Origin of the sequence: Streptomyces olindensis, from assembly GCF_040645895.1 — a bacterium.
Classification (GTDB): Bacteria; Actinomycetota; Actinomycetes; order Streptomycetales; family Streptomycetaceae; genus Streptomyces; species Streptomyces olindensis.
This window is the reverse complement of record NZ_JBEYZD010000024.1, coordinates 1-56,563: the sequence shown is the minus strand read 5'-3', so window position 1 is coordinate 56,563 and position 56,563 is coordinate 1. Positions and strand designations below refer to the sequence as shown.

The 56,563-nt window shown below is 72.7% G+C and carries 48 protein-coding genes and 1 tRNA gene (1 of these 49 cut by a window edge); 25 read left to right on the top strand and 24 right to left on the bottom strand.

Annotated features, from left to right (window positions below):
* A protein-coding gene (locus ABZ948_RS17795; protein WP_359760541.1) for a putative bifunctional diguanylate cyclase/phosphodiesterase crosses the window boundary here: on the bottom strand, nt 1-1,456 show its beginning. 1,733 nt of this gene lie to the left of the window's left edge; 1,456 of the gene's 3,189 nt are visible here — the first part of the coding sequence; the start codon lies at nt 1,454-1,456; its stop codon lies beyond the left edge, outside the window.
* A 110-nt stretch (nt 1,457-1,566) separates the two neighbouring features.
* Nucleotides 1,567-2,700 (bottom strand): UDP-glucose 4-epimerase GalE, encoded by a 1,134-nt coding sequence (galE, locus tag ABZ948_RS17790; RefSeq protein ID WP_359760539.1) that lies wholly within the window; start codon nt 2,698-2,700, stop codon nt 1,567-1,569.
* A 210-nt stretch (nt 2,701-2,910) separates the two neighbouring features.
* Here galE and ABZ948_RS17785 point away from each other — a divergent pair, with 210 nt between their 5' ends.
* The gene (locus tag ABZ948_RS17785) at nt 2,911-3,894 is read left to right on the top strand and encodes an aldo/keto reductase (RefSeq protein ID WP_359760537.1); all 984 of its coding nucleotides are present in this window, start codon (nt 2,911-2,913) and stop codon (nt 3,892-3,894) included.
* A gap of 75 nt (nt 3,895-3,969) precedes the next feature.
* Nucleotides 3,970-4,773: a DUF427 domain-containing protein gene (locus ABZ948_RS17780; protein WP_359760535.1), complete on the top strand. Its 804-nt coding sequence runs from the start codon at nt 3,970-3,972 to the stop codon at nt 4,771-4,773.
* Here the strand turns inward: ABZ948_RS17780 and ABZ948_RS17775 are convergent.
* The 6 genes from ABZ948_RS17775 to iolC are packed head-to-tail and all read right to left on the bottom strand — an operon-like array spanning nt 4,763 to nt 11,752.
* Complete coding sequence (locus ABZ948_RS17775; protein WP_359760534.1) at nt 4,763-5,548, bottom strand: GntR family transcriptional regulator; 786 nt, start codon at nt 5,546-5,548, stop codon at nt 4,763-4,765. The genes ABZ948_RS17780 and ABZ948_RS17775 overlap by 11 nt on opposite strands.
* 21 nt (nt 5,549-5,569) lie before the next feature.
* Nucleotides 5,570-7,063 (bottom strand): CoA-acylating methylmalonate-semialdehyde dehydrogenase, encoded by a 1,494-nt coding sequence (locus ABZ948_RS17770; protein ID WP_359760532.1) that lies wholly within the window; start codon nt 7,061-7,063, stop codon nt 5,570-5,572.
* Nucleotides 7,064-7,106: 43 nt separating this feature from the next.
* Nucleotides 7,107-8,978 carry a 3D-(3,5/4)-trihydroxycyclohexane-1,2-dione acylhydrolase (decyclizing) gene (gene iolD / locus ABZ948_RS17765; RefSeq protein WP_359760530.1) on the bottom strand — a complete coding sequence of 624 codons (1,872 nt, stop codon included), beginning with the start codon at nt 8,976-8,978 and terminating at the stop codon, nt 7,107-7,109.
* Nucleotides 8,975-9,868: a 5-deoxy-glucuronate isomerase gene (iolB, locus tag ABZ948_RS17760; protein WP_359760528.1), complete on the bottom strand. Its 894-nt coding sequence runs from the start codon at nt 9,866-9,868 to the stop codon at nt 8,975-8,977. The genes iolD and iolB overlap by 4 nt, the downstream gene beginning before the upstream one ends.
* Before the next feature lie 14 nt (nt 9,869-9,882).
* Nucleotides 9,883-10,761: a Cgl0159 family (beta/alpha)8-fold protein gene (locus ABZ948_RS17755; RefSeq protein ID WP_359760526.1), complete on the bottom strand. Its 879-nt coding sequence runs from the start codon at nt 10,759-10,761 to the stop codon at nt 9,883-9,885.
* 13 nt (nt 10,762-10,774) lie between these two features.
* Nucleotides 10,775-11,752 (bottom strand): 5-dehydro-2-deoxygluconokinase, encoded by a 978-nt coding sequence (gene iolC, locus ABZ948_RS17750; RefSeq protein ID WP_359760525.1) that lies wholly within the window; start codon nt 11,750-11,752, stop codon nt 10,775-10,777.
* A gap of 321 nt (nt 11,753-12,073) precedes the next feature.
* On the opposite strand from iolC, the gene ABZ948_RS17745 reads away from it, so the two are divergent.
* From ABZ948_RS17745 to ABZ948_RS17725, 5 genes are read left to right on the top strand one after another with little or no spacing between them, the layout of a single operon-like run.
* The gene (locus ABZ948_RS17745) at nt 12,074-13,093 is read left to right on the top strand and encodes a sugar ABC transporter substrate-binding protein (protein WP_359760523.1); all 1,020 of its coding nucleotides are present in this window, start codon (nt 12,074-12,076) and stop codon (nt 13,091-13,093) included.
* A complete protein-coding gene (locus tag ABZ948_RS17740; RefSeq protein WP_037770422.1) occupies nt 13,093-14,169 on the top strand; it encodes an ABC transporter permease in 1,077 nt (358 codons plus the stop codon). Before ABZ948_RS17745 ends, ABZ948_RS17740 begins: the two co-directional genes overlap by 1 nt.
* Nucleotides 14,170-14,174: 5 nt before the next feature.
* Entirely contained in the window at nt 14,175-15,086 is a 912-nt protein-coding gene (locus ABZ948_RS17735) for an ATP-binding cassette domain-containing protein (RefSeq protein ID WP_359760521.1), read from the top strand.
* 1 nt (nt 15,087) lies between these two features.
* On the top strand, nt 15,088-15,990 hold the full coding sequence (locus tag ABZ948_RS17730) for a sugar phosphate isomerase/epimerase family protein (RefSeq protein ID WP_359760519.1): 903 nt from the start codon (nt 15,088-15,090) through the stop codon (nt 15,988-15,990).
* 18 nt (nt 15,991-16,008) lie between these two features.
* Nucleotides 16,009-17,028, top strand: a complete 1,020-nt coding sequence (locus ABZ948_RS17725) for a Gfo/Idh/MocA family protein (protein ID WP_359760517.1) — start codon at nt 16,009-16,011, stop codon at nt 17,026-17,028.
* Nucleotides 17,029-17,077: 49 nt separating this feature from the next.
* On the opposite strand, the gene ABZ948_RS17720 is transcribed toward ABZ948_RS17725, so the two are convergent.
* The 4 genes from ABZ948_RS17720 to ABZ948_RS17705 all read right to left on the bottom strand — a co-directional run bounded on the left by ABZ948_RS17720 (nt 17,078) and on the right by ABZ948_RS17705 (nt 21,104).
* Entirely contained in the window at nt 17,078-18,094 is a 1,017-nt protein-coding gene (locus tag ABZ948_RS17720) for a Gfo/Idh/MocA family protein (protein WP_359760515.1), read from the bottom strand.
* Complete coding sequence (locus ABZ948_RS17715) at nt 18,091-19,095, bottom strand: Gfo/Idh/MocA family protein (RefSeq protein ID WP_359760513.1); 1,005 nt, start codon at nt 19,093-19,095, stop codon at nt 18,091-18,093. Before ABZ948_RS17715 ends, ABZ948_RS17720 begins: the two co-directional genes overlap by 4 nt.
* 66 nt (nt 19,096-19,161) lie before the next feature.
* On the bottom strand, nt 19,162-19,938 hold the full coding sequence (locus ABZ948_RS17710) for an SDR family oxidoreductase (protein WP_359760511.1): 777 nt from the start codon (nt 19,936-19,938) through the stop codon (nt 19,162-19,164).
* Nucleotides 19,939-19,946: 8 nt separating this feature from the next.
* The gene (locus tag ABZ948_RS17705; RefSeq protein ID WP_359760509.1) at nt 19,947-21,104 is read right to left on the bottom strand and encodes a phytanoyl-CoA dioxygenase family protein; all 1,158 of its coding nucleotides are present in this window, start codon (nt 21,102-21,104) and stop codon (nt 19,947-19,949) included.
* Nucleotides 21,105-21,212: 108 nt separating this feature from the next.
* Between ABZ948_RS17705 and ABZ948_RS17700 the strand changes: the two genes are divergently transcribed.
* Nucleotides 21,213-22,247, top strand: a complete 1,035-nt coding sequence (locus ABZ948_RS17700) for a LacI family DNA-binding transcriptional regulator (RefSeq protein ID WP_359760507.1) — start codon at nt 21,213-21,215, stop codon at nt 22,245-22,247.
* A 23-nt stretch (nt 22,248-22,270) separates the two neighbouring features.
* On the opposite strand, the gene ABZ948_RS17695 is transcribed toward ABZ948_RS17700, so the two are convergent.
* Nucleotides 22,271-22,918 (bottom strand): hypothetical protein, encoded by a 648-nt coding sequence (locus tag ABZ948_RS17695; RefSeq protein ID WP_359760505.1) that lies wholly within the window; start codon nt 22,916-22,918, stop codon nt 22,271-22,273.
* Nucleotides 22,919-23,055: 137 nt separating this feature from the next.
* Nucleotides 23,056-24,204 carry a Gfo/Idh/MocA family protein gene (locus ABZ948_RS17690; RefSeq protein WP_359760503.1) on the bottom strand — a complete coding sequence of 383 codons (1,149 nt, stop codon included), beginning with the start codon at nt 24,202-24,204 and terminating at the stop codon, nt 23,056-23,058.
* 111 nt (nt 24,205-24,315) lie between these two features.
* Between ABZ948_RS17690 and ABZ948_RS17685 the strand changes: the two genes are divergently transcribed.
* From ABZ948_RS17685 to ABZ948_RS17670, 4 genes are all read left to right on the top strand, one after another.
* Nucleotides 24,316-25,314 (top strand): LacI family DNA-binding transcriptional regulator, encoded by a 999-nt coding sequence (locus ABZ948_RS17685; RefSeq protein ID WP_359760502.1) that lies wholly within the window; start codon nt 24,316-24,318, stop codon nt 25,312-25,314.
* A 236-nt stretch (nt 25,315-25,550) separates the two neighbouring features.
* A complete protein-coding gene (locus tag ABZ948_RS17680) occupies nt 25,551-26,498 on the top strand; it encodes a M28 family metallopeptidase (protein WP_359760500.1) in 948 nt (315 codons plus the stop codon).
* 177 nt (nt 26,499-26,675) lie between these two features.
* Nucleotides 26,676-26,978 carry a hypothetical protein gene (locus ABZ948_RS17675; protein ID WP_359760498.1) on the top strand — a complete coding sequence of 101 codons (303 nt, stop codon included), beginning with the start codon at nt 26,676-26,678 and terminating at the stop codon, nt 26,976-26,978.
* Nucleotides 26,979-27,021: 43 nt separating this feature from the next.
* Nucleotides 27,022-27,095: transfer RNA gene (locus tag ABZ948_RS17670), tRNA-Pro, on the top strand.
* 219 nt (nt 27,096-27,314) lie between these two features.
* On the opposite strand, the gene absR1 is transcribed toward ABZ948_RS17670, so the two are convergent.
* Nucleotides 27,315-28,397 (bottom strand): beta-glucuronidase AbsR1, encoded by a 1,083-nt coding sequence (gene absR1, locus ABZ948_RS17665; protein WP_359760496.1) that lies wholly within the window; start codon nt 28,395-28,397, stop codon nt 27,315-27,317.
* A gap of 96 nt (nt 28,398-28,493) precedes the next feature.
* On the opposite strand from absR1, the gene ABZ948_RS17660 reads away from it, so the two are divergent.
* Complete coding sequence (locus ABZ948_RS17660; protein WP_359760494.1) at nt 28,494-30,233, top strand: LuxR family transcriptional regulator AbsR2; 1,740 nt, start codon at nt 28,494-28,496, stop codon at nt 30,231-30,233.
* A 40-nt stretch (nt 30,234-30,273) separates the two neighbouring features.
* Here the strand turns inward: ABZ948_RS17660 and ABZ948_RS17655 are convergent, their stop codons facing one another.
* Nucleotides 30,274-32,841 carry a CHAT domain-containing protein gene (locus ABZ948_RS17655; protein WP_359760636.1) on the bottom strand — a complete coding sequence of 856 codons (2,568 nt, stop codon included), beginning with the start codon at nt 32,839-32,841 and terminating at the stop codon, nt 30,274-30,276.
* Between the two features lie 181 nt (nt 32,842-33,022).
* On the opposite strand from ABZ948_RS17655, the gene ABZ948_RS17650 reads away from it, so the two are divergent.
* The 3 genes from ABZ948_RS17650 (at nt 33,023) to ABZ948_RS17640 (ending at nt 35,612) form a co-directional block, all read left to right on the top strand.
* Complete coding sequence (locus tag ABZ948_RS17650; RefSeq protein WP_359760492.1) at nt 33,023-34,453, top strand: S8/S53 family peptidase; 1,431 nt, start codon at nt 33,023-33,025, stop codon at nt 34,451-34,453.
* 62 nt (nt 34,454-34,515) lie between these two features.
* Nucleotides 34,516-35,091: an RNA polymerase sigma factor gene (locus ABZ948_RS17645; RefSeq protein WP_031112930.1), complete on the top strand. Its 576-nt coding sequence runs from the start codon at nt 34,516-34,518 to the stop codon at nt 35,089-35,091.
* 14 nt (nt 35,092-35,105) lie between these two features.
* The gene (locus tag ABZ948_RS17640) at nt 35,106-35,612 is read left to right on the top strand and encodes a hypothetical protein (RefSeq protein ID WP_359760490.1); all 507 of its coding nucleotides are present in this window, start codon (nt 35,106-35,108) and stop codon (nt 35,610-35,612) included.
* Nucleotides 35,613-35,628: 16 nt separating this feature from the next.
* Here ABZ948_RS17640 and ABZ948_RS17635 read toward each other — a convergent pair whose 3' ends face one another.
* From ABZ948_RS17635 to ABZ948_RS17615, 5 genes are all read right to left on the bottom strand, one after another.
* Nucleotides 35,629-36,852: a cytochrome P450 gene (locus ABZ948_RS17635; protein ID WP_359760488.1), complete on the bottom strand. Its 1,224-nt coding sequence runs from the start codon at nt 36,850-36,852 to the stop codon at nt 35,629-35,631.
* A 61-nt stretch (nt 36,853-36,913) separates the two neighbouring features.
* Nucleotides 36,914-37,702, bottom strand: coding sequence for an N-formylglutamate amidohydrolase (locus ABZ948_RS17630; RefSeq protein ID WP_359760487.1), 789 nt, complete (start codon nt 37,700-37,702; stop codon nt 36,914-36,916).
* 148 nt (nt 37,703-37,850) lie between these two features.
* Nucleotides 37,851-40,070: an NADP-dependent isocitrate dehydrogenase gene (locus tag ABZ948_RS17625; protein ID WP_359760485.1), complete on the bottom strand. Its 2,220-nt coding sequence runs from the start codon at nt 40,068-40,070 to the stop codon at nt 37,851-37,853.
* 315 nt (nt 40,071-40,385) lie between these two features.
* Nucleotides 40,386-41,483, bottom strand: a complete 1,098-nt coding sequence (locus tag ABZ948_RS17620) for a mechanosensitive ion channel family protein (RefSeq protein ID WP_359760483.1) — start codon at nt 41,481-41,483, stop codon at nt 40,386-40,388.
* Nucleotides 41,484-41,786: 303 nt separating this feature from the next.
* Nucleotides 41,787-42,770 carry a lysylphosphatidylglycerol synthase transmembrane domain-containing protein gene (locus ABZ948_RS17615; protein ID WP_435857523.1) on the bottom strand — a complete coding sequence of 328 codons (984 nt, stop codon included), beginning with the start codon at nt 42,768-42,770 and terminating at the stop codon, nt 41,787-41,789.
* 240 nt (nt 42,771-43,010) lie between these two features.
* On the opposite strand from ABZ948_RS17615, the gene ABZ948_RS17610 reads away from it, so the two are divergent.
* The 4 genes from ABZ948_RS17610 to ABZ948_RS17595 all read left to right on the top strand — a co-directional run bounded on the left by ABZ948_RS17610 (nt 43,011) and on the right by ABZ948_RS17595 (nt 47,971).
* On the top strand, nt 43,011-44,894 hold the full coding sequence (locus ABZ948_RS17610) for an ABC transporter ATP-binding protein (RefSeq protein ID WP_359760632.1): 1,884 nt from the start codon (nt 43,011-43,013) through the stop codon (nt 44,892-44,894).
* 78 nt (nt 44,895-44,972) lie between these two features.
* Nucleotides 44,973-45,464, top strand: a complete 492-nt coding sequence (locus tag ABZ948_RS17605; protein ID WP_359760481.1) for a hypothetical protein — start codon at nt 44,973-44,975, stop codon at nt 45,462-45,464.
* 180 nt (nt 45,465-45,644) lie between these two features.
* Complete coding sequence (locus tag ABZ948_RS17600; protein WP_359760630.1) at nt 45,645-47,273, top strand: sensor histidine kinase; 1,629 nt, start codon at nt 45,645-45,647, stop codon at nt 47,271-47,273.
* The gene (locus ABZ948_RS17595; RefSeq protein WP_359760479.1) at nt 47,270-47,971 is read left to right on the top strand and encodes a response regulator; all 702 of its coding nucleotides are present in this window, start codon (nt 47,270-47,272) and stop codon (nt 47,969-47,971) included. The genes ABZ948_RS17600 and ABZ948_RS17595 overlap by 4 nt, the downstream gene beginning before the upstream one ends.
* On the opposite strand, the gene ABZ948_RS17590 is transcribed toward ABZ948_RS17595, so the two are convergent.
* Nucleotides 47,953-48,879 carry a helix-turn-helix domain-containing protein gene (locus tag ABZ948_RS17590; protein ID WP_359760477.1) on the bottom strand — a complete coding sequence of 309 codons (927 nt, stop codon included), beginning with the start codon at nt 48,877-48,879 and terminating at the stop codon, nt 47,953-47,955. The two genes, ABZ948_RS17595 and ABZ948_RS17590, sit on opposite strands and share 19 nt — an antisense overlap.
* 137 nt (nt 48,880-49,016) lie before the next feature.
* Between ABZ948_RS17590 and ABZ948_RS17585 the strand changes: the two genes are divergently transcribed.
* From ABZ948_RS17585 to yddG, 4 genes are all read left to right on the top strand, one after another.
* Nucleotides 49,017-49,877 carry an SDR family oxidoreductase gene (locus ABZ948_RS17585; RefSeq protein WP_359760475.1) on the top strand — a complete coding sequence of 287 codons (861 nt, stop codon included), beginning with the start codon at nt 49,017-49,019 and terminating at the stop codon, nt 49,875-49,877.
* Between the two features lie 141 nt (nt 49,878-50,018).
* Nucleotides 50,019-50,780: a nuclear transport factor 2 family protein gene (locus ABZ948_RS17580; protein ID WP_359760473.1), complete on the top strand. Its 762-nt coding sequence runs from the start codon at nt 50,019-50,021 to the stop codon at nt 50,778-50,780.
* 63 nt (nt 50,781-50,843) lie between these two features.
* Nucleotides 50,844-51,398: an ATP-binding protein gene (locus ABZ948_RS17575; protein ID WP_359760472.1), complete on the top strand. Its 555-nt coding sequence runs from the start codon at nt 50,844-50,846 to the stop codon at nt 51,396-51,398.
* A gap of 100 nt (nt 51,399-51,498) precedes the next feature.
* Complete coding sequence (gene yddG, locus ABZ948_RS17570) at nt 51,499-52,428, top strand: aromatic amino acid exporter YddG (protein ID WP_359760470.1); 930 nt, start codon at nt 51,499-51,501, stop codon at nt 52,426-52,428.
* Between the two features lie 3 nt (nt 52,429-52,431).
* Here yddG and ABZ948_RS17565 read toward each other — a convergent pair whose 3' ends face one another.
* Nucleotides 52,432-54,237: a B12-binding domain-containing radical SAM protein gene (locus tag ABZ948_RS17565; RefSeq protein WP_359760468.1), complete on the bottom strand. Its 1,806-nt coding sequence runs from the start codon at nt 54,235-54,237 to the stop codon at nt 52,432-52,434.
* Nucleotides 54,238-54,594: 357 nt separating this feature from the next.
* Between ABZ948_RS17565 and ABZ948_RS17560 the strand changes: the two genes are divergently transcribed.
* Complete coding sequence (locus tag ABZ948_RS17560; RefSeq protein ID WP_359760466.1) at nt 54,595-56,178, top strand: GMC oxidoreductase; 1,584 nt, start codon at nt 54,595-54,597, stop codon at nt 56,176-56,178.
* Nucleotides 56,179-56,189: 11 nt separating this feature from the next.
* Here ABZ948_RS17560 and ABZ948_RS17555 read toward each other — a convergent pair.
* Nucleotides 56,190-56,563: PucR family transcriptional regulator (locus tag ABZ948_RS17555; RefSeq protein WP_359760464.1), on the bottom strand; the 374-nt coding region annotated here is incomplete at its 5' end.

The following is a 56,563-nucleotide window of genomic DNA, read 5'->3' as shown; positions in this document are numbered from 1 at the left end:
CGACGCGTTCCGTCGCCAGCCCGGCGTGCGAGGCGAGGATCTCCAGCGAACCGCGCATCTCGTTGAGGTACTGCTCGGGACCGGCCGCCAGCAGCACGCCCGGCAGTTCGCCGCCCGCCGGGCGGTCGGGCTGGACCATGGGGCAGACCAGGGCGGTGGGCAGTCCACCGAGCCGGGCGGCGACGACCGGCCCGCACAGGGCGGTGGGGACCATGAAGGCGCGCGGCCGGACGGGCTCGGCGGGCCCGGCCCGGGCGGCCCCGTCCCGGCCGGGGCCGGGCCCGCCGTCGCTCCAGCCGGGGTGGCTCGCCAGGCGGGCGTACAGGTCGCGGGCGTCCTGGGCCGACAGGAGCATGGTCGCGTGCCGGACCTTCATGCCGACCAGGCCGGCGACCGCCGCCTCACAGGTCCGCGCGATCTCGTCGGGCCAGAACGCCGCCACGAGCGCCGCTGCGGCGGTACGCAGGGCCTGTTCCCGGGCCACCGCCTCGCGGTACGCCATGACCATCACCGCGAGCCGCAGGATCACCAGCAGGAACAGCACGCCGGAGAACGCGGCCAGCGCCGTCGCGTCGCGCACCCGGCCCAGGGCCTCCTCGTGGATGAGGATCGCGGGCGGCACCAGCGTGACCGCCGCGAGCAGCAGCAGCCGGCGCCAGGGGGGCAGCAGGGAGCGCGGCGGGGACTCCGAGGCCGTGAGGTCCGCCATGGCGGGATGCAGCGCGGCCAGCCCCCATGCCGTGTAGAAGACGATCCAGCCGGAGTCGAGGAGCGTGCCCGCCTGCCAGGTGCCGTTGAGCTGGAGGATGCCGTAGGCGATGTCGAAGCAGAGCAGCGTGAGGGTGCCCAGCACGAGCAGGCGTACGGCGCGGTTGGCGCCGGAGACGGGGCTGGGGGAGAGCAGCCGGACCAGGAGCGCCAGCACGAGCACGTCCCCGAGCGGATAGGCGATGCTGATCGCGCGCTCCTGCCAGGTCAGACCCTCCAGCCGGGTCAGTGGCTGCACCAGGTAGACCCAGACCGCCAACCCGAGGCCGGTGGTGATGATCAGGGCGTCGAGCATGCTGGGCAGGTCGCGGCCCACCCAGCGGTGCCGCACCAGACCGAACAGCCCCGCGGCGAAGAGGGGGTAGACCACCAGGTAGCAGGCGTCCGCCGGGGACGGGAAGGGGTTGGACGCGGCGAAGTACGCCTCCTGCACGTTGTAGTAGGTGTCGCCCGCGGCGAAGGCCAGCAGGCCGGCGGCGAGCACCCACCAGGGCCAGCGGTGTGCGGGGCGGTGCAGGCGCACGCCGCAGATCACGGCTCCGGCGCTCGCCATTCCGATGACGGCCCACAGCGGTGTGCGCAGGTCCGGGACGGTCATGTAGAGGACGGTCAGCGTGCCGACCAGGAGGAGCAGGGCTGTCATCAGCCGGTCGTGGGCGTGCCGCGGGGCGAGCCTTCCGGCGCGCACGCTCACTCCGCCCGACCGGCGGGCGGGCGGAGGCCCTGGCCGTCCCGCTCCAGGGAGGGACCCCGCTCTGCGTGCCGTGCGGAAGGCCGGGGGCGGCATGGGGCCGGGTCCTAGTCGGTCCGGTCCGGCTGCGGCGCACGGTCCGCGTAGCCGTACGGGTTGAGCCGCTGGAAGTGCCAGGCGTCCCGGCACACGTCGGCGAGGCTCCGGGTGGGCCGCCAGCCCCAGGCGTGCGTCACGGCGGTCGGGTCGGTGACGAGGGCGGGGACGTCGCCCGGGCGGCGGGGCAGGACGTCGTAGGGGATGGTGCGGCCGCTCGCCCCGGAGAACGCGGTGATGACGTCGAGCACCGTGCTGCCCTGGCCGGCGCCGATGTTGAACACGCGCATGCCGGGCCCGTCCGTGAGGTGGTCGAGCGCCACGCGGTGCGCCTCGACGGCGTCCATGACGTGGAGGTAGTCCCGGACCGCGGTGCCGTCGCGGGTGGGGTAGTCGTCGCCGTAGACACGCAGCCGTCCGCGTCTGCCGTCGGCCACCTGGGCGACGTACGACATCAGGGTGTCAGGTGTCTCCCGCGGGTCCTCGCCGAGCAGCCCGCTGGGGTGGGCCCCGGCCGGGGTGGAGTAGCGCAGGCACAGCACGGTGCACTCGGGGCAGCGGCGGCACACGTCCGCGAGGATCTGCTCGCAGATCCACTTCGAGGACGCGTAGGGCGTGGTGGGCCGGGCGGGAGTCGTCTCGGCGAGCGGCCCGGGCCCGGCGTCGCCGTAGACCGAGCAGGACGAGGGGTACACGAGGTGGTGCACCCCGTGGTCGTGCATGGTCCGCAGCAGGGACGTGGTGCCGCCGACGTTGGTGTCGTAGTAGTGCACGGGCAGCCGGGTCGACCGCTCCGCCGTCTTGTACGCGGCGAAGTGCACGACGGCGTCCACGGAGTGCCGGTCGAAGACGGCCGACAGGGCGCGTCGGTCCCGGATGTCCAGCTCGTAGACGGCACCGACGAAGCGGCCCGCGATCCGCTCCACCCGGGAGAAGACCTGCGGGGAGCTGTTGGAGTAGTCGTCGACCACGATCACCTCGTAGCCGTGGTCGAGGAGTTCGACGCAGGTGTGGCTGCCGATGAAGCCGGCGCCGCCGGTCACCAGGACGGTCGACGGCGCCCAGGGGGCTCCGGCGGGCGTGCTCGACTCAGGGCGGGTATCCGCCCCGGGAGGATCGGCCGTCACCGGCCCATTGCGCGCCATGGGGGACATCCTGCGTGCGCTCGGCGGTACCGTATGTTTACGGTGTATATGTACAACTCTGGGGCATAGTTCCCGCCCGCGTCAAGGCGCGCAGCGGCCTCCGGACGAACCGCGCCGCTCCTTTGACCGCCCCTTGACCTGGAGCGCACTTCAAGCTGAAGACTCCCTTCGAGCACCCCGACAACGGAGTGCGCAGGGGAGGGAACAGCCATGAAGTACCGCACGATCGGCACGGATCCGCAGACCCGCCGCGAGGTGAGCGTGCTCGCGCTCGGCGCGATGCTGTTCGGCTCGGTGACGGACGAGAAGACGTCCTTCGCCATCCTCGACCGCTACGTCGAGGCGGGCGGCAGCTTCGTCGACACGTCCGACAACTACGCCTTCTGGACCGACGGCGGGCAGGGCGGGCAGAGCGAGCAACTCCTCGGCCGGTGGCGGCGCAGCCGCGGCATCGGTGACGAGGTGGTCTTCGCGACCAAGCTGGGCGCCCGGCCCCTGGCCCCGGGCACGAGCTACATCGACAACCGCGAGGGCCTGTCGGCGAAGGTGATCCGCGAGTCGGCGGAGCGCAGCCGTGAGCGGCTCGGCATCGAGAAGCTGGACCTGCTGTACGCGCACATCGAGGACCCGGGGGTGCCCCTGCGCGAGACCGTCGAGGGTTTCGCCGCCCTGGTCGCCGAGGGCACGGTGGGTCTGCTCGGGGTGAGCAACCACGCCGTCTGGCGCGTGGAGCGGGCCCGCGCCCTCGCGGCGGCCGCCGGGCTGCCCGGCTACGAGGTGCTCCAGTACTCCCACAGCCACCTGCGGCCGCGCACGGACGTGCCCACGGACCTCTTCCCCGACGGCAGCCTGGGCCACGCCGGCCCGGACCTCCTCGGCTACCTGCGGGAGGAGCCGGGGCTCACCCTGGTTGCCTACTCACCGCTGCTCAAGGGCGCCTACACCCGCCCGGAGCGACTGCCCTCGGACTACGACCACCCGGGCGCCCCGGCCCGCCTGAAGGCCCTGCACGAGGTGGCCCGGGAGACCGGCGCGACCGTCAACCAGGTCGTGCTCGCCTGGCAGATCGGCGGCGCGCTGCCCGTCGTCCCTCTGGCCGGGGTGTCGTCGGTGGCCCAGCTGGAGGAGAACCTGGCCGCGGTGGACCTGGAACTGACGCAGGAGCAGCGGGCCCGGCTGGACGCGGCGCACTGAGCGCCCGCCGAAGGTCCGGGCCGCCCGATGGTGGGACGGTGGAGGGGTACCGGACATCCGGAGGGAGCCCCGGCCATGACCACCCACCCCGCCGCCTCATCCGTGCGCACCACCCCTGAGGGCCTCCTGTGGGAGCCCAGCGAGCGCTGGGTGCGCGGCCGCAAGGGCGATGTCACCGTCGTCGACAGCCGGCACCCGGTCCTCGTCTGGGAGCCCCACCTGCCCGTACCGCAGTACGCCTTCCCGCGGGAGGACGTCCGCACGGACCTGCTCCGCCCCGCCGCGCACCCGCCCACGGGCGCCCACACCGGATCGCAGGTCTTCTACGACCTGCACGCCGGCGGGGAGCCCGTGGCGAACGCGGCCTGGACGTTCCCGTCGAAGGACCTGGCCGGACACATCGCCTTCGAGTGGTTCCGCCGCTGGGACAGCGGCCTGGACCACTGGTACGAGGAGGAGGAAGAGATCTTCGTGCACCCGCGCGACCCGCACAAACGGGTCGACGCACTGCCCAGCAGCCGGCACGTCCAGGTCGGTGTCGGCGGCACGCTCGTCGCGGACACCCGGCGCCCGGTCCTGCTCTTCGAGACCTCCCTGCCGATCCGCTACTACATCCCCCGCGACGACGTCCGCCTCGACCTGTTCGAGCCGACGGACCACCGCACCGCGTGCCCCTACAAAGGCCGGGCCCGGTACTGGACCTGGCGTGGCGCGGGGGAGGTGCCCCGGAACATCCTCTGGAGCTACCCCGACCCGCTGCCGGCGGTCGCGGCGGTGGAAGGACTGTTCGCCTTCTACAACGAAGCCGTCGACCTCACCGTGGACGGCGAACGCCTGGAGCGCCCGGTCACGCCCTTCACCGCGAGCCTCAAACCCTGACCAGCAACTGGAAGTCGAACGTGTACCGCGACGCCCGGTAGATGTGCGTCCCGTACTCCACCGCCCGCCCGGTGTCGTCGTACGCCGTGCGCTGCATCGTGAGCAGGGCCGCGCCCTCCTCCTCGTCCAGGCGGGCGGCCTCCTCGGCCGTGGCCGCGCGGGCGCCGATGGTCTGGCGGGCGCTGTGCAGGGTGATGCCGGCCGAGCGCATCATCCGGTACAGGCCCGTCGACTCCAGACGGGCGTCGTCGAGGTCCAGCAGGGCCGGCGGGAGGTAGTTGCACAGCAGGGCCACCGGCCGGCCGTGCGTGCGGCGCAGCCGTTCCAGGGCGGTGACCTCGCTGCCCTCGGGCACGCCCAGGGCGGCCGCCACGTCGCAGGACGCCGGGACGGCCTCGTGGAGCACGACCTGGGTGGTCGGGGCCTGGCCGGCCGCCTCGAGGTCGTCGTAGAGGCTGCTCAGCTCCAAGGGGCGTTTGACCTGGCTGTGCACCACCTGCGTGCCCACGCCGCGCCGCCGGACCAGCAGTCCCTTGTCGACGAGGGACTGGATGGCCTGGCGGACCGTGGGGCGGGACAGCCCGAGGCGCACGGAGAGGTCGACCTCGTTGCCCAGGAGGTCGCCCGGGGCGAGGACCCCCTGCTCGATCGCCGCCTCCAGCTGCTGCGCGAGCTGGTAGTACAGCGGCACGGGACTGCCCCGGTCCAGGGTGAAGTCCAGCGAGCTGAGTGCGGGCGCGGGCGCGGTGCGGGCCCGGTCACCGGTCTTCGCCATGGACGAACCCCCCTACAGGTGTCAGGTGTTGCTCGGGAAACCGAGGTTGATGCCGCCGTCGGAGGGGTCCGGCCAGCGCGTGGTGATGACCTTGCCCTGGGTGTAGAAGGCGATGCCGTCGTTGCCGTAGATGTGCAGGTCGCCGAAGAGGGAGTCCTTCCAGCCGCCGAAGGAGTGGTAGCCGACGGGGACCGGGATCGGGACGTTGACGCCGACCATGCCCGCCTTGACCTCCAGCTGGAAGCGGCGGGCGGCGCCGCCGTCCCGGGTGAAGATCGCGGTGCCGTTGCCCCAGCGGGAGTCGTTGATCAGCTTGATGGCGTCCTCGTACGTCTCCGCGCGGACCACGCACAGCACCGGGCCGAAGATCTCGTCCCGGTAGGCGTCCGCCGTCAGCGGCACCCGGTCCAGCAGGGAGACCCCGAGGAAGAAGCCGTCCTCGTGGCCCTCGACGGAGAAGCCCGTGCCGTCGACCACGACCTCGGCGCCCTGCTCGGCGGCCGACGCCACGTACGAGGCCACCTTGTCGCGGTGCTCACGGGTGATCAGCGGGCCCATCTCGGACGCCGGGTCGGTGCCGGGGCCGATCCGCAGGTTCTTCGCCCGCTCGGCGATCTTGCCGACCAGTTCGTCACCGGTGTCGCCGACCGCGACGACGACCGACACGGCCATGCAGCGCTCGCCCGCCGAGCCGTACGCCGCGTTGATCGCCTGGTCGGCGGCGAGGTCCAGGTCGGCGTCGGGCAGCACCAGCATGTGGTTCTTGGCGCCGCCGAGGGCCTGCACGCGCTTGCCGTGCTCGACGGCCTTGAGCTGGATGTACCGGGCGATCGGGGTGGAGCCGACGAAGGAGACCGCCTCGATGTCCGGGTGCTCCAGGATGCGGTCCACGGCCGTCTTGTCGCCCTGCACGATGTTCAGCACACCGTCCGGCAGGCCCGCCTCGGCGGCCAGTTCGGCCAGCCGGAAGGAGGCCGACGGGTCCTTCTCCGACGGCTTCAGCACGAACGTGTTGCCGCAGGCGATGGCGATGGGGAACATCCACATCGGCACCATCGCCGGGAAGTTGAACGGCGTGATGCCCGCGACCACGCCGAGCGGCTGGCGGATCGAGGCGACGTCGACCCGCGAGGACACCTGGGTGGACAGCTCGCCCTTCAGCTGCACCGAGATGCCGCAGGCCAGCTCCACGATCTCCATGCCGCGCGCGACCTCGCCGAGCGCGTCGGAGTGCACCTTGCCGTGCTCGGCGGTGATCAGCTCGGCGATCTCGTCGCGGTGGGCGTCCAGCAGCTCGCGGTACTTGAACAGGACCGCCGTGCGCTTGGCGAGCGAGGAGGCCCCCCAGGACTCGAAGGCGGCCTTGGCGGAGGCGACCGCGGCGTCCACCTCGTCGACGGTCGCGAAGGCGACCTGCTTCTCCTGGGCGCCGGTGGCCGGGTTGTAGACGGGGCCGAACCGGCCGGAGGTGCCTTCGACGGGCTTGCCGTCGATCCAGTGGGTGATGGTCTTCATGGTGCGCAAGGGCCTTTCGTGGAACCGGGGTGCGGGGCGGAGGTCAGAGGTGGCGGCGGCGTCCGGCCACCTGGCGGTCGTAGCGCTCGCGGGCCGCGACGGCGGCCTCGCGGGAGGCGGTCTCGGCGACCGGCACGTCCCACCAGGCCTCGGCCGGGGGAGCGGTCGGGGCCGGGTCGGTCTCGACGTAGACGCACGTCGGCCGGTCGGAGGCGCGGGCCGCCGCCAGGGCCTCGCGCAGCTCGCGCACCGTCTTGGCGCGCAGCACCTCCATGCCGAGGCTGGCGGCGTTGGCCGCGAGGTCGACGGGGAGCGGGGCGCCGGTGAAGGTGCCGTCGGCGGCCCGGAAGCGGTAGGCGGTACCGAAGCGCTCGCCGCCGGTCTCCTCCGACAGGCCGCCGATGGAGGCGTAGCCGTGGTTCTGGATGAGGACGATGTTGAGCGGCAGGCCTTCCTGGACGGCCGTGACGATCTCCGTCGGCATCATCAGGTAGGTGCCGTCGCCGACGAGCGCCCACACCGGCGTGCCGGGGGCGGCCTGCTGGACGCCGATGCCGGCCGGGATCTCGTAGCCCATGCAGGAGTAGCCGTACTCCAGGTGGTACTGGCGCGGGCTGCGCGAGCGCCACAGCTTGTGGAGGTCGCCGGGGAGCGAGCCGGCCGCGTTGATCACCACGTCGTCGTCGCCCACGGCGGCGTCCAGCGCGCCGAGCACCTGCGTCTGCGTCGGGACGGCGCTGTCGTCGGCGGCGCGGTAGGCGGCCTCGACGACCTCGTCCCAGCGCTCCTTGCCGGCGCGGTACTCGGCCGCGTAGGCCTCGCTCACGCGGTGACCGGCGAGCGCCTCACGCAGCAGTTCGAGGCCGGACCTCGCGTCGCAGACCAGCGTGCGCGCCGCCAGCTTGTGCGCGTCGAAGCCGGTGATGTTGAGATTGAGGAACCGCACGTCCGGGTTCTGGAAGAGCGTGCCGGAGGCGGTCGTGAAGTCGGTGTAGCGGGTGCCGACGCCGATCACGAGGTCGGCCGTGCGGGCGAGGTCGTCGCTGACGGCCGTGCCGGTGTGGCCGATGCCGCCGAGGTCGGCGGGGTGGTCGTGGCGCAGCGAGCCCTTGCCCGCCTGGGTGGAGGCGACCGGGATGCCCGTGGCCTCCACGAACGTCTTCAGCGCCGCCTCGGCCTCGCTGTGGTGGACGCCGCCGCCCGCCACGATCAGCGGTCGCTCGGCCGATCGGATCGCCTCGACGGCGGCGGTCAGTTCCACCGGGTCGGGCGCGGGACGCCGTACGGACCAGACGCGCTCGGCGAAGAACTCCTCGGGCCAGTCGTAGGCCTCCGCCTGCACGTCCTGGGGGAGGGCCAGCGTGACGGCGCCGGTCTCGGCCGGGTCGGCGAGCACGCGCATGGCCTGGAGCGCGGAGGCGATCAGCGCCTCTGGGCGGGTGATCCGGTCGAAGTAGCGCGAGACCGGGCGGAGGGTGTCGTTGACCGACACGTCCGCCTCGACCGGGTGCTCCAGCTGCTGGAGCAGCGGGTCGGGGGCGTGCGAGGCGAAGTAGTCACCGGGCAGGAGCAGCACAGGGAGGCGGTTGATCGTCGCGAGCGCGGCGCCGGTGACCAGGTTGGTGGCGCCCGGGCCGATGGAGGTCGTCACCGCCTGCGCCGACAGGCGGTTCAGCTGCCGGGCGTAGCCGACCGCCGCGTGCACCATGGACTGCTCGTTGCGGCCCTGGTGGAACGGCATCACATCCGCGTACTCGACCAGCGCCTGGCCGACCCCGGCGACGTTGCCATGGCCGAAGATGCCCCAGGTCCCCGCGATCAGGCGGCGGCGCACGCCGTCCCGCTCGGTGTACTGGGCGGACAGGAACCGCACCAGGGCCTGGGCGGTCGTGAGGCGGCGGGTGGGGGCGCTCATACGGAGGTCTCCGGGGCGGTGTAGAGGGGCAGCCGGGGGTCGACCGGCTGGTCCGGCCACGTGTCGCGGACCCAGGCGTGGTCGGGGTGGTCGCAGATCAGCCAGGCGCGCTCGGCCTCCGGGCCCGCCATGACGTTGAGGTAGTACATGTGGTGGCCGGGCGTGGCCATCGACGGCCCGTGCCAGCCGTCCGGGATGAGGACGACGTCCCCGTCGCGGACCTCCGCGAGCACGTCGGTGTCCCGGCCGGGGCCGGAGGGGGAGACGCGCTGGTAGCCGAGGCCGGGGACGCCGTCGTGGCCGGCGAACTCGAAGTAGTAGATCTCCTCCAGCACGGACTCCTCGCCCGGCCGGTGCTCGTCGTGCTTGTGCGGCGGGAACGACGACCAGTTGCCGCCCGGGGTGATCACCTCGACCGCGATGAGCTTGTCGCACTCGAAGACCCCGGCCGCGCCGAAGTTGTTGACCTGCCGCGAGCAGTTCCCGGTGCCGCGCAGCTCCACCGGCACCTCGGAGGCGGGGCCGTAGCGGGCGGGCAGGCGGCGCGAGCAGCGCGCGCCGGTCAGCGCGAACCGGCCGCCCGCGGCGGACGAGACCGTCGCCCGGGCGTCGCGCGGCACGTACGCGAAGTCGCTGACGCCGCTGAACACGTCGGCACGGCCGTGGAGCTCGAAGGTGTCCTGGCCGAAGTCGTCGGCGGACGCGACCGTGCAGGCACCGCTCAGCGGGACGACGATCCATTCGCTGTCGCCGGTGTCGAAGGTGTGGGAGCCGCCCGGCGGCAGCTCCAGCACCCGCAGGCTGGAGTGGCCCCAGCCGGCCTTCTCGGGCGTGACGTCGACGACGTAGGGGCCGCCGAGCGCCTTGCCGGCGGGAAGGTGGTACGTCATGGCATCCTCCGGGATCACAACAGGCCGACGGCCGTGTCCACCGCTTCTTCCACGCTGCCCTCGGCCGGGTAGAGCAGCGACCGTCCGACGACCATGCCCTGCACGGTGGGCAGCCGCAGGGCCTTGCGCCAGCGTTCGTAGGCGCCCTCCTGGTCGTCCCCGACCTCCCCGCCGAGCAGGACGACGGGCAGGGTGGAGGTCTCCAGGACCTCGGCCATGTCGTCCGGGTCGTCGGTGACGGGCAGCTTCAGCCAGGTGTAGGCGGAGGTGCCGCCCAGGCCCGAGGCGATCGCGATGGACTTGGTGACGGCCTCGGCGGACAGGTCGTTGCGGACCTTGCCGTCGACGCGCCGGGAGAGGAACGGCTCGACGAACAGGGGCAGCCGGAGGGCGGCCATGGCGTCGATCGCCCGGGCGGTGGTCTCCAGGGTGGTGAGCGAGCCCGGGTCGTCGTAGTCGATGCGGACCAGGAGCTTGCCCGCGTCGAAGCGGAGGCGGGCGATGTCCTCGGCGCGGTGGCCGGTGAAGCGGTCGTCCATCTCGAAGGCGGCCCCGGCGAGGCCGCCGCGGTTCATCGAGCCCATGACGACCTTGTTCTCCAGCACGCCGAGCAGGAGCAGGTCCTCCAGGATGTCGGCGGTGGCGAGCACCCCGTCGACGCCGGGCCGCGACAGCGCGGTGCACAGGCGCTCCAGCAGGTCCGCGCGGTGGGCCATGGCCAGCCGCCGGTCGCCGACCCCGAGGGCGCCGCGCGCCGGGTGGTCGGCGGCCACGATCAGCAGCCGGCCGCTGTCGCCGATCAGCGGGCGGCGCGCCCGGCGGGCCGCCGCCTCGGCGACGGCCTCCGGGTACCGGGCTCTGACCGTGGTGAGGTCGGGGATGCCGATGTTCAAGGAAGGCTCCGTTTCAGTGGCTCGGGCTTGGCGACGGCACCCCGGCGAGGAGGTCCGCGACCTCGGACTCGGTCGGCATCGCGGAGGAGCAGGCGAGGCGGGAGGCGACGAGGGCGCCGGCGGCGTTGGCGTGACGCATGGTCCGCTCCAGCTCCCAGCCGGCGAGCAGGCCGTGGCAGAGCGAGCCGCCGAAGGCGTCCCCGGCGCCCAGGCCGTTGACGACCTCGACCGGCACCGGCGGCACCTCGGCCCGGGTGCCGTCGCGGTGCACGGCCAGCACGCCCTTGGGGCCCTGCTTGACGACCGCCAGCTCCACGCCCGCCTCCAGCAGCGCCTCCGCGCAGGCCTGCGGCTCGCGCACGCCGGTGGCGATCTCGCACTCGTCGAGGTTGCCGACCGCGACCGTGGCGTGCCGCAGGGCCTCGCGGTAGTACGGGCGGGCCTCCTCGGGGTCGCCCCAGAACATCGGGCGCCAGTCGAGGTCGAAGACGGTGACCCCGGACTTGTCGCGGGCCTTGAGGGCGGCGAGCGTGGCGGAGCGGCTGGGCTCCTCGCTCAGGCCGGTGCCGGTGATCCAGAAGATCCGGGCGTCGCGGATGGCGAAGAAGTCCAGCTCGTCGGTGTGGATCTCCAGGTCCGGGGCCTTGGGGCGGCGGTAGAAGTAGAGCGGGAAGTCGTCCGGCGGGAAGATCTCGCAGAAGGTGATCGGCGTCGGGTGGGCGGCGACCGGGGTGACCCAGCGGTCGTCGACGCCGAAGCCCCGCAGCTCCTCGTGCAGGTACGTGCCGAAGGGGTCGTCGCCGGTGCGCGTGATCACGGCCGCGCGGCGTCCGAGGCGGGCCGCGGCGACCGCCACATTGGCCGCGGAACCTCCCAGGAATTTCCCGAACGTCTCCACCTGGGCCAGGGGCACACCGGTCTGCAGGGGATAGAGGTCGACCCCGATGCGGCCCATCGTGATCACATCGAAATACTGGGCTGGCTCGGCCATGCGCGACCTCCTCGGGAAGCTGGGGATGCGGGTCCCGGGGCGCCCTGACACGGTGGGGGCGTGGATCCACGGGACCTGCCGCCCCCCAGGTGTAGGTCTCGGAGGGCGGCGCTGTCAATAGTTTGTACTTACATTCGGACCTGCTTGTGAAATGATGTCTTAACAAAGTATTGACAGCGGGCGTGGCAAGGACTTGGATCCCGTGGCATCGCAACAGTCCGTTTGCGGCATCATGATCCGGACTCCGTAAGGCTCCGGGACCACGGATCCTCGTGATCCCCTCCCTTTCCCCCGCAGTAGCACAGTGAGGTGCCAGGAAAGATGGACCGCTCTTCTCACCCCCGCTCCCGCAGGTTCGCGCCCGTCGTCGCCGTGGCCGCAGCGGCGGCCCTGACCCTCGCCGGCTGCTCCAGCAGTTCCGGGGGCAAGAAGTCCGAGGAAGGCGCCGCGAACGCCTCCGCCGGCAAGGCGACCACGCCCCGCATGACCGTCGCCCTCGTCACCCACCAGGCCCCCGGTGACACCTTCTGGGACACCGTCCGCAAGGGTGCCGAGGCCGCGGCCGCCAAGGACAACATCAAGCTCGTCTACTCCGCCGACCCGAACGCGGGCAACCAGGCCAACCTGGTCCAGAACGCGATCGACCAGAAGGTCGACGGCATCGCGGTCACCCTCGCCAAGCCGGACGCGCTCAAGGGCGTCATCGGCAAGGCCGAGAAGGCCGGCATACCCGTCGTCGGCCTCAACTCCGGCCTGAGCGACTGGAAGAAGCTCAACCTGCTGGAGTTCTTCGGCCAGGACGAGTCCGTCGCGGGCGAGGCCTTCGGCAAGAAGCTGAACGAGGTCGGCGCCAAGAACGTCCTCTGCGTCATGCAGGAGCAGGGCAACGTCGGCCTGACGCAGCGCTGCGACGGCGTGGCGAAGACCTTCGAGGGCAAGGTCGACCCGCAGAACGTCAACGGCACCGACATGCCGTCCGTGAAGTCGACGATCACCGCCAAGCTCAAGCAGGACCCGTCCATCGACTACGTCGTCACCCTGGGCGCGCCGTTCGCGCTGACCGCGGTGCAGTCGGTCTCCGACGCCGGCAGCAAGGCGAAGGTCGCCACCTTCGACCTCAACAAGGACCTGATCAAGTCCATCAAGGCCGGCGACATCCAGTTCGCCGTCGACCAGCAGCCCTACCTCCAGGGCTACCTGGCCGTCGACGGCCTGTGGCTCTACAAGAACAACGGCAACTACAGCGGCGGTGGTGAGCAGCCCGTGCTGACCGGCCCGGCCTTCGTCGACAAGTCCAACGTCGACAAGATCGGGGAGTTCGCCGCGAAGGGCACCCGGTGATGAGCATGACCCAACAGGCTGCGCCGGCGGTGGACACACCGCCGGCCCCCGGCCAGAAGCAGTCCGACGGCCGGACCCGGCAGCGCCCGCTCGCCCTGCGGCTGCTCGCCCGGCCCGAGGTCGGCGTCTTCCTCGGCGCCGTGGCCGTGCTCGTGTTCTTCCTGTTCGCCGCGCCGCCCGTGCGCGACGGCAGCTCGATGGCGAACATCCTGTACCAGTCGTCGACCATCGGGATCATGGCCCTGCCGGTCGCGCTGCTGATGATCGGCGGCGAGTTCGACCTGTCCGCCGGTGTCGCCGTGATCACCTCGGCGCTGACCGCGTCGATGCTCAGCTACCAGCTGACCATGAACGTCTGGGTCGGCGTCATCGTCGCCCTGCTCGTGTCGCTGGCGATCGGCGCCTTCAACGGCTGGATGCTCGTCAAGACCGGCCTGCCGAGCTTCCTGGTCACCCTCGGGACGTTCCTGATCCTGCAGGGCGTGAACCTCGCGGTGACCAAGCTGGTCACCGGCAACGTCGCCACCGACGACATCAGCGACATGGACGGCTTCACCCAGGCGCAGAAGCTCTTCGCCTCGACGTTCGAGGTCGGCGGGGTCAACGTCAAGATCACCGTGGTGTGGTGGCTGGTGTTCGCCGCGCTGGCGACCTGGGTGCTGCTGCGCACCAAGTACGGCAACTGGATCTTCGCCGTCGGCGGCAACAAGGACTCCGCACGGGCGGTCGGCGTGCCCGTGACGTTCACCAAGATCTCCCTGTTCATGCTGGTCGGCTTCGGCGCCTGGTTCGTCGGCATGCACCAGCTGTTCTCCTTCAACACCGTGCAGTCCGGCGAGGGCGTGGGCCAGGAGCTCATCTACATCGCCGCGGCCGTCATCGGCGGCTGCCTGCTCACCGGTGGCTACGGCTCCGCGATCGGCCCGGTCTTCGGCGCCTTCATGTTCGGCATGGTGCAGCAGGGCATCGTCTACGCCGGCTGGAACCCCGACTGGTTCAAGGCCTTCCTCGGCGTGATGCTCCTCGGCGCCGTCCTCATCAATCTGTGGGTCCAGCGCACGGCGACCCGGAGGTGACCGCGATGACCAGCAACGAAACCGGCACCCACGGTGCCGTCCTGAAGGACACCCCGCCCGCCGGGGACCGCCCGCTCGTCGAGCTGCGCGCCGCCGGCAAGTCCTACGGCAACATCCGCGCCCTGCACGGCGTCGACCTGGAGGTGTACCCCGGCAAGGTCACCTGCGTCCTCGGCGACAACGGCGCCGGCAAGTCCACCCTCATCAAGATCGTCTCGGGGCTGCACCAGCACACCGAGGGCGAGTTCCTCGTCGACGGCGAACCGGTGCGCTTCTCCACCCCGCGCGAGGCCCTCGACAAGGGCATCGCCACCGTCTACCAGGACCTCGCGGTCGTCCCGCTGATGCCGGTGTGGCGGAACTTCTTCCTCGGCTCCGAGATGACCAAGGGCCCCTGGCCGCTGCGCCGTCTCGACATCGAGCGGATGAAGAAGACCGCGGACGAGGAACTGCGCGCCATGGGCATCGTCCTGGACGACCTGGAGCAGCCCATCGGCACGCTCTCCGGCGGTCAGCGCCAGTGCGTCGCCATCGCCCGCGCCGTCTACTTCGGCGCCCGCGTGCTCATCCTGGACGAGCCGACCGCCGCCCTCGGCGTCAAGCAGTCCGGCGTGGTCCTGAAGTACATCGCCGCCGCCCGCGAGAAGGGCCTCGGCGTCATCTTCATCACCCACAATCCCCACCACGCCTACATGGTCGGCGACCACTTCAGCGTCCTGCGCCTGGGCACGATGGAGCTGTCCGCCTCCCGTAGCGACGTCTCCCTCGAAGAGCTGACCAACCACATGGCCGGCGGCGCCGAACTCGCCTCCCTCAAGCACGAGTTGGCGCAGGTCCGCGGCGTCGACGTCGACGAGCTCCCCGAGGAGGGGGACCTCACCGCACCCGTAGCCACGTCCTCGGAAGGAAAGTCCTGACATGGCCCTCGCGCTCGACCGCATCCGGGTCGGCTCCGCCCCCGACTCCTGGGGCGTCTGGTTCCCCGACGACCCCCAGCAGGTGCCCTGGGAACGCTTCCTCGACGAGGTCGCCGAGGCCGGCTACTCCTGGATAGAACTCGGCCCCTACGGCTACCTGCCCACCGACCCGGCCCGGCTCACCGACGAGGTGACCAAGCGGAACCTCCAGGTCTCCGCCGGCACGATCTTCTGCGGTCTGCACCGCGGCCCCTCCGAGTGGGACTCCACCTGGGAGCAGGTCAGCCGGGTCGCCGCCCTCACCCAGGCGATGGACGCGAAGCACCTGGTGGTCATCCCGTCCTTCTGGCGGGACGACAAGACCGCCGAGATCCTGGAGCCCCCGGAGCTCACCACCGAGCAGTGGCGCAACCTCACCACCGGCATGGAGCGCCTCGGCCGCGAGGTGAAGGACAGGTACGGCCTGGACATCGTCGTCCACCCGCACGCCGACACCCACATCGACACCGAGGAGCACGTCGAGCAGTTCCTCGACTCGACCGACTCCGACCACGTCAACCTCTGCCTGGACACCGGGCACTACGCCTACTGCGGCGGCGACAGCGTCAAGCTGATCGAGACCTACGGCGAGCGCATCGGCTACCTGCACCTCAAGCAGGTCGACCCGGAGATCCTCGCCGACGTCGTCAAGAACGAGGTCCCGTTCGGCCCGGCCGTCGCGCGCGGTGTGATGTGCGAACCGCCCGCCGGCGTCCCCGAGCTGGGCCCCGTCCTCGCGGCCGCCCAGAAGCTCGGCGTGGACCTCTTCGCCATCGTCGAGCAGGACATGTACCCCTGCGAACCGGACAAGCCGCTGCCGATCGCGGTGCGCACCCGCAAGTTCCTGAGGTCCTGCGGCGCCTGACGACCCGAAAGGACGGCCATGACCGAGCGCGCCACCGTGGGAGTCGCAGTCATCGGTACGGGCAGGATGGGCGCCGACCACGTGCGCCGTCTCCACGACGTCGTCAGCGGAGCGCGGGTCGTGGCCGTCGCCGACGTCGACGCGGAGCGCGCGAAGGCCGTCGCCGCCCGCGTCGACGGCTGCGCCGCCCACTCCGACCCGGCCGCCGCGCTGGCGGCGGACGGCGTCGACGCCGTCCTGATCGCCTCCCCGGGCCCGGCCCACGAGGCCACCCTGCTCGCCGCCTTCGAGCGCGACCTGCCCGTCCTGTGCGAGAAGCCGCTCACCCCCGACGCGGCCTCCGCCCTGCGCGTCCTCGAAGCCGAACTGCGCCTCGGCCACCGCCGGGTCCAGGTCGGCTTCATGCGCCGCTACGACCCCGAGTACGCGAAGCTGAAGGCGCTGCTGACGACCGGTCAGCTGGGCCGCCCGCTGATGCTGCACAACCGGCACCGCAACGTCGCCAGCCCGCCCTTCTTCACCAGCTCCATGCTGATCAGCGACTCCGTCGCCCACGAGGCCGACGCGACCCGCTGGCTGCTCGGCCAGGAGATCACGGCCGTCACGGTGCTGCGCCCGACGCCGTCGGCCAACGCCCCCGACGGGCTGCGCGACCCGCAGTTCGTCGTCTTCGAGACGGACGGCGGCGCCCTCTCCGACGTGGAGATCTTCGTCAACTGCGGCTTCGGCTACCAGGTCCAGGCCGAGGTCGTCTGCGAACGCGGCACCGCCCGCATCGGCGACGGCCACGCCCTGGTCACGAACATGGCCGGCCGCTGGGGCGGCACCATCGCCCAGGACTGGACGGAACGCTTCGAGACGGCCTACGACCGAGAGCTCCAGGCCTGGGTCGACGCCACCCGCCGCGGCGAGGTCACCGGCCCGAGCGTCTGGGACGGCTACGCCGCGTCGGCGGTGTGCGAGGCGGGCGTCCGGGCCCTGGAGGACGGCGGCCGCGTCGAGGTCCAACTGGTCGACAGACCCGCGCTGTACGCGTGAGAAAGGGGCCCGGGGACGAACTCCGGGCCCCTTCTCACGCGTGCGCGCCTCAGCCCCGCGTACGCGGCCGGGGCTCGAAGCCGGCCCGTCGGTAACAGGCGTCGATGAGCTCCATCGTCGTCACCGCGTCGTCCGCGTCCAGCGGCAGCGGCGCGCCCTCCCGCACCCGGGCCGCGAACGCCTCCAGCTGGTACGCGTACGACGAGCGCGTGCCGAGCCGCTCCGTCCGCTCGCCCTCCGGGGTGCGGACCACGACCCGGTCGTCCAGGTGGGGCAGCACGAAGTTCGGGGCGGTCGCCTCGCCCCGGGAGCCGACGATCCGGATGCTCATGTCCAGCCCGTCGTACGCCATGTGGCAGCGGGCGGCGCCGGTGGCTCCGCCGGGGAACTCCAGGTCGGCGTCCAGCCACTCGTCGACCCCGGGGGCGCCGGCCCGCTCCCCGCCCCGGGCCCCGGCCAGGCGCGGCGGCCCGCCTGCCCAGGGTGCGAGCACGCGCAGCGCGTGCAGGCTGTAGCAGCCCAGGTCCATCAGGGCGCCGCCGGCCAGCGGCAGCGACCAGCGCGGGTCGGTGTCCGGCGGCGCGGCGATCGCGACCATGGCCTCGACGTGCCGCAGTTCGCCGAGTTCGCCCGAGGCCAGCAGCTCGTGCAGGCGGCGGGTGACCGGGTGGAAGAGGTAGTGGAAGGCCTCCATGAAGACCGTCCCGGCCTTCTCGGCGGCGGCCCGCACCTCCTTCGCCTCCTCGGCGTTGCTCGCCGACGGCTTCTCCGACAGCACGTGCTTGCCGGCCGCGAGGGCGGCCAGGTTCCACGGTCCGTGCAGCCCGTTGGCGAGCGGGTTGTAGACGACGTCGACCTCCGGGTCGGCCACCAGCTCGGCGTACGAGCCCGCCACCCGCTCCACGCCGTGCTCGGCGGCGAACGCCTCCGCCCGGGCGCGGTCGCGGGCGGCCACCGCGACGAGGCGGTGGCCGGTCGCCCGGGCCGGGTCGATCAGGGAGCGTTCGGTGATCCGCGCCGCCCCCAGCACACCGATGCGCAGGGGTTCCGGGCCCTTCTCGCTCATGCCTGGCGTACCTCCTCGATGGTCACGGGGCGGTGCTCGTGCAGCGACAGGGTGCACGCGTCGGCGATCCAGCCTGCCTCCAAGGCGTCCTCGATCGTGCAGGGGGAGGGGCGGCTGCCGGCCACGACCTCGGTGAACGCGGTCAGTTCGGCGCGGTAGGCCGCGGTGAAGCGGTCCATGAAGAAGTCGTGCGGGGTGCCCGCCGGGAAGGTCACGCCCGGCTCGACCGAGCGCAGCGGCAGCTTGTCCTCCAGGCCGACGGCGATGGAGTCGTCGAAGCCGTGGATCTCCATGCGGACATCGTAACCACGGGCGTTGTGGCGGGAGTTGGAGACCACCGCGATCGTGCCGTCGTCCAAGGTGAGGATCGCGCCGGTGGTGTCGGCGTCGCCCGCGTCCTTGATGTACTCGGCGCCGCGGTTGCCGCCCACGGCGTACACCTCGGTCACCTCGCGGCCGGTCACCCAGCGGATGATGTCGAAGTCGTGCACCGAGCAGTCGCGGAAGATGCCACCGGAGGCGGCGATGTACGCGGCCGGCGGCGGCGCCGGGTCCAGGGTGGTCGAGCGGACCGTGTGCAGCTTGCCGAGCTCGCCGCCGCGCACGGCGGCGCGGGCGTTGACGAAACCGGCGTCGAAGCGGCGGTTGTACCCGATCTGGATCGGCACACCCTTGCCCTGGACGGCCTTGAGCACCTCGACGCCCTCGGCCATGGTCTTGGCGACGGGCTTCTCGCAGAAGACCGGGACACCGGCCTCCACACCGGCGAGGATCAGCGCGGGGTGGGCGTCCGTGGCGGCCGCGACGACGATCCCGTCGACACCGGCGGCCAGCAGCGCCTCCGGCGAGTCCACGACGTCGGCCCCGAACCGCTCGGCGGCGGCCTTGGCGGCGTCCGCGAACGGGTCGGTGACGACGAGCGACTCGACGGCGTCGAGCCCGGACAGGGTCTCGGCGTGGAAGGCACCGATGCGGCCGAGGCCGAGGATTCCAATACGCATGGGGGTGTTGCTCCTAGCTGGTGAGACGGGGGGAGGAGGGTGGAGGAGGGTTTCTTGCGGGAGGTGTCAGTCGAGTCCGCCGAGCACGTTCTGGTCCCAGTCGATCACCGACCCGGTGACGACCCCGGACCGGTCCGACAGCAGGAAGACCACGAAGTCGGCGATCTCGTCCGGCTGGCCCAGCTTGCCCATGGGCAGCTTCGCGGCGGCTTCCTCGCGCCAGTCGTCCCCGGCCCCGTGGAACGTCTTCTGCGTGGCGTCCTCGCCCTCGGTCGCCGTCCAGCCGATGTTGAGGCCGTTGATCCGGACCCGGTCCCAGCGGTGGGCGTGCGCGGCGTTGCGGGTCAGGCCGATCAGACCGGCCTTGGCGGCGACGTACGGCGCGAGGAACGGCTGCCCGCCGTGGGCCGAGGACGTGATGATGTTGACGACCGTGCCGGGCGCCTTGCGCCCGACCATGTCCGCGACGGCGGCCTGCATCGCGAAGAACGGCGCCTTGAGGTTGATCGCGATGTGCTGGTCGAACAGCTCCGGCGTGGTGTCGAGCAGCGTCCCGCGGGACGTCAGCCCCGCCGAGTTGACCAGGCAGTCGACCCGGCCGAACGCGCCGACGACCTCGGCGACCGACGCCTTCGCCCGCTCGGCGTCCGCGAGGTCGGCCCGTACGAACATCGCCTTGCCCCCGGCGGCGGCCAGCTCGGCCACCAGCGCCTCACCGGGCTCCGGACGCCGCCCGGTGACGGCCACGACCGCCCCCTCGCGGACCGCGGCCCGCGCGATGGCCGCGCCGACGCCCTGGCTGCCGCCGTTGACCAGGACGACCTTGTCGTGGAGAAGTCCCATGGAATTCCTCAGCTCTCTCGCCGCTCGGCGGCGGCCGTCAGCTCCGCCCGGAGCGCCTGCGGCGTCCAGTCCTCGCGCAGCGCCCGCCGCAGCAGATCCGCCTGCGAGGGCGGGGCCAGGCCGTCGACCGGCGGGTCGCTGTCGAGGTTGGTCGGGAAGGGGTAGCCCTCGGCGCTCGCCGCGATCACACGGTCCAGCCACGCCTGGTCGGCACCCTCGGCGCGGCGCTTGAGCAGCACCGGGTACACCGCGTTGGCGACGGCCTCCCGGTCCACCGTCTCCATCGCGCGCCCGAACGCCGACGACACCTGGAGCAGGTTGGCCATGCGCCGGATGTCCGCCGAGCGGTTGGTGCCGGCGGCGTGGAACAGCGCCGGGTTGAAGAAGACCGCGTCGCCCTTCGCGAGCGGCAGCTGCACGTGGTGCGCCTCGAAGTACGCCCGGAACTCCGGCCGCCGCCAGGCGAGATAGCCCGGCTCGTACTTCTGCGAGTGCGGCAGGTACATCGTCGGCCCGGACTCCACGGGCATGTCGCAGTGCGCGACCGCCCCCTGGAGGGTCAGCACGGGGGAGAGGCGGTGCACGTGCGCCGGGTAGGCGGCGGCCACCTCGTCGGACAGGAAACCCAGGTGGTAGTCGCGGTGCGCGGTCTGCGCGGCGCCGCCCGGGTTGACCACGTTGAGCTGGGAGGTGACCTGGTAGCCGGGGCCCAGCCAGGCCGTCGAGACCAGCGCGAGGACCTCGTTGGCGTAGTAGTCGGCGAACGCCTCCGCGTCGTAGAGGGCCGCCTTCTCCAGCGCGTTCCACACCCGGTCGTTGGCACCCGGCTTGGCGAAGTGGTCCCCGGCGGTCGCGCCCGAGGCGCGCTGCTCGGCGATCAGCCCTTCGAACACCGCGGTGGCCCGGTCCACCACCTCCGGATCGGGAAAGGCACCGCGGAAGACGACGATGCCCGGTCCGTCGTCGAGCGCCCGCACCAGCTCGGCCTGGACCACGCGGTCGCCTTCGAGCAGGCCGGCGTCGTAGACCGGCACGTTCCGCTCGACGGCACAGGCGTGCGGGTAGTCGGCGGGATCGGTCGCCTGCTCGACCAGCGCGCGGAACGCGTCGAGATCGCAGTCGTGCTCGGACAGCCAGGCACGGCGGGACAGGGAAGTGATGGACATCGTCGTCCCTTCGGGGTCACGGACCGACGCAGCCCTGTCATTCTTGTCAGTACAAACCCCTCGAACAACCAGCAGCGGTCCATCAAAAACCCTTCAAGGAGGCGAGGCGTGGGCCACCCCTTCCCGATCCGGGAGATCGCACGTCAGGCGGGCCTGAGCGAGGCCACCGTGGACCGGGTCCTGAACGGCAGGGGAGGCGTGCGCGAGAGCACCGCGCGGGAGGTCCACCAGGCCATCGCGGACCTCGACCGGCAGCGCACCCAGGTCAGGCTCGTGGGCCGGACGTTCATGGTCGACATCGTGATGCAGGCGCCGGAGCGCTTCACGACCGCGATCCGGGCCGCTCTGGAGGCCGAGCTGCCGTCGCTGCACCCGGCGGTGCTGCGCTCCCGCTTCCACTTCCGGGAGACCGGCCCGGTCGGGGAACTGGTGCGGACCCTGGACCGGATCGGCCGGCGCGGCTCGCAGGGCGTGATCCTCAAGGCCCCCGACGTCCCCGAGGTCACCGCCGCCGTCGGCCGGCTCGCGGCCGCCGGCATCCCGGTCGTGACGCTCGTGACGGACCTGCCCGCGAGCGCCCGCCTCGCCTACGTCGGCATCGACGACCGGGCGGCGGGCGCGACGGCCGCGTACCTCATGGGGCAGTGGCTGGGGGAGCGGCCGGGCAACATCCTCACGAGCCTCAGCAGCGGCTTCTTCCGCAACGAGGAGGAGCGCGAGATGGGCTTCCGCAGCGCCATGCGGGCCCGGCACCCCGAGCGCACGCTGGTCGAGATCGCCGAGGGCCAGGGGCTGGACGCCACCCAGTACGACCTCGTCCGGGCCGCGCTGGAACGCGACCCGGACATCCGCGCGGTGTACTCGATCGGCGGCGGCAACATCGCCACGCTGCGGGCCTTCGACGACCTCGGCCGTGCCTGCGCGGTGTTCGTCGCGCACGACCTCGACTACGACAACACCCGGCTGCTGCGCGAGCACCGCCTGTCCGCCGTGCTCCACCACGACCTCCGCCAGGACGTGCGCGAGGCCTGCCACACCGTCATGCGCGCCCACGGCGCCCTGCCCCCGGCGGGGCCGACCCTGCCGTCGGCGATCCAGGTGGTGACGCCGTACAACATGCCGCCGCAGGCGACGGCCGTGTGACCGTCGCCCGCGGCGGCAGCGGATCAGCGGGACAGCGCGGGGCGCCCGGCGCTGCGGTAGGCCGAGACGCCGACGGCCAGCAGCCAGTAGCTGAGGAGGGCGCCCATCGAGGCCGTCGAGCCCCAGCCGTTCGCCGCGTAGAAGTCGGCCGGGTCGTTGCCGAAGAACAGCGACGGCACGAAGGCCAGGTTGACCGCCGCGAGGACGTACGCCGACCGGCCGGTCCAGCGCGGCAGCAGCTTCGCGCGGGTGAGGACGAGGCCCACCGCGGTCAGGAACAGCGCCAGCATCAGCCGGGAGATCGACCCGTAGAGGATGTACGTACCGCTGACCTCGATGGTCGGGTCGATCGTGCGGTCGCTGGCGATGACCTCGCCGGCCTCCAGGCCGCTGGAGACCAGGACGACCGTCGCGTAGACCAGACCGGTGGCGAAGGCCAGGGAGCCGGCCCAGTCGTACGCCGGACCGACCCGCCTGACCAGTTCGCGGAAGGCCGTCACGAACACCACCAGAGACGCGAGCGCCACGATCTGGATCAGCAGCCGGGCCAGGACGTTGGAGTCCGGCGGCGGCCCCGAGTAGACGAAGTACAGGGGCACCCCGATGATCAGGGCGACCGCGGCGGTGATGCCCGCGAGGCCGGTCAGGCGGCGGAAGAAGGATTCGGACACGGCAGTCCCCCGAGAGGTCGGTGTGGCTGGTTCCGGCGGATTCCCCGGTACCGAGAAGCCTGCCGTCTCCGGGACTCGCCGTCCCTGGGCCTGGGCGCCGGATCCACGGTGGTCCTGAGGACACCCCCGGGCGGTCCCTACACGGTCTCCCAGGTGCCGCTCGCGACCGACCGGCTCATCGCGTCCAGCGCGGCGGCGCTGCGCACGGCGTCGTCGAGCGTCGCCCCGTGCGCGGTGCCCTCGGCGACGGAGGTCAGGAAGCGGTACGCCTCGATGACCTTCAGGTCGTCGTACCCCATGGCGTTCGCCGCCCCCGGCTGGAACGCGGCGAACTCGCCGTGCCCCGGGCCGACGTACACCGTGCTGACGGACTGGTCCTGGTACGTCGTGCCGCGGCTGATCCCCAGCTCGTTCATGCGCCGGAAGTCCCAGAACACGGCCCCCTTCGTGCCGTGCACCTCGAAGCCGTAGTTGTTCTGCTCGCCGACCGAGACCCGGCAGGCCTCCAGCACCCCGCGCGCCCCGGAGGCGAAGCGCAGCAGGCAGCTGACGTAGTCCTCGTTCTCGACCGGGCCCAGCTCGCCCGAGGCGCGGCTGTGGCCCGCCGTCGCCCCGGTCGGGCGGGCCCGCTCCGGGAGGAAGACCGCCGTGTCGGCCGTGAGGGACGTGATGTCGCCGAGCAGGAACCGGGCCAGGTCCGCGCCGTGCGACGCCAGGTCGCCCAGCACCCCGCTGCCGCCGCGCTCCCGCTCGTAGCGCCAGGTCAGCGCGCCCTCGGGGTGGGCCGCGTAGTCGCTGAACAGCCGGACGCGGATGTGCGTGACCGTGCCGATCTCCCCGGAGGCGATCAGCTCGCGGGCCGCCTCCACGGCCGGCGCGTTGCGGTAGTTGAAGCCCACCGTGCCCCGCACGCCCGCCTTGGCCACCGCGTCCGCCACCGCGCGGGCGTCCTCGGCGGTCAGTCCCACCGGCTTCTCGATCCAGATGTGCTTGCCCGCCTCGGCCATGGCGACGCCGATCTCACGGTGCAGGAAGTTCGGCGCGGTGATGCTGACCGCCTTCACCCGAGGATCGGCGGCCACCTCGCGCCAGTCGCGGGTCGTCGAGGCGAAGCCGAACTGCGCGGCGGCCTCCTCGGCCCGGCCCGGCACCTCCTCGGCGACCGCCACCAGCTCCGGAACGAGGGGCAGCCGGGGGTAGTGGTGCCGCACGCGCGCGTACGCCTGGGTGTGCACCCGACCCATCCAGCCGAATCCGACGACGGCGACGCCGAGCGTGTCCACCATGAGAGCCCCTCTTTGGACCGTTCCACAACCTGTCCAGCCCACCCTGAGCGCGGTTTCCCGTCGCTGTCAACCCTTTGACAAGCCCGCGCCCCTCATGGAACGGTCCATGTCATGAGAGCGCCGACCATCCGGGACGTCGCCGAACGGGCCGGCGTCTCCAAGTCGCTGGTCTCGCTGGTGCTGCGCGGCTCCGACCAGGTGCGCCCCGAGAAGCGGGAAGCCGTCCTGCGGGCCGCCCAGGAACTCGGCTACCGGCCCAACGCCGCCGCGCGCAGCCTCAGCGAACAGCGCAGCCGCACGGTCGGCGTCCTCCTGAACGACCTGCGCAACCCCTGGTTCGTCGACCTCCTCGACGGCCTGAACTCCCTCCTGCACGCCGGCGGCCTGCACATGCTGCTGGCCGACGCCCGCCTCAACCGCCGCACCGGCCAGGACCCGGCCGATCCGCTGCTGGACCTGCGCGTCGACGGCCTGGTCGTGGTCGGCACCCTGCCCGACCCCGCGGCCCTCGGCGCCGTCGCCGCGCGCATGCCGGTCGTCCTGGCCGGTGCCCGCGAGCCGGTGCCGCCCGGGGTGGACCGGGTGGCGGGCGACGACGAGCAGGGCGCCCGGCTGGTCACCGAGCACCTCATCGGCCTGGGCCACCGCCGCATCGCGCACCTGGCCGGCTACGGGGCCGTCGGCGAACTGCGCCGCCGCAGCTTCGAGGCGACGATGCGGGCACACGGCCTGGCGGACCGGGCCGTCGTCGAGACCGGCGACATGACCGAGGAGGGCGGCTACCGGGCGACCGTCCGCCTCCTGAGCCGCCCCGACCGTCCCACCGCCGTCTTCGCCGTCAACGACATCACCTGCGTCGGCGCCCTGTCGGCGGCGGAGGAGCTCGGGCTGCGCGTCCCGCACGACGTGTCCGTCGTCGGCTACGACAACACGAGCGTCTCCCGGCTGCGCCACCTGTGGCTCACCACCGTCGACAACGCCGGTCACGAGGTCGGCCGCAGGGCCGCCCGCTTCCTCCTCGACCGCTTCGAGCGGCCGGAGGGCGCGGGACGGCTCCACCTGGCCGCGCCGACGCTGGAGGTCCGCGGGACGACGGCGCCGCCGGCCTGACCACCCGCCCCTTGGTTGACCGGACAACAGAGTTGCCGGGGGCGGCACTTCCCGGACTCGCGAGCCCCGGGACACGGCGATAGGCTTTTTCCACGAGCGTCACCTCCGGTCGGCCCGCCCCGAGTTGGCGGTTCCCGGCCACCGCGGCCGTCACGCGGCCGGCGCCCAGGGACGCGCACCCGCTCGCGTCGAGCGTTCTGCCGGCCCGCCCTCCACACCCGTCGAGGAGGCCCGTCATGGGACGTGACGTACGGGAGGGACTGCCGCTCGCGCCGCCGGAGAAGGGGCACCCGCCCAGTGCCGCCGAGCGTTTCGTGCCGGTGAGCGGCGAAGCGGCGGGCAGGGCGCCGGAACGGCTCACCGCCGTGCCCGTCCAGTCGGTGTCGGCGGACGCGCTGCGGGACACGGTCGAGGCCCTGGCCGCCTTCCCCACGCGGCACACCTTCTCGCCCTTCGTCGGGCCCGCCGCCGACGAGGTCGTGCACCGGCTGACCGCGGCCGGGTACACCGACGTGGCCCGGCGCACCTGGACCAACGCCGGGCACAGCGCCGACAACGTGATCTGCACCAAGCCCGGCACACAGACCGGCGGCCCCGTCGTCCTCGTGTGCGCCCACTACGACTGCCGCATGGAGGACCCGCGCGACGCGGAGACCCGGGCGCCGGGCGCCGACGACAACGCCAGCGGCGTGGCCGCGGTCCTCGAGATCGCCCGGCTCCTCGCGCCGGTCGCGCTGACCTCGACGATCCGGTTCGTGGCGTTCTCCGGCGAGGAACAGGGACTGTGGGGCTCCTCGGCGTACGCCGGCGAACTGCGGGCTGCGGGGGCCGACGTCCAGCGCGTCGTCAACCTGGACATGGTGGGCAGGCCTCCGGCGGACGGCTCGGTGACGGTGGAACGCGACCTGGGCAACGCCGTGCCGGGCAACGACGCCGCGTCGGCTGCCTTCGCCGCCGTGCTGGCGCAGGCGGCCGCGGACCACACCGCGCTGCCGGTCCGGCTCGGCCCCATCTACGCCAGCGACTACATGCCGTTCGAGGCGCGGGGCGACGTGACGATCGGCGCGTACGAGGGGGAGGGGAACCCGCACTACCACCGGACGACCGACACCCCCGCCACGCTCGACTACGCCTACCTGGCCGACGTCACGAGAGCCGCTCTGGCGACCCTGCTCGCCACCTGACGCCCTCTCCGCCCACGTGCGGACAGACCGCCCGATGTCCGTCTCGGTCGGTCTCGGCCCGTCTCAACCCCTATGCCCTGGTCGGGAGTTCCCGCCGACTCGCGTATTGTTTGCGGCATATGCCCGGCCGTTGGGAAGGCCGGGGCGTACGAGTGCGCGGCGAAGGGGGAGCAGCAGGTGGACGACACGCGGCACCGACCCGTCCGGCGAGCCGGACCGACCGGAGGCGCCGTCCCGGCACTCCTGGCCGTCGCGGCCTGCGCCGGACACGCGACCAAGGCGGGCCTGCCCTGGTGGGCCGTCCTCGCCGTGGCCGTCTCGACGGTGGGCCTCGCCGGCTGGACAGGGGCGCAGATCGGCCGCCGGCGCGGACCCAGGGACGAACCCCCGGAGCCCGTCGAGCCGATGCCCGGCCCGTACCCGCTGCGCACCCCCCGCCCCCAGGGGAGCGAAACCGAGTCCCCGCTCCATATGCGGTAGGGTTGACCTGCGCGATCACGCGGTTCACCCGCGCGAGGCGCATCGGGACGTGGCGCAGCTTGGTAGCGCACTTGACTGGGGGTCAAGGGGTCGCAGGTTCAAATCCTGTCGTCCCGACCGGGGAAGGCCGGACGTGAGAGGCCGCATCGGAGAGATCCGATGCGGCCTCCGCGCTTTCCGGGCGCGGCGGGCACGCCCTCGGTCGGCGGAGAGGCCCGCGCGATCAGCCGGCACATGGCGTGGTCGAGGACGTCACCCACCCCCATGGGTGACGTCCTCGACCGCTCCCCCGGTGCCGGACTGTGGCTCAGGTGTCCGCGCGGTGCGTGTGTGCCGTCACCAGCACATCACCGCCGTCTCGCCGGAACCCCAGGCGGAGTACAGGCGTACGCGGACGACGTAGCGGCGGCCCTTGACGAGCCGCACGGCGATCGTGGCGTTGTGCGGAGTTCCCCCGTCGTCCCGGCCGGCGAGGTAACGGGGCTCCCCGTCCCGCTCCTCGAAGACCACGACGACGGCGTCACTGTCGCCGAAGGTGCCCAGCGTGTACGTGCGGGTCTCCGGCGGATCGACGACGAAGTCGGCCTGTTCGCCCGGGCCGAGCCCGAGCGGCGCCGAGCGGAACGGCACCAGCGCGGGCGGCGCCGGGTCCGCCGGCGGATACCAGCGGAGCACGAACTCCTTGTCGGCGGCGGACAGGGTGCCGGGCGGGTGCAACCCCGCGCGGTACCGCTCCGGCTCCAGGACCAGCCCCGACGAGAACGGGAACTCCATGATCGACTGCGGGTCCCAGACGGAGCCGTTCGCCTCGTCCGGGTCGAGCTTGCGCAGGACGTTGTAGTGCGTCCTCTCCCGGCTCCAGTGGTTCGGCGGGCCGGCCATCTCGGCGTACACGGCCTCGTCGTCCCAGTGGATGCCGGCGAACGGGCTCTGGTGCTCGTGCAGCATGCCGAGCGCGTGCCCGATCTCGTGCAGGGCCGTCGCGCGTTCCCCCGGCGCGGTCAGGTCCCAGCCGAAGTTCATGGTGCGCTCGTGCAGTCCGGCCGACAGCGCCTCCCGGCCCACCGCGGACCAGGAGCCGTCGCCGGGCTGGAACCCGATGCGCAGTTCGGCCTCGCAGCGGTCGTCGACCTCGGCGAAGGTGACGCCGATGCCGAGGTCCTGCCACTCCCGGAAGCACCCGCGCACGACGTCCCGCTGCTCCTCGGCACCCGCCCAGGACACCCGCCGCGTCATCCCCGCCCCCGGCACGGGGATGACGGACGCGTCGCTGTCACCGTCGAAGAACCAGTAGTGCAGAACGGTGCCGTTGACCCACATCCGCCGTCCGCCCGCCAGCGCGCTCAGCCGCTCGGCCGCCAGCCCCGGTGCGAAGGCGGGCGCCGGCGTCTGAGCCAGCGAGCAGTAGCGTGCGGTCATGGGCCACAGCCTGCCGTGCGGCCCGTCCCGGGCGCCTGAGTCGGGGGCTACTCAAGTCGCCCTGTATCAGAACTGAGTAACCGCGCTCATGTCTGTGTGACGACTTACGAACGGGACGCGACGACGCTGGAGCTGCCCTGGCCGTTCGCCGGGCGGGAGGACGAACTGGAGCTGGTCCGCCGGTCCCTGGCCGGCCCGCACCGCGGCATCGTGGTGACCGGCCCGGCGGGCTGCGGCAAGACCCGCCTCGTCACCGAGGCGATCCGCGGCACCGGCTGCGCCCGGGCCGCGGGCACGCCCGGGAGCCGCGGCCTGCCCTACGCCGCGTTCGCCCACCTGCTGCCCGAGTCGGTCACCCCGCACCGCGCGGTCCGGCTCCTGTCCGACGTCCGCACGCTGCTGGTGGACGACGCGCACCTGCTCGACGACGCCTCCGCCGCCCTGGTCCACCAACTCGCCGTGCACGGCCGCACCCGCCTGCTGGTGGTCGCGACGGACGGCGCCCCGGTGCCCGGCGCGATCTCCCGGCTGTGGACCGGCGACCTCCTGCCGCGCCTCACCCTCGAACCGCTCCCCGAGGAGGAGACCGCACAGCTCCTCACGGCCGGCGCCGGACCTCTCGAACCGCTCACCGCCGACCGGCTGCGGCGCCTGAGCCGGGGTGACCTGCGGCTGCTGCGCGACCTGCTGGACGCCGTGCGCGGCCTGCTGACCCCCGTCCCCGGCACCGAGGAGCGGGCCTGGCGCGGCCCGGTGCCGCTGACCACGGCCGTGCGCGAGCGCACCGCCCACGTCCTCGGCCGCACCTGCCCGCGCGAACGCGAGACCCTCGACCGCCTCGCCTTCGCCGAGCCCCTCCCGTCGGATCCGGACGACCTGGACCTCGGGGCCCTCGAAGTCCTGGAGTCCGACGGCCTGGTCCACGTCGACGACCTCGGAACCGTCCGGCTGGCCCACCCCCTGTACGGCCCGGCGCTCAGGGCCGCCGCCGGCAGGCTCCGGGCACGCCGCCTGGCCCGGACGCCCGACGCCTACGCCCACGCCCTCGACGCCGAGGCGGCCGCGCTGTCCCACCGGATCGGCCAGGACGACGTACGGGCGACGCCCACACCCGTGGGGGAGTGGCTGGTCGCCGAGGGCGGCCCGCTGCCCGGCGGGTACGCCGCCTTACGCGCCCGGTACGCCCGCCTGCGGGGGCGGACCAGGGAAGCGGCCGCCTGGGCGCGAGAGGGGCTCGTACACCACCCCGGGGACGCGGCGTGCCGGGAGGAACTCGCCCGCGCCTCGGCCCTGTCCGGGGATCCGGTGGCCGACAGGGCCGGGGACCTGGACCTGGAGACCCTCACCGACCCCTACGACGCCGTCCGCCTCGGCGCCCCCGAGAAGGTCATCGACCGGCTGAGCGGCGTGTTCGCCCGGCACGCCGACGCGCTCACCCGCGCCGACGGCCCGGCCCTGGACGCGGTGGCCGAGGAACTGGAGCGGCGGGGCTTCACGCTGTTCGCCGCCGAGGCACACGCCCAGGCCGTGCGCGCCCACCGCGACCCGCGCGCCGCCCGCCGCTCCCGCACCCGGGCCGTCGCCCTGGCCCGGCACTGCCAGGGCGCCCGCACACCCGCGCTGTCCGGACTGGTCCTGGGCGAACTCACCGCCCGGCAGCGGCAGATCGTCACCCTCGCGGCGGCGGGCCTGAGCAACCGGCAGATCGCCGAACGCCTCACCCTGTCCATCCGCACCGTCGGCAACCACCTGTACAGCGCCTACGCCCGGCTCGGCGCGAGCGACCGCGGCGCCCTGCCGTGGCTGACGGAACTGCCGCACGCCCAGCCCGCCTGAGGCGCGGCGGACCGGCGGCCTGACCCGCACAGGGGTCGGGTCAGGCCGCCCCGAACGCCGAGAACGCCCACCCCGTGGCCTGGTGCAGCGCGTCGCCCGGGAGGGCGGCCCGGGCGTCGCGCAGCGCCTCCGCCAGGGACAGCCCGCCGCCGAGGCCCTTGTGCAGCGCGAGCATCAGCGGCACCACGGCGGCGTCGTTGACGGGCGCGCTGCACGCCACCACCCCGGCCGTCCCGAGCGGCAGCAGCGCGGTGACCAGGCCGAGCAGTTCGTCGGCGCCGACGGACGCGAAGCGGGCGGTGTCGCAGCAGGACAGGATGATCCGGTACGGGCTGCGGTCCAGCCGCTCGAAGTCGTGCACGACGATCGGCCCGTCCGCCATCCGCAACGAGGAGAACAGCGGGCTGTCCGCGCGGAACGTGCCGTGCGCGGCGATGTGCGCCAGGGCGGCCCCGTCCAGTTCCTCCAGCACACGCGGCACACGCGCCTCGTCGTCCTCCAGGACGGTCGCGCACGGGTACCGGCCGGCCAGCTCGGGCACCTCGGCGCCGCCGGTCGCCAGGCCCGGGCCGCGCACCAGCACATGACAGCCGTCCGGCGGCGGCGCGGTCTCCCGGGCACGCAGCCAACTGCCCGCCGACGGCGACACGCTGAGCACCCGCTCCCGCAGCGACGGCAGCAGCGCCCACGGCACCCGGTGCAGCCGCCCCGGCGGCACGATCACCACCGGGCCACCGCCCAGCCGCGCCGCGGCCGGTCCCAGCAGCAGCTCCTCCAACCGCCGACCCGCCGCCTCCACCACCGGCAGCCGCGCCTCGGCCCCCGGGTGGGCCAGCCGCCGCAGCCCGGCCTGGACGTGCTCGGCCTCGGTCTCCGCCTCGGCCAGCAGCCCCGCCTCGAACCGTCGCACCCGCCCCCGCCCGCACAGCAGCACCTGCACCCGCCCGTCGAGCACGACGAGTTCCACCAGCAGCACCTCGTCGCCCAGCCGCTCCAGCAGCCGCCCGACATCGAACCGGTCGCCGCCCCCGGGCGCCTCGCCCCGCATGTGCAGGGTCCGGGACCGGATCTCCCGCTCCAGCCGCCGCTGTTCACGCTCCAGCGCCGGAACCGGCCGGCCCTCCATCCGGGCCGCCTCCGCCCGCGAGGCGATCTCCCGGAACGCCGTCATGCCGCTGAGCAGCTCCGGGTCGGCGGGCGGCCGAGTCGGCGGGGCCGACAGCACCGTGGCCCGCCAGCGCTCGCTCCACACCAGCAGCCGCCGCGGCCCGCCCGACACCAGACTGGCCCGCTGCGCCAACGCGGCCAGTTCCGCGCCCTGTTCGGTGGCCCGGGCCCGCAGCTCCGAGGCGCCCAGCGTCATCCGGTGGTCGTCGAGCACGTCCAGACCGCGCCGGCAGGCCTCCAGCACACCCCGGGTCGAGCCGGCTGCCTGCGCCCGCAGCGCCTGCGCCGACCAGCCCGTCAGCCGCGCCAGCGGCGGGCCGCTGTGCCGGCTGCGCGCGGCGACCGCCAGATGCCGCTCGGCGTCCGCCGTCCAGCCCAGGCCCAGTGCGATCCGGCCCGCCAGCAGCGACGCCTCCGGCGCGGCCGGAGCACCGAAGGACGCCAGCTTCTCGGCCACCGCGGCGGCGTCCGCGACCAGCCGCCCCGAGCCGCGCCCGGCCGCGTGCCGCGCCTCGATCAGCACCAGCCGGGCATGCGCCTCCCACCACGTGCGCCGCTGCCCCGCGAACAGCCGTACCGCGAGGGCGGCACGGGCGATCGCTGTGTGCGGGTCCCCGGCCGGGCGGGCGGCCCGCGCGGCGGCCAGCAGCAGCTCGGCCTTGCGGGTGGACTGCCCGCCGATCCCGTCCAGCTTCCTGATCGCCGCGTCCGCCTCGGCCAGCGCCTCGGGCGCCAGCCCGGCCGCCATCAGCACCTCACAGCGCCGGATGTTCAGCATGAACGTCGGCGTGCCCAGCCGGGCGTACCGCTCCTCGGCCTCGTCCAGCAGCCGCAGCGCCGCCGGCACGTCCCCGGACCGGAACGCGGCCAGCCCCCGGCTCTCCACCGCGTCCGCCTTGTCGTGCTCCTGCCCGGTGGTGTCCCACAGCGCCTCGGCCGCGGTGAAGTCCGCCTCCGCCCGCTCCACCGCGCCCAGCGCCAGATGCACGGTGGCCCGCAGGGTCAGCGCCCGCGCCGTCCAGATCACGTCCTCCGCCTGCCGCAGCACCGGCACCGCGCGCCGTACGTCCTCCAGCGCCTCACGGTGGTGGCCGAGCACCCACCACACGTACGCCCGCCGGTACAGCACCCGCGCCCGGGTGTGCCCGCCGCCCCGCGCGACACCCCGCTCGAACGCCGCCAGGCCCTCCCGGGTGCGGCCCGCGTGCACCAGCGCCACCCCCAGGGTGGCCAGCACGTCCGCCTCCCGGTCCGCCGAGTCCGCCCGCGCCGCGCACTCCCGGGCCCGCCGCAGATGGCTCAGCGCGAGCCGCAGATCGCCGAAGTCCCGCTGCCAGATGCCGATCACCTGATGCGCCACCGAGGCGTCCAGCGGGGAAGGGTCGGCGTCGAGCAGCGCCCGGGCCCTCGCGAGAGCCTCGCCCGGGTCGGCGAACACCATCGGCAGCAGTTCCGTAACCGACTCGCTTCCCGCTGTCACTCCTCGGATGGTAGTGGCCCTCGAACCGCACCACACAGGGGTGGCGCTGTATCAAAAGACCGCACCGTGACTCTTGTCGAAGAGAATCGACGACCGCTCCGCGGCACCGGCCGACGCCGTCGCCCCACTGGGAGGACCCGCCATGGCACCTCAGCGATTCCACGAGCAGTTCGACCAGATCCAGCGCTCGATGCCGGACGTGCCCCTCGCCATGGGCCCGGACGACTCGGCCGAATTCATGTACGAGAAGGGCGTCGTCCTCGTCCGCGACGGCGAGGAGGCCCAGGTCGTCGAGGACACGGTACGGGCGCACTTCACGGCGGCACCCGACCTCGACCAGGAACAGGTCCGCAGGGCCGGGCCGCGGACCAACCGCAGCGGCATCACCCGGATCCGCGTCGGCGATCCCGGCGAGGGCGGCCGCGACGCCGACCGCGCCGTCGCGCACGCCCTGCGCTCCGTACGGGAACATGAGGCCCGGGCGGGACACCGGATGGTCACCCGCAACCACGTGGTGCACATCGCGGTCAACGCCTGCCCCGGCGACGAACCCGTCCCGGTCCCGCTCAGCGAGCCACCCAACCCCGCCGCAGCCGACACGCCCCACGACCCGGACACCGCCGTCGGCGTCCTCGTCGTCGACACCGGCCTCATGCACGACTACCGCTCCTGCGGCCTGCTGGCCCACACCGGGGGCGACGCCCAGGTCCAGGAGTGCGACGAACAGGGCATCCTCCAGCAGTACGTCGGGCACGGCACGTTCATCGCCGGGCTGGTCGCCGCCGTCGCGCCCAACACCGACATCACCGTCCGCGGCACCCTCAACGACGCCGGCGCCGTCCTGGAGTCCGAGTTCGGCGAGAGGCTCTTCGAGGCCGTCGACGCCGGCGGCTGGCCCGACGTCCTCAGCCTCTCCGCCGGCACCTCCAACGGCCGCACCGACGGCCTGCTCGGCGTCGAGAACTTCATGCGGGAACTGCGCGAGCAGCGCACCCTGCTCGTCGCCGCCGCCGGCAACAACGGCAGCGCCACGCCCTTCTGGCCCGCCGCCTACGCCGACCTGCCCGGCTGGGAGGACTCCGTGCTCTCCGTCGGCGCCCTGCGCAGCGACGGAGAGTTCGGCGCCTGCTTCACCAACCACGGCCCCTGGGTGAAGATCTACGCCCCGGGCGAGCGCCTCACCAGCGCCCTCACCGGCTTCGAGACACCCGTCCCGTACGTCTACCAGCACTCCACCTACGACGCCTGCCGCTACGGCTTCTCCTACGGCTGCACCTGCCGGCACCCCCGCCACACCGGCGTGCTGAGCGACGAGAACGCCTCCGCCAAGCCGGACCAGGTGATGTTCGAGGGCTACGCCCAGTGGAGCGGCACCTCCTTCGCCACCCCCGTGACGGCGGGCATGGTCGCCGCCCACATGACGGCGCACAAGGAGACCGACCCGCGCGCGGCCCGGCGGCACCTGCTCGCGGCGAACGCCGGCTACGCCGAAGTGCGCGGGGCGCACGTCCCGGCGCTGCGCCCGCCCACCTGGCGCCCGGTCCCGGTCGTGCGCCTGGCCCCGGGCCTGTGACGGCCGAAGCCGCCCCCTCCACGGCGTACGATGACGTGCCGTATTCGAGGGGTGGGGCTGCCGTGGACCGTACTGATGCCGGCGCGCTCGTCCAGGCCGCGGCCGACGGCGACGCGGCGGCCTGGAAGGCGCTCGTGGAAGGACTGAGCCCCCTGGTGTGGTCCGTGGTGCGGGCCCACCGGCTCTCCGACGCCGACGCGCACGAGGTGTACCAGACCGCCTGGTTCCGCTTCGCCCAGTACCTCGGGCGGATCCGGGAACCCGACAAGGCGGGCGCGTGGCTGGCGAGCACCGCGCGCCACGAGTGCCTGAAGGTGATCCGCAGCTCCCGGCGGCTGACCCTGACGGACGATCCGCAACTCCTGGACCGGGTCAGCGAGGACGGCACGCCGGAGCAGTCGCTGCTCGACTCCGAGGAGGCGGCCGCCCAGAGCGAACGCGTCCGGCGGCTGTGGCAGGAGTTCGAGGAACTGGGCGAGCGGTGCCGGCAGTTGCTGCGCGTGCTGATGGCCACGCCGCCGCCCAGCTACCAGGACGTGTCCGCCGCGCTCGGGATCGCGGTGGGCAGCATCGGGCCGCTGCGCCAGCGCTGTCTGCGGCGCCTGCGGGCCCGGCTCGAGGCCCGGGGGGCGATGTGAGCGGCACGAACCACATGGATGACAGGGACGACAGGGACGACAGGGACGAAGACGAGGTCTTCGCCGAAGGGGACTGGGGGGACGAGGAGTTCGACGCCGGGCTGCTGGAGGAGGAGCTGCGGCAGGCCGCCGCCGTCCTGGACCCGGTGCCCGCGGAGCTGCAGCAGATCGCCGTGGACGCGTACGCGCTGCACGACCTCGACGCCCGCGTCGCCGAGCTGACCTTCGACTCGCTCGTGGACGCCCTCCCGGTCCGGGGAGTCACCGACGTGCCCCGGATGCTGACGTTCCGGGCGGGCGAGGTCACCGTCGACGTCGAGGTGACCGAGGACGGGCTGATGGGACAGGTGCTGCCGCCGCAGCCGGCCCGCGTCGAGGTCCTGGGCGGGCCCCGGCCCGGAGCCGCGCTGACCGCCGACGACCTGGGCCGCTTCACCGGCGACGTGCCGCTCTCCGGCCCGTTCGCCCTGCGGCTGCGCACGGGCGGGGACGTGGTGGTGACGGAGTGGCTGCGGGCCTAGCCGGACGCCGGTCGGGTCACCAGGTGCAGGGCAGGGTCCGCGGTCCCCGGATCATCGTCCGGCGGCGCCAGGCGACCTGGTCGGCGGGGACGGCGAGGCGCAGCCCGGGCAGCCGGTCCAGCAGGGTGGTGAGCAGCAGCTCGGTCTGGAGGCGGGCGAGGACGGCGCCGGTGCAGTAGTGCGGTCCGTTGCCGAAGGCCAGATGGGGGTTGGGGGCGCGGCCGGGGTCGATCCGGTCCGGCTCGGGGAAGACGTCCGGGTCGCGGTTGGCGGCCAGGTAGGAGACGTACACCGGGTCGCCCGCGCGGATCCGGTGCCCCCGCAGGTCGACGTCCTCCAGCGCGATCCGCGACAGGCCGACGGAGCTGCGGTGCGGGATGTGGCGCAGCAGCTCGTCCAGGAGCGCGTCCCGCCCTGCGGGCCGCTCCTGCCACCACTGCCGCAACTCCGGCCGGGTGAGCAGCAGATAGAGCATCTGCCCGCAGTTGTGCGTGACGGCCTCGCCGCCGATCTGGAGCGGACCGGCGAGGCCGACCGCCTCGGTCTCGCTGATCCCGCCCCCGGCCACGGCGGCGCCGAGCAGGGAGTACACGTCCTCGCCGGTGCCGTGCGCGCGGGAGCGGATCGTCTCCGTGATCCAGCCGTACAGGCTGTTCTTGGCCCGGTCGGCGGCCTCGGCCCCGCCCGAGGTGGAGATGATCTGCCGGGTCCAGGTGTGCACCCGTCGCCGGTCGGCCCCGGGCACGCCCATGACCTCGCTGACCACGGCGATCGGGAACGGTTCGAGCACCCGCTCGACCAGATCGCCCGGCGGCCCGTCGCGCAGGACCGTCTCCACCAGCTCGTCGAGGATCTCCTGCGCGCGGGGCCGCAGCCGCTTCATCGCGCTGACGGTGAAGGCCTCGGCCACGGCCTTGCGCAGCCGGTTGTGGTCGGGCTGGTCGGCGAAGGCGAGCGAACCGGGCCGCGGCTTGAAGTGCGGTGCCATCCGCGTCACGTGACGTGTCGTCACCTCGGCGCGGCTGAACCGCGGGTCGTTGGTGATCACTTTGACGTCGTCGTGGCGGGTGGCCAGCCACGCCCAGCCCTCGCCGTACGGCAGGCGGATCCGGGTCAGCGGCCCCTCGCGCATCAGCTCCGCGAGGACCGGATCGAACTCCGTCCCCTCCAGGTCGAGGGCGGGCCAGTCCCGCACCGGGGGCGGTGTCCGGCCGGTCAGCGTGGTGGTCTCCTCCGTCATGGACCCACCCTCGCCGCGTCCCCGGCGCTTGTCGCGCGGGAGTGCTCCAGCCGGTGGCGGTTCAGCGGGACACGGCGTCGACGAGCCCGGCGAGGGCGGCCGCGAGCCGCCGCAGCCCGGGTCCGGCGGGACCGCCCGGCTCGGTCATGTAGGTGTCCCGGCGGATCTCCACCATGAGGGCGCTCACCTCGGGCCGCGTCCGGTAGAACTCCAGGGGGACGTAGGTCCCGCTGAACGGGGTGTCGAGCTCCGTCTCTGCGAACGCCTCCCGGGCGGCGTCCAGCAGCGCGGCCGGAGTGTGGAAGGAGTCGGTGCCGAGGCAGACCGCCGGGCGAGGGCCCTTCCCGTGCAGCTCGTACGGGAGCCGCCGGCTCGGGTAGGAGTGCACGTCGATGATCACGGCCCGCCCGGTGGCGGCCAGCCGGTCCGCCACGGCGTCGGTCATCGCCCGCGCGTAGGGCAGGAAGTACCGCTCGACGAGCGGCCCCGTGTCGACGTCCTCGGACCGCAGCGGATCGCCGTGCGTGGTCCGCGTGTACACCGCGCCCATCCCGACGGCCCGCATCTCCTCCCGCTCGTCCGGGAACCGCTCCGGGTCGACGACCAGCCGCGACAGCCGGTTGACGAACCGCCACGGCCGGACGCCGGCCAGCCCGGCCGCCGTCGCGGCGATCTCCGCGGTGTGCGCGTCGGTGATGTGGTCCAGCTCCCGCGCCAGCTCCTCGTCGCCGAGCACGATCCCTTCGCGCACGGCGTCCGGGATGTGCCGTGCGGAGTGCGGCACGTGGAGGATCACGGGGGAGTGGCCGGCCCCGGGCAGCAGTTCGAAGGAGGGCGGCGCGTCGGTCATGGGGCGGCTCCCGGGCGGCATCGGGGACGGCGGGTGGGGAGAGGGGGCAGCAGGGGGAGAGGGGGGAGAGACGGCGGGTGAGACGGCTCCGCCCCGGCCGGGCGCGGTGCCGGCCGGGGCGGAGCCAGGGGATCGGGGATCCGGGGCGTCAGCTCAGGGACGCCAGGGCCTCGTTCCACGTGGCGGACGGGCGCATGGCCTCCGCGGCCTTGGCCGGGTCGGGCTGGTAGTAGCCGCCGATGTCGACCGGCTTGCCCTGGGCGGCGATCAGCTCGTCGACGATCTTCTGCTCGTTCGCGGCGAGCGTCTCGGCGATCGGGCCGAAGGCCTTGGCCAGGTCCGCGTCGTCGGTCTGCTTGGCCAGCTCCTGCGCCCAGTACAGGGACAGGTAGAAGTGGCTGCCGCGGTTGTCGATGCCGCCGACGCGCCGGGTCGGGGACTTGTCCTCGTTGAGGAAGGTCGCCGTGGCGCGGTCGAGGGTGTCGGCCAGGACCTGGGCGCGGGAGTTGCCCGTCACCTTGGCGTACTGCTCGAAGGACGGCACCAGGGCGAAGAACTCACCGAGGGAGTCCCAGCGCAGGTAGTTCTCCTTGACCAGCTGCTGCACGTGCTTCGGCGCCGAGCCGCCCGCACCCGTCTCGAACAGACCGCCGCCCGCCATCAGCGGGACGACCGACAGCATCTTGGCGCTGGTGCCCAGCTCCAGGATCGGGAACAGGTCGGTGAGGTAGTCGCGCAGCACGTTGCCGGTGACGGAGATGGTGTTCTCGCCGCGGCGGATGCGCTCCACCGACAGCTTCGTCGCCTCGACGGGGGACAGGATCCGGATGTCCAGGCCCTCGGTGTCGTGCTCCGCCAGGTAGGTCTTGACCTTGGCGATCAGGTTGGCGTCGTGGGCGCGGGTCTCGTCCAGCCAGAACACCGCCGGGTCGCCGGTGGCGCGGGCGCGGGTGACGGCCAGCTTCACCCAGTCCCTGATCGGCGCGTCCTTGGTCTGGCAGGCGCGGAAGATGTCGCCGGCCGAGACGGTCTGCTCGATCAGGGCGGTGCCGTTCTGGTCGACCAGGCGGACCGTGCCCGTCGTGGCGATCTCGAACGTCTTGTCGTGGCTGCCGTACTCCTCGGCCTTCTGCGCCATGAGGCCGACGTTCGGCACCGTGCCCATGGTCGAGGGGTCGAAGGCGCCGTTGGCCTTGCAGTCCTCGATCACGGCCTGGTAGACGCCCGCGTAGGAGGAGTCCGGGATCACCGCGAGGGCGTCGTGCTCCTGGCCGTCCGGGCCCCACATGTGGCCGGAGGTGCGGATCATCGCCGGCATGGAGGCGTCGATGATGACGTCCGACGGGACGTGCAGGTTGGTGATGCCCTTGTCGGAGTCGACCATCGCCAGCTCCGGGCCCTCGGCGAGCTCGGCGTCGAACGAGGCCTTGATCTCGGCGCCCTCCGGCAGGGCGTCCAGGCCCTTCCAGATGCCGCCCAGACCGTCGTTCGGGGTCAGGCCGGCCGCGGCCAGCTTGTCGCCGTACTGCGCGAACGTCTTCGGGAAGAAGGCGCGCACCACGTGGCCGAAGACGATCGGGTCGGAGACCTTCATCATCGTCGCCTTCAGGTGCACCGAGAACAGCACGCCCTCGGCCTTGGCCTTGGCGACCTGCGCGGTCAGGAACTCGCGCAGCGCGGCGACGCGCATCACGGAGGCGTCGACGACCTCGCCGGCGAGGACGGGTACGGACTCGCGCAGCACGGTGGTGGTGCCGTCGTCGCCGACGAGCTCGATGCGCAGGGCACCGTCCTCGGCGATGACCACGGACTTCTCGGTGGAGCGGAAGTCGTTCTGGCCCATGGTCGCCACGTCCGTCTTGGAGTCGGCGGTCCAGGCGCCCATGCGGTGCGGGTGGGACTTGGCGTAGTTCTTCACCGAGGCCGGGGCGCGGCGGTCCGAGTTGCCCTCACGCAGGACCGGGTTCACCGCGGAGCCCTTGACCTTGTCGTAGCGGGCGCGGATCTCGCGCTCCTCGTCGGTCTTCGGGTCGTCCGGGTAGTCCGGCAGCGCGTAGCCCTGGCCCTGCAGCTCGGCGACGGCGGCCTTGAGCTGCGGGATGGACGCCGAGATGTTCGGCAGCTTGATGATGTTGGCGGCGGGCGTCTTGGCCAGCTCGCCGAGCTCCGCGAGGGCGTCCGGGATGCGCTGGTCCTCGGTCAGGTACTCCGGGAACACGGCGATGATGCGCCCGGCCAGCGAGATGTCGCGGGTCTCCACCGGGACACCCGCCTGCGAGGCGTACGCCCGGACCACCGGCAGGAAGGAATACGTCGCCAGGGCGGGGGCCTCGTCAGTGTGCGTATAGATGATGGTCGAGTCAGTCACCGGGTGCTCCGCTCCACGTCTGCAACATTGCTCGACATCAAGATATCTCGTGATCGACCTCGGCTCGACAGGGGTCCGCTGCCAGTTTCGCGCCACTGATCGCCCCGGGGCCCGTGCCGGGGGTGCGGAACGGCGCGGAGGCGGCCCCGGTGGCCGCCCCAGGCGGTACGGCGGTCGGTGCGGCCTCCGGTACAGCGGTCGGTATGGCGGTCGGTGCGGCCTCCGGTACGGCGGTCGGTGCGCGGCCTCCGGTACGGCGACCGCCCGGGCGGGGCGCCGGACCCGCCCGGCGAGCGGCCCCGGCCGCCTGTGTGCTCAGTCGAACCTGGCGGACTGCACCTCGCCCGGCTCGCTCTCGCCGGTCCGCTGCTGCGGGATGACGACCGCGCCCTGCTGGAGCGCCACCGTGCGGGCCGGGGCGGGGATGCGGATGCCCTCGGCGCGGTAGCGCTTGTGCAGGCGCTTGATGAACTCGTGCTTGATCCGGTACTGGTCGCTGAACTCGCCGACGCCCAGGATGACGGTGAAGCCGATGCGGGAGTCGCCGAAGGTGTGGAAGCGGATGATCGGCTCGTGGTCGGGCACGGCACCCTCGACGTCCTTCATCGTCTCGGCGATGACCTCGTTGGTGACCCGCTCCACCTGGTCCAGGTCGCTGTCGTAGGCCACCCCGACCTGGACCAGGATGGTCAGCTGCTCCTCGGGCCGCATGAAGTTGGTCATGTTCGCCTTGGCGAGCTGACCGTTGGGGATCACGACGAGGTTGTTGGACAGGTTGCGGATCGTCGTCTGCCGCCAGTTGATGTCCTCGACGTAGCCCTCCTCGCCGCTGCTGAGCCGGATGTAGTCACCGGGCTGGACGGTCTTGGAGGCGAGGATGTGGATGCCCGCGAAGAGGTTGGCGAGGGTATCCTGCAGCGCCAGCGCGACCGCCAGACCGCCGACGCCCAGGGCGGTGAGCAGCGGGGCTATGGAGATGCCCAGCGTCTGGAGCACCACCAGGAAACCGATCGCCAGGACCAGGATCCGGGTGATGTTGACGAAGATCGTGGCCGAGCCGGCGACACCGGACCGGGACTGGGTGACCGAGCGCACCAGTCCGGCCACCACCCGCGCCGCCGACACCGTCGCGACGAAGATGAGCAGCACCGTGAGCACCTGGTTGGTGTGGTGCTGCACCGTGCGCGTCAGCGGCAGCACCGCCGCCGCGCCCGCCACGCCGCCCACGACCGCGGCCCACGGCACCACGGCCCGCAGCGCGTGCACGATCACGTCGTCCCCGCTCCAGCGGGTGCGGTCGGCGTGCCCGCCCAGCCAGCGCAGCAGGATCCGCAGCGCGAACGCCGCCAGCAGGCCCGAGGCGAGGGCGATGCCGGCGAACAGCAGATCGTCCACCGTGAGCGCCCGGTTCACCGGTCACCTCCGGGGAGGAGAAGCGCGGCGAACGCCGTCGCCGGCGGCCGGATGTGAAGTCTCGTCACGTCGTCACCTGCTCGTTTTCCGGGATGTCCGATGGTGCCCGACCACCCTGACCCGCGGTCGGCACGATCGTTCATCCTGCCCCATCCCGCACGGGAGTTCGTACCGCGGACGGGGGTGACCAGGGGGTGAGTTACTGCACATGACGCGCCGTCATGTGCGCCCCCCTCGGCCGTCCGGGAACGGAACCGTGTCCGGCGCGGCCTGCGCGTGGCGGGACCGGCGCGCCTCCCGGACTCAGATCACCTTCAGCCGCACCAGCGCCCCGAGCGTCAGCGCACCCGGCACCAGCGGCAGCCACACCGTGATGACCCGGAAGGCCAGGACCACCGCCGTGGCCACCGCGGCCGGGCCGCCCGCCGCGACCAGCGCCACGACCAGCGCCGCCTCCACCGAGCCGATCCCGCCCGGCGTGGGCACCAGCGCGACGGCGACCGTCGCCGCCAGGTAGGCCACCGCCATGTGCGCGAGCGGCACGTCCAGCCCCAGCGACTTCCCCACCAGCACCAGAACCGTCGCCTGCAGCGCGGGGAAGGCGAACGCCCCGCCCCACAGCGCCAGGGCCCGGGCCGGGCGGGTGTGCACCGAGCGCGCCTCGCCGAGCGCCGTCCGCAGGAAGGCCACCAGGGCCGAGCGCACCCGCCGGACGAGGACGAGCACGGCCGCCGCCACCACGACCAGGGCGCCGACGCCGGCCAGCAGCGGGCCGAACGCCGTCTCCGGGACCAGCGCGCCGAGCCGCAGCGCGTCGGGGAACGCGAGGAGCAGGGCACCGAGCAGGGCCACCCGGCCGACGCTCTCCGCCAGCAGGTACAGCGCGAGCGCCGCCGAGGAGCGGGCGAGCGGCAGCCCGCACACCGTCATGAACCGCAGGTTGACCGCGCTCGCGCCCAGCCCGGTCGGCAGCAGGTGGTTGGCCGCGCCCGCCGCGAACTGCGTCGCCAGCAGCCGCCGCCGGGGCAGCCTCTCGACGACCGCGCCCTGCCGGGTGCACGCGGCCGCGACCCAGGTCAGACAGGTCGCGCCGACCGCGGCCAGCAGCCACGGCCAGGAGGCGGTGCCCAGGTGCGCGAAACCCTCGGCCAGCACGGACCGGTGCCGCACCGCGACCACGGTGACGAGCAGGAGCGGAAGCAGGCACAGGATCTGCCGCAGGCGGCGCACCGGGACGCGACGGGGGAGTCGTCCCGGGCGGAGTTCGGGGAGTTGGACCGCTGTCACGTCCGCAGAGGCTTCCCACCCCGCGCCAACAGCGGGTTGCGGAAGCGGGACCTGCGGATTGCCTGCGGGAAGCGGCTGGTGCTCGGGCACGGGGAGCGGCTGCGTGGGAAGCGTCATCGGGGCCTTTGCGCGGGGGGACGGGGAAGTGGGGGTTGGGGCTGATTGTGCGGGATGTCGGGGGCGTTGCGCGAGCGCCTTGACCTCAAGATTGCTTGAGGTTCTACGTTCTCTCCCATGAGCATGGAGACCACAGCGTGGACACAGCTGCACAGCGTCATGACCGCCCAGGAGGAGCGCCGCCCCTTCGCCCTCGCGACCCTGCGCCGCATCGGTGCCTTCGCCCGCCCGCACCGGCGCCGCATCGCCCTCTTCGTCCTGCTCGGCGTGGGCACCGCCCTGCTCGCCGTGGCGACCCCTCTGCTGGCCGGGCGGGTCGTCGACGTGATCGTCTCCGGCGGTGACGAGGGCACCGTCGTACGCCTGGCCCTGCTCATCGCGCTGATCGCGGTGGCGGAGGCCGCGCTCGGCATCCTCGGCCGGAGGCTGTCGGCGAGGCTCGGCGAGCACCTCATCCTCGACCTGCGGACGGCCGTCTTCGACCATGTGCAGCGCATGCCCGTGGCGTTCTTCACACGCACACGTACGGGCGCCCTGGTCTCCCGGCTCAACAACGACGTCATCGGCGCCCAGCGCGCGTTCAGCAACACCCTGTCCGGAGTGGTCAGCAACCTCGTCACGCTGCTGCTCACGCTCGCCGTGATGCTCACCCTGTCCTGGCAGATCACGCTGCTCGCGCTGGTGCTGCTGCCGGTGTTCGTGGTCCCGGCCCGGCGCATGGGCAGCCGGATGGCCCGGATGCAGCGGGAGGCGGCGACCCTGAACGCGGCGATGGGCACCCGGATGACCGAGCGGTTCTCGGCGCCCGGCGCCACGCTCGTCAAGCTCTTCGGGCGGCCGGAGGAGGAGTCGCGCGAGTTCGCCGAACGGGCCCGCCGGGTCGCGGACATCGGCGTCCGCACGGCCACCGCCCAGGCGGCCTTCATCACCGCCCTCACCCTGGTCTCCGCCCTCGCCCTGGCCCTCGTCTACGGCCTCGGCGGCTACCTCGCCCTGCGCGGCACCCTGGAGCCCGGCGCGGTCGTCTCGCTGGCCCTGCTGCTGACCCGGCTCTACGCGCCGCTGACCGCACTCGCCGGGGCGCGCGTCGAGGTGATGAGCGCCCTCGTCAGCTTCGAGCGGGTCTTCGAAGTCCTCGACCTCAAGCCGCTCATCGAGGAGAAGCCGGACGCGCGCCCGGTGCCCGAGGGACCCGTGGCCGTCGAGTTCGACGACGTCCGCTTCGGCTACCCCGCCGCCGACAAGGTCTCCCTGGCCTCCCTGGAGGAGGTCGCGTCCCTGGACAAGCGCGGCGGCGACGAGGTCCTGCACGGCATCTCCTTCCGCGCCGAACCGGGCCAGACCGTGGCGCTCGTCGGCTCCTCCGGCGCGGGCAAGTCGACCATCGCCCAGCTGTTGCCGCGTCTGTACGACACCGACGCGGGCCGGGTCCGCGTCGGCGGCGTCGACGTGCGCGACCTGACGGCCCGGTCCCTGCGCGAGACCCTCGGCATGGTCACCCAGGACGGGCACCTCTTCCACGACACCGTCCGCGCCAACCTCCTGCTCGCCCGGCCCGGGGCCACGGAGGACGAGCTGTGGGACGCCCTGCGCCGGGCCCGCCTCGACGACCTCGTACGGTCCCTGCCCGACGGCCTCGACACGGTCGTGGGCGAACGCGGCTACCGGCTCTCCGGCGGCGAACGCCAGCGCATGACGATCGCCCGGCTGCTGCTGGCCCGGCAGCGCGTCGTCATCCTCGACGAGGCCACCGCCCACCTCGACAACACCTCCGAGGCCGCCGTCCAGGAGGCCCTCACGGAAGCCCTGGCGGGCCGGACGGCGGTCGTGATCGCCCACCGGCTCTCCACGGTCCGGACGGCGGACCAGATCCTGGTGATCGAGGCCGGCCGGATCGTGGAGCGGGGCACGCACGAGGAACTGCTGGCGGCGGACAAGCGCTACGCGGAGCTGTACCGCACCCAGTTCGGCGGGGCGCGCGCCGCCGCGGTGGAGCAGGCCGCGTAGGGCGGTGAACACCTCCGGGGGCCGGTCCGTACTCCTTGCGAGTGCTCCCTGCCGACAGCCCGCACCCGGAGAGGCGACGTGTCCCACCAGCAACCCCTCGCACGACCCGACCGCCGGACCCCGTCCCGCGCCCGACGGCCCCGCGCCGTCGCCGCGGCCGGGGCCCTGGCCGCGCTCGTCCTCGTCACCGCCTGCGGCGGCGGTGACGAGGACAAGGCGGCGGCGACGCCGAGCCGGACCGCGGCTCCCGCCGCCGGGGTCGTCGCGCCGGCGAAGGTGGAGGTGATCGCCGGTCTGGCCGGCTGCACGGCGAAGATCCGCACCGAGGCGGACGAACTGCGCGAGGGCGTGTGCCACACCCCGAAGGGCGACTTCCTCATCACCACCTTCCCCGAGGAACGGCTCAAGGAGACCTGGCTGGAGTCGGCCCGCGTGTACGGCGGCACGTACCTGGTGGGCATGCGCTGGGTGGTCAGCGCCAAGCCGCGGATGCTGGAACCGCTCCGCGCGAAACTCGGCGGCACCATCCGGGAGTTGTCGGGCATCGGACCCCGCGCGAACTCCTCCTGACACCGGACCACGGCGCCGGCCCGCTCGATCAGCCGGCGACCGGGGTGGTCTCCCGACGGACACCCCGCGCCGGGCACCGCACGGCACCTCTCTTCCGGTTTCCGCTGGTGGGCGTCATGATTGTGCGACTTCGCACATGAGCCGCCCCCCCTCGTGCCGGCAGAGAAGATTGAGTTCGTCGTGGTCGCCACCTTTCGTCGCCATTCGCTCGCGGGCGAGATGCTGGTGCTCCAGCTCGCCATCGTCGTGGTGGTGCTGCTGGCGGTCGCCGCGGTCTCCCTCGCCCAGTCGCAGGCCACCTTCAACCGCGTCGAGGGACGCCGGGTGAGCGCGCTCGCCGAACAACTGGCCGCCAACCCGCTGGTGCGCAGCCAGCTGGTGCGCCCCGCCCCCGGCGAGTCGCTCGCCCCCCTGGTGCTCGCCACGCAGGCTCAGTCCGGCGTCACCTCGGTGACGGTGGCCGACGCCGCCGGCCGGATCGTCAGCTCCACCGACCCCACGGTGGTCGGCGAGCGACTGCCGCTGGGCCCCGGCACCGCCCGGGGACGTGGCTGGTCGGGGCAGCTGACCCTGGACGACAGCCGCGAGCTGGCCGCCCAGGTCCCCGTCCTCGGGGCGACCGAGGAGAACCTGGGCCGGATCCTCGGCACGGTCATGATCGGCGAGGCCGACCCGACGGTGTGGCAGCGGCTGAGCGGCGCCTCCTCCTCTCTGCTCGCCTACCTCGGCATCGCCAGCGGACTCGGCGTGGCCGGCTCCTGGCTGCTCGCGCGGCGGGTCAAGCGGCAGACCCTCGGGCTGGAGCCGGGCGAGATCGCCGGGCTGGCCGAGCACCGGGAGGCGATGCTCTACGGCATCGCCGAGGGCGTCATCGCCCTGGACCCCCAGCACCGGCTCACCCTCGTCAACGACATGGGCCGCCGCCTGCTCGACCTGCCCGAGGACTGCGTCGGCCAGAGCCTGGACGGCCTCGGCATCGACGGACGGCTGCGCGACGTGCTGGCCGGGACCGCCGCCGGCAAACGGGACGAGGTCGTCGTCCGCCACGGCCGGGTCCTGGTCATGAACCGGATGACCGTCACCAAGGACGGCCGGCTCCTCGGCTCGGTCACCACCCTGCGCGACCGCACCGAACTGGCCCGGCTGGAGAGGGAGATCGGCTCCTTCCGCAGCTCCTCGGAGCTGCTGCGCGCCCAGGCCCACGAGTTCGCCAACCAGCTGCACACCATCTCCGGGCTGATCCAGATCGGCGAGCAGGACGAGGTCGTGCGCTACATCCGCGCGCTGAACCAGCGCCGCCAGTCCCTGGACGTCACCCTCAGCCGCCGCGTCCGGGACACCGCGGTGGCCGCGCTGCTGATGGCGAAGGCGTCCCTCGCGGCCGAACGCAAGGTCAGCCTGCGGATCTCCGACGACACCGCGCTGGAACGGCTGGCCCCCGAGGACGCCGCCGACGTGGCGACCGTCGTGGGCAACCTGGTGGACAACGCCGTCGACGCCGCCGCCCAGGACGAGGACGCCTGGGTCGAGGTGGCGCTGCGCCAGGACGCCTCCAGCGTGGAGATCACGGTCCGCGACTCCGGGCCCGGCGTGGCGCCCGAACTCGCCCGCGAGGTGTTCTCCCACGGCTTCACCACCAAGGCCGCGCGGGAGGGCGAGCGCGGCATCGGACTGGCCCTGACCAAGCTGGTCTGCGAACGGCACGGGGGCGAGATCTCGGTGTCCAACACCCCCGACGGGGCCGTGTTCACCGCACGCATGACCGTCGGCCACCTCACCGGCACGGTGGCGGAAGGAGCGGCCCCATGACCGCGACGAGCGACACGTCGGGCACGATCGACGTCCTCGTGGTCGACGACGACTTCATGGTGGCCAGGGTCCACCGCGCGTTCGTCGAACGCGTCGAGCCGTTCCGCGTCGTCGGCGTCGCCCACACGGGCGCCCAGGCGATCGAGGCCGTCGACGAACTGCGCCCCGACCTCATCCTGCTCGACCTGTACCTGCCCGACCTCTTCGGCCTCGACGTCATCCCGCGGCTGCGCACCGCCGGCCACGACTGCGACGTCATGGTCATCAGCGCCGCGCAGGAGGCCGAGACGGTACGCGGGGCCGTCCGCCGCGGCGTGGTCGACTACCTCCTCAAACCCTTCGACTTCGAGGACCTGCGCCCCCGCCTGGAGCGCTACGCCGCCCAGCGGGGCCGGCTCCTCACGGCGGTGGTGCGCGGCCAGGCGGACGTGGACCGCGTGCTGGCCGGCGCGTTCGTCCCCGCGCCGGCCCACACGCTGCCCAAGGGCATGAGCGTCGAGACCGCCGCCCTCGTCGAGCGGGCCCTGCGCGAGGCGGACGGCACGCTGTCCGCGACCGAGTGCGCGGCCCTGACCGGCGTCTCCCGCGTCAGCGCCCGCCGCTACCTGGAGTACTTCCACAGCACCGGCAGCGCGGAGGTGTCCCTCCGCTACGGCGCGGCGGGCCGTCCGGAACGCCGCTACGCCTGGCGGGCGTGAGACGCCTGGCTGGCAGTCGCTGTTCCCCGGACCGTGCTGCGGAAGTCGATCGGCGACTGCTCGGTCCGGTGCGTGAAGTACTTGCTGAACTGCGAGGGATTGGCGAAGCCGAGCTGGTCCGAGATCTGGGCCGCGGTCAGGTCGCTGTGGGCCAGCAGGCGCTTGGCCTCCAGGACGACCCGGCGGTCGACGAACTCCTTGGCGCTGAGCCCGGCGGTGGCCAGAGCGGCACGGGCGAGGCTGCGCGGGGAGTAGCCGAGCATGTGGGCGTAGTCCTCCACGCGCCGGGTGCGGGTGAAGTGCGCTTCGACCGCGTCACGGAAGCGCACATACGTCTCGTCCGGTTCCGGGGCGGGGCCGCCGGCCGGGACGGTGAGGTGGGCCAGGCGCAGCACCAGGACCGCGAGGAGGTGCCGCAGCGCCGCCATGTGCGCCTCCAGGGGGAGGCGGCCGAGCGCGTGGAACTCCCGGCTGAGGTGCTCGGCGGCCATGGTCAGGGCCTCGGCGTCGTCGGTGACGGGGGTGCTGAGCGCGGGCGCGTGCGGGTCGTCGACGCGGGCGGCCGTCGCGGTGGCCGGATCGAGGACGTCCTGCCGGAAAAGGATCAGCGTGCCCTCGGCCCGGCTCAGATCGCCCCACTGGTGGACCTGCCCGGGGCGCACCCACAGCCAGGAGCCGGGCCGGAGCACGTATGCGGTGAAGTCCACGGTGTGCCGGAGGCGTCCTGCGGTGAGGGTGAGCAGGTGATGGAAGTCCGGGCGTTGCGGCCGGGCGAGGCTGTGCTCGGAGACGCGGCCGCGCAGCTCGGCCAGTGACATGACCTCCACCCCGGCGGGAGTTCCGGCGGGCGCTGCGAACGGGATCTCGGGGATTCCCCGCGATGAGCCGTGTCGGCTTTTGGCCATCATCGGTCGGAAGTATATCGGCGCAGGCCCCGAAACCGCCCGTACGTTGGCTGGCTGGGAAGGCCGACCGGGTCCTGGACGGACTCGTACCGTGACCGGCCGGCCGAGCACTTTCACTCACCACAGGAGGAGACCGCATCATGTCCGCATCACCTGCCCCCACCCTCGCGATCACGGGCGCCGGCGGGCGTCTCGGCGGGCGCGTGGCCCGCCGCCTGGCCGAGCGGGGTATCGCGCAGAGGCTCGTGGTGCGCCGTCCCGAGCGCGCCCCGCGCCTGCCCGGGGCGACCGCCGTGCGCGGCGACTACGGCGACCGGGCCTCCGTGACGGCGGCGCTGGCCGGTGCGCACACCGTCTTCATGGTGTCCGCCTCCGAAAGCGCCGACCGGCTCGACCAGCACAGGACGTTCGTGGACGCGGCCGCGGCGGCGGGCGTGCGGCACCTGGTGTACGTCTCCTTCTTCGGCGCGGCCCCGGACGCCACCTTCACCCTGGCCCGCGACCACTTCCACACCGAGGAGCACATCCGCGCGAGCGGTCTGGCGCACACGTTCCTGCGGGACAACTTCTACGCGGAGTTCGTGCCCGACCTGGTCGGCGAGGACGGCGTCATCCGCGGCCCCGCCGGACAGGGGCGTGCCGGGTTCGTCGGCCAGGACGACATCGCCGACGCGGCCGTCGCGGTGCTGACCCGGCCGGGCGACCATGAGGGAGTCGCCTACGACCTGACGGGGCCCGAGTCGCTGACGCTGGACGAAGCGGCCGCGATCCTGTCGGAGCACCTGGGACGCACCGTCGTCTACGAGCCGCAGACGGTCGCCGAGGCGTACGCGTCCCGTGCCGGCCACGGCGTCCCGGAGTGGCAGCTGGACGCCTGGGTGTCCACCTACACGGCCATCGCGGCGGGCGAGCTCGACGGGGTGGGCGACGCCGTTCCCCGGCTCACCGGCCATCCCGCCATCCGTCTGGCGGACGTCGTCCGCGACCACCTCGATCACTGAGGGTGTCGCTTTCTGACCATCAGCGGTCCCTTCTGGGTGCCATTGCGTGGGGTCGGCCTGCCTAGTTTGAACACATCACTCCGTCGGAGGTCCTGTTCCGGGGCCCCGATCGGGGACCCCGCAAGCCAAGGAGCACAGATCATGAGCAGCGCCAGGAACACGGTCCTCCGTGCCGCCACCGAACTCTTCGCGGACAAGGACCCCTCCGCCGTGGACCGTTGGGTCGCCGCCGGTTACACGCAGCACAGTGCCCTCGCCGCGGACGGCCCCGAGGCCCTGCGCGAGCTGGTCGCCGGCCTCGGTGACGACTTCCGCTACGACGGGGCCCGGGTCATCGCCGACGGCGACCTGGTCGCCCTGCACGGCACGTACCACGGCTTCGGCCCCGACCCGCTCGTCGGCTTCGACGTCTTCCGCGTCGACGCCGACGGCAAGCTGGCCGAGCACTGGGACGCCCTGACCCCGCGGGTCGAGGAGACCGTCTCCGGCCGCTCCCAGACGGACGGCCCCACCGAGGTGACCCGGGCCGACCGCACGGAGGCCAACCGCGCCCTGGTGACGGAGTTCGCGCGGAAGGTCCTCGTCGGCGCCGACTACTCGGTGCTGACCGACTACGTCTCCACCGAGACCTACCACCAGCACAACCCGGAGGCCGCCGACGGCCTGGACGGCTTCGCCGCGGCCGCGGCCACATGGGCCGAGCAGGGCAGGAACCTCGTCTACAAGCAGGTCCACCGGGTCATCGCCGAGGGCGAGTTCGTCCTGGTGCAGTCCGAGGGGGAGTTCGGAGTCCCCGTCGCCTACTACGACCTGTTCCGCGTGGCCGACGGCAAAATCGTCGAACACTGGGACGTGATCGCGCCGGTGCCCGCCGAACTTCCCCACACCAACGGCCTGTTCTGACCGACGCCCAGAGCGCCTCAAATCGGATCGCGTGAGGGGGCCGTCCACTGGCACGCTGCCGCCATGGACCACGCAGAGGTACTGCTCATCGGCGGACGAGCCGGTGTCGGGAAGACGACGGTGGGGTGGGAGGTCTCGGCGCTGCTGCGCTCCGAGGCGGTCGCCCACGCGATCATCGACGGTGACTTCATGGGGCAGGTGCATCCGGCTCCCGAGGGAGACCCTCACCGCGCGGAGATCACCGAGGTCAATCTGACGGCCGTGTGGACGAACTTCGCCCGGCGCGGCTACCGGCGCCTGATCTACACGAACACCGCGAGTGTGCTGCCGGAGGCGACCGGCATCTTCGAGCGTGCCATGGGGGCCGGAGTGGGGATCACGCGAGTCCTGCTCACCGCCTCCGACGAAACGGCCCGTGAGCGGCTGGTGGGACGAGAACTCGGCTCGGAGCTGGAGCAGGAGCTCGAAGGAAGTGTCCGGAACGCACGGCTCCTGGACCGGCGAGCCGCCGCGCAGACCGTGCGAGTGGCGACGGACGGGCGGCTCGTCGTCGACATCGCGCGGGAGGTGATCGCCGCAACCGGATGGGCCGGGCCTCACTTCGCCGGCAGATCATGACCGTTGAGGCAGGTCACAGCACAGATCCCGTCCGCCTCAGCGCCGCGGTCCCTGTCCGGAAAGCGTGGGCGGGTGTGACGCGGTTCCTTACGATGCCCCGGTGACCGACCAGGGAGTGACGGGAGGGCTCGTGGAGGATCAGGCGCGCCGGCTCAGGGCCACCGGTCTGGGCGCCGCGGCCGTGCTGCTGTGGGCGTCGCTGGCGCTGTTCACCACGTCGACCGGACGGATACCGCCCTTCCAGCTGACCGCGATGGCGTTCGCGGTGGGCGGCCTGATCGGACTGCCCCGGGTGCTGCGCGGCCACGGCACCGCCCTGCGCGGACTGCCCGCCGGCGCCTGGGCGCTGGGCATCGGCGGCCTGTTCGGCTACCACTTCTTCTACTTCCTCGCCCTGCGCAACGCCCCCGCCGTCGACGCCGGACTCATCGCCTACCTGTGGCCGTTGCTGATCGTGGTGTTCTCCGCGCTGTTGCCCGGCGAGCGGCTGCGCTGGTGGCACACGGCGGGGGCGCTGCTCGGGCTCGCCGGGACCTTCCTGCTCGTCACCGGCGGGCAGGGAGTGCAGTTCAGGAGCGAGTACCTGCTGGGGTACGGCGCCGCGGGCGTCTGCGCGCTGGTGTGGTCGGCGTACTCCGTGGCCAACCGCCGTTATCCGCAGGTGCCGACCGACCTGGTCGCCCTGTTCTGCCTGGCCACGGCCCTGCTCGCAGCCGTGTGCCATGTGCTGTTCGAGACGACCGTGCGGCCCGAGGGCTGGCAGTGGGCCGCGGTGCTCGCGCTCGGGCTCGGGCCGGTCGGCGGCGCCTTCTACGTGTGGGACCACGGCACCAAGCACGGGGACATCCGACTACTGGGCACCCTGTCGTACTTCGCCCCCCTGCTGTCCACGGGGCTGCTGGTCGCGACGGGACGGGCCGACGCGAGCTGGCCCGTCGCCGTCGCCTGCGTGCTGATCACCGGAGGTGCCATGCTGGCCTCGGCGGAGATGCTGCGCACGGCCCGCCGCCGCAGCCGGGAAGCCGGCTGAGTCTCAGGCGTCCACCGGCCAGGTGCCCCGGCGGACCATTTCGGTCACTTTGTCGGGGCCGTTGGCCCGCACCAGCAGCTCCAGCCGCATCCGCTCGATGTCCTCGGCGCTCCACTTGTCCGTGGCCATGGTCGCCTTCTCGTGGGACCAGCCGTTGTCGTAGTGGCGTACGACGTAGTCCTTCTGGAAGTCCCACATCTTCGTGCCCGGCAGGGGCGTGACGATGAACGGGTTGGCGTAGGCCATGCCGTGGCCCATGAGCGTGACCGCGTAGTCGATGGTCTTCTCGATCTGCTCCAGCGACTCGATGTACGGCTCGCCGCCCCGCTGTTCGGGCGGGTTGACGAAGCCGAGCATGAAACCGCCGGTGACCTGGATGCCGTACTCGGTGAACATCTCCACGATCTCGCCGGTGGCCTGCTGGAAGGCGTTGAGGCGGGGCTTGCCGGACTCGACGAGGCTGTCCTCGTTGGCGCTCTCCACGGCCAGGTAGACGCTGTAGCAGCCGCCGTCGGCCATCGACTTGATCAGGTCCCGGCAGGTGAGCCCGGAGCGCATCGCCGCGAGGACGTTGCGGAAGTTGGGGTTGCGCCGTTCGGCGTCGTCCATGCCGGCGGCGAACCTCTCGCCCAGGTGCAGCAGCACCAGGTTGAACAGGCTCAGGCCGCCCTCCTCGACCCACGGCAGATCGTGCTTGCGCAGCAGTTCGAAGACGCGCATCGCGTACAGCGGGTCGTGCAGGAGATGGTCGTCCTCGATGAGGACCTCGGTGACGCCCTGCTTGCGGATCTCGGCGAGGTGCAGGTCGAACCAGTCGGTGCCCAGCGCCCGCCAGGGGCCGTTCACCATGGGGATGTAGCAGAAGTCGCAGCCGACGTTGCAGCCGATGGTGGAGAAGATCTGCGCCCAGGAGCCGTGGTCGCGCACCCGCTTGCCCGAGGAGTGGTACGACTGCTCGTACTGGCGCATGTCGAGCATGCCGAAGTCGGGCAGCGGCATCATGCCGAGCCGCTCGTCCAGGCCCTGCCGCTTGGGCAGGATCCGCATGTACGGCGACCGGGCGGTGGTGCGCACCACGGCGCCGTCGGCCCGCCGGTAGGCGATGCCGGGGACGGCGTCGATGTCGCCGTCCGGCTCGGTGAGCGCCTGGAGCAAGGCGGTGAAGGTCTGGTCGGCCTCGTTGATGACGACGTGGTCGAACGGTGAGTCCGGTACGGCGTACTGCCAGTCGCCGCTCGGATGGGCGCCGCCGGTGACGGTCACGATCGCCGGGTCGATGTCCTTGACCAGGTCCGCGAGGGCCCGGGCGTTGCCCCACTGCACGGTGTAGATGCACTGCACGCCGACGACGTCCGGGTCGAAGTCCTCGATCAGGGTGCGCAGTTGCGCGTCGTCGAGGCCGTAGCGGACGAGGCTGCTGCCGCCGCCGAGGTCGACGACCCGGCGCTCCTGCTCCCAGCCGGCGAAGGGCGAGTCGACGATGCGGACGTCGAACCCGGCGAGGCGGGCGTTCGCGGCGATGCGTAAGAGGCCGATCGGGGTTCCGGCGCGCTTCATCACCTCGAAGGTGTCCAGGCCGAGGGCATGGAAGCTGCTGCGCTCGGGCGAGGGTTCGACGACGCGGGTGTAGGAGGGGACGAGCAGGAGCACGCGGGGCATGTCCCCGCGGGCGCGGCGCCGGGCGCCGGAGGCGGAGCGGCGCAGCGAGGGCCTGCCCAGGTGGCGCAGGGGCGGGCGCTCGGGGGCGCTGGAGAACTTCACGGACGGGTTCTCGATGAGCACGGGCGACGACGAAACGTTTCGCGACATGGGCGCTCCCAGAGTCCGAATACGAACGAGCGTGCGTCGTATCGTGACGTACGCAACATTTCCGCGGGGGACTTTCGGGGCGAATGGCGGGAAACGGCGCCCCCGAGGCCGAGTCCGCCGCTCCCGCACGGCGCCGCTCGGCCTCCACCGCCGACGGGACCGAGCGTGCCCTGCTCGCCGCCCCCGTCGAGGTCTCGATCGGCGTGCTGCACACAGTGTGCGCTCTCCGCGCCGAGCATTGCTCATCCCGTGCATGTGCTTTGCCGGCCGGGCTGTCTAGTCTCCCTTGGAAACCCCCGACGAGGACCACGCCCCTTCGCTCCTTTTCCTCACCCGGCGATTAAGGAATCCCCCTCCATGTCTCATCCGGTCCGTCAGGATTACACGCCCCCCGAGCTCCGGCCCGATTCCCTGGTCTCGGTCGACGCCTCCGGCGAGGTCGACACAGACGTCTTGATCATCGGCTCCGGCATGGGCGGTTCCAGCCTGGCCTGGGCGCTGAAGGACTCCGGGCTGAAGGTGCTCGTCGTGGAACGGGGACATTTCCTTCCGCGGGAGCCCGAGAACTCACAACCGGCCGAGATGTACATCAAGGGCCGGTACAAGAACGCCGGATATTGGTATGACGGCAGCACGGGCAAACCGTTCGCACCGGGCGTCTACTACTGGGTCGGCGGCAATACCCGTTTCTACGGAGCCATGCTGCCCCGTTTCCGGCGCAGCGATTTCACCGAAGTCGAACATCATGACGGTGTCTCGCGCGGCTGGCCTTTCGGCTATGACGATCTCGAGCCCTTCTACACCGCCATGGAGCAGTTGCTCCAGGTGCACGGACAGACGGACGAGGACCCGACCGAGCCGCCGCACTCCAAGCCCTATCCCCACCCGGCCCTCCCGCACGAGCCGGAGATCGAGAGATTCGCCCGCTCGCTGCGCGGGCAGGGCCTGCACCCGTTCCACACGCCGAACGCCCTGAACGTGAACACGCAGGCCGACCGCGCCGCCGTGACGACCGCCGACGGCTGTCCGGACGAGACCGGCATGAAGTCCGACGCCGAGAACCGGCTCCTCCTGCCCGCGCTGCACGACGGGGTCGACCTCCTCACGGGTGCCGAGGTCACCCGCCTGATCACCTCGCCGGACGGCCGGAAGGTCGTCGCCGCCGAGGCCCGGCACGGCGGCCGGACCATCCGTATCAACGCCAGGACCTTCGCCCTGGCCGGCGGGGCCGTCAACTCGGCGGCCCTGCTGCTCCGTTCGGCCGGCGACGCGCACCCGCACGGTCTCGGCAACTCGTCGGGCCTGCTGGGCCGCAACTACATGGTCCACAACAGCACGTTCTTCGTCGGGGTCAACCCGCTGCGCACCAACCCCACCCAATGGCAGAAGACGCTCGGCCTCAACGACTTCTACGAAGCCGGCCCCGGGACGCGCTTCCCGCTCGGGAACCTCCAGATGCTGGGCAAACTGCAGGCCCCGATGCTCAAGCCCGCCCGTCCGTGGGCGCCGGACTGGGCGCTGAGGTTCATGTCGGCCCGGAGCATCGACATCTACCTGACGACCGAGGATCTCCCGTCCCTGGACAACAGGGTGCGGGTGGACGGCGACCGCATCGTCATCGATTGGACCCCGACGAATCTCGCCCCGCACCACGAACTCGTGCGCCGCGTGACCAGGGCGGTCCGCAAGTCCGGGTATCCGCTGATCTTCACCCAGCGGATGGGCATCGAGACCAACTCCCACATGTGCGGAACGGCCGTGGCGGGCCACGACCCCGCGCGGAGCGTCCTCGACCCGTACTGCCGCAGCCACGACATCGACAATCTCTGGGTGACCGACTCGTCGTTCTTCCCGTCGTCCGCGGCACTCAACCCGGCCCTGACCATCGGCGCGAACGCGCTGCGCATCGCTCCGTCCCTGGTACGGGCCACCAAGAGCTGATCCCGACAGGGTCAGGTGCGCCGCAAGGTGGGCTTGCGCAGCAAGTCATGGCCTCGAACGGCCAGTTGCAGACGCTGCTGGTTGTCGACCCGGGTGAGGTCGAGCCCAAGGATGTCGGAGAGCTTGTCCAGGCGGTGGTAGAGGGTGCGCCGCTGGACGAAGAGGGCTTCCGCCGCCCGGGCCTTGTTCCCTCCGCAGTCGAGGAACGTGCGCAGGGTCGGCAGCAGCGGGTTCTTCACGAGCGCGTCGTGCTCCAGGAGCGGGCCGAGTTCGTCCTCGACGTAGCGGCGGAGTTCGGGACCCTCGGAGAGGGCCACCAGCAGACGCAGGGCTCCCAGGTCGTCGAAGTGACGTACTTCCTCCGTGGCGGCGGCCGCCGCCACGG

Excerpts from the sequence above, each read along its gene's own strand:
- galE (WP_359760539.1), bottom strand. The coding sequence starts at position 2,700 with ATGGCGCGCAATGGGCCGGTGACGGCCGATCCTCCCGGGGCGGATACC.
- ABZ948_RS17785 (WP_359760537.1), top strand. The coding sequence starts at position 2,911 with ATGAAGTACCGCACGATCGGCACGGATCCGCAGACCCGCCGCGAGGTG.
- ABZ948_RS17780 (WP_359760535.1), top strand. The coding sequence starts at position 3,970 with ATGACCACCCACCCCGCCGCCTCATCCGTGCGCACCACCCCTGAGGGC.
- ABZ948_RS17775 (WP_359760534.1), bottom strand. The coding sequence starts at position 5,548 with ATGGCGAAGACCGGTGACCGGGCCCGCACCGCGCCCGCGCCCGCACTC.
- ABZ948_RS17770 (WP_359760532.1), bottom strand. The coding sequence starts at position 7,063 with ATGAAGACCATCACCCACTGGATCGACGGCAAGCCCGTCGAAGGCACC.
- iolD (WP_359760530.1), bottom strand. The coding sequence starts at position 8,978 with ATGAGCGCCCCCACCCGCCGCCTCACGACCGCCCAGGCCCTGGTGCGG.
- iolB (WP_359760528.1), bottom strand. The coding sequence starts at position 9,868 with ATGACGTACCACCTTCCCGCCGGCAAGGCGCTCGGCGGCCCCTACGTC.
- iolC (WP_359760525.1), bottom strand. The coding sequence starts at position 11,752 with ATGGCCGAGCCAGCCCAGTATTTCGATGTGATCACGATGGGCCGCATC.
- ABZ948_RS17745 (WP_359760523.1), top strand. The coding sequence starts at position 12,074 with ATGGACCGCTCTTCTCACCCCCGCTCCCGCAGGTTCGCGCCCGTCGTC.
- ABZ948_RS17740 (WP_037770422.1), top strand. The coding sequence starts at position 13,093 with ATGAGCATGACCCAACAGGCTGCGCCGGCGGTGGACACACCGCCGGCC.
- ABZ948_RS17735 (WP_359760521.1), top strand. The coding sequence starts at position 14,175 with ATGACCAGCAACGAAACCGGCACCCACGGTGCCGTCCTGAAGGACACC.
- ABZ948_RS17730 (WP_359760519.1), top strand. The coding sequence starts at position 15,088 with ATGGCCCTCGCGCTCGACCGCATCCGGGTCGGCTCCGCCCCCGACTCC.
- ABZ948_RS17725 (WP_359760517.1), top strand. The coding sequence starts at position 16,009 with ATGACCGAGCGCGCCACCGTGGGAGTCGCAGTCATCGGTACGGGCAGG.
- ABZ948_RS17720 (WP_359760515.1), bottom strand. The coding sequence starts at position 18,094 with ATGAGCGAGAAGGGCCCGGAACCCCTGCGCATCGGTGTGCTGGGGGCG.
- ABZ948_RS17715 (WP_359760513.1), bottom strand. The coding sequence starts at position 19,095 with ATGCGTATTGGAATCCTCGGCCTCGGCCGCATCGGTGCCTTCCACGCC.
- ABZ948_RS17710 (WP_359760511.1), bottom strand. The coding sequence starts at position 19,938 with ATGGGACTTCTCCACGACAAGGTCGTCCTGGTCAACGGCGGCAGCCAG.
- ABZ948_RS17705 (WP_359760509.1), bottom strand. The coding sequence starts at position 21,104 with ATGTCCATCACTTCCCTGTCCCGCCGTGCCTGGCTGTCCGAGCACGAC.
- ABZ948_RS17690 (WP_359760503.1), bottom strand. The coding sequence starts at position 24,204 with ATGGTGGACACGCTCGGCGTCGCCGTCGTCGGATTCGGCTGGATGGGT.
- ABZ948_RS17685 (WP_359760502.1), top strand. The coding sequence starts at position 24,316 with ATGAGAGCGCCGACCATCCGGGACGTCGCCGAACGGGCCGGCGTCTCC.
- ABZ948_RS17680 (WP_359760500.1), top strand. The coding sequence starts at position 25,551 with ATGGGACGTGACGTACGGGAGGGACTGCCGCTCGCGCCGCCGGAGAAG.
- absR1 (WP_359760496.1), bottom strand. The coding sequence starts at position 28,397 with ATGACCGCACGCTACTGCTCGCTGGCTCAGACGCCGGCGCCCGCCTTC.
- ABZ948_RS17655 (WP_359760636.1), bottom strand. The coding sequence starts at position 32,841 with ATGGTGTTCGCCGACCCGGGCGAGGCTCTCGCGAGGGCCCGGGCGCTG.
- ABZ948_RS17650 (WP_359760492.1), top strand. The coding sequence starts at position 33,023 with ATGGCACCTCAGCGATTCCACGAGCAGTTCGACCAGATCCAGCGCTCG.
- ABZ948_RS17640 (WP_359760490.1), top strand. The coding sequence starts at position 35,106 with ATGGATGACAGGGACGACAGGGACGACAGGGACGAAGACGAGGTCTTC.
- ABZ948_RS17635 (WP_359760488.1), bottom strand. The coding sequence starts at position 36,852 with ATGACGGAGGAGACCACCACGCTGACCGGCCGGACACCGCCCCCGGTG.
- ABZ948_RS17630 (WP_359760487.1), bottom strand. The coding sequence starts at position 37,702 with ATGACCGACGCGCCGCCCTCCTTCGAACTGCTGCCCGGGGCCGGCCAC.
- ABZ948_RS17610 (WP_359760632.1), top strand. The coding sequence starts at position 43,011 with ATGGAGACCACAGCGTGGACACAGCTGCACAGCGTCATGACCGCCCAG.
- ABZ948_RS17595 (WP_359760479.1), top strand. The coding sequence starts at position 47,270 with ATGACCGCGACGAGCGACACGTCGGGCACGATCGACGTCCTCGTGGTC.
- ABZ948_RS17590 (WP_359760477.1), bottom strand. The coding sequence starts at position 48,879 with ATGATGGCCAAAAGCCGACACGGCTCATCGCGGGGAATCCCCGAGATC.
- ABZ948_RS17585 (WP_359760475.1), top strand. The coding sequence starts at position 49,017 with ATGTCCGCATCACCTGCCCCCACCCTCGCGATCACGGGCGCCGGCGGG.
- ABZ948_RS17580 (WP_359760473.1), top strand. The coding sequence starts at position 50,019 with ATGAGCAGCGCCAGGAACACGGTCCTCCGTGCCGCCACCGAACTCTTC.
- ABZ948_RS17575 (WP_359760472.1), top strand. The coding sequence starts at position 50,844 with ATGGACCACGCAGAGGTACTGCTCATCGGCGGACGAGCCGGTGTCGGG.
- ABZ948_RS17565 (WP_359760468.1), bottom strand. The coding sequence starts at position 54,237 with ATGTCGCGAAACGTTTCGTCGTCGCCCGTGCTCATCGAGAACCCGTCC.
- ABZ948_RS17560 (WP_359760466.1), top strand. The coding sequence starts at position 54,595 with ATGTCTCATCCGGTCCGTCAGGATTACACGCCCCCCGAGCTCCGGCCC.